Consider the following 41,062-nt stretch of genomic DNA (forward strand, 5'->3'; position numbering starts at 1 on the left):
CGGAGCCGGCACGGCACGCGGCACGGACGGCTGGCCGCCCGGCGCACCGCCGGCGGCAACAGCCGGCTCGAACGCGAGCATCCGCAGCAGCGTCATCGTGAAACCGGCATATTCGTCCGGCGCGAGACCGAGCTCCGCGCGACCGACCGTCGCGATCTGATAGAACAACTGAACCTGCTCGGGGCTCAACGCCTCCGCGAAGCGGCGCAGGTCGGCCGCTTCCGGCCATTCGTCGAGTACCGATCCCGGCGCAAACTGCGCCCACGCGATCCGGTGCAGCAGGCTCGCGAGATCCTGCAGCGCGGTCGAGAACGACAGGCTGCGCAGCGACATTTCGTCGGCGATCGTCAGGATTTCGGGGCCGCTGCCGGCCGCGAGCGCGTCGAGCAGGCGCACCATGTAAGTCTGGTCGAGCGCGCCGAGCATGCCCGACACGGCCGACTCGGTCACTTCGTTCGCCGAATAGGCGATCGCCTGGTCGGTGAGCGACAGCGCATCGCGCATGCTGCCCTGCGCCGCACGCGCGAGCAGGCGCAGCGCCTGCGGCTCGAACGTGATGCGCTCTTCGCCGAGGATCCGCTCGAGATGCGACACGATGTGCCCGGCCGGCATCTGCTTGAGGTTGAACTGCAGGCAGCGCGACAGCACGGTGACGGGAATCTTCTGCGGATCGGTCGTCGCGAGGATGAACTTGACGTGCGGCGGCGGCTCTTCGAGCGTCTTCAGCATCGCGTTGAACGCGTGGTTCGTCAGCATGTGCACTTCGTCGATCATGTAGACCTTGAAGCGCGCATCGACGGGCGCGTACACCGCGCGCTCGAGCAGCGCGGCCATCTCGTCGACGCCGCGGTTGCTCGCGGCATCCATTTCGACGTAGTCGACGAAACGGCCCTCGTCGATCTCGCGACAGGCGCGGCACACGCCGCACGGCTGCGACGTGACGCCGGTTTCACAGTTGAGCGCCTTGGCGAAGATCCGCGACAGCGTCGTCTTGCCGACACCGCGGGTTCCGGTAAACAGATAGGCGTGATGGAGACGCCCGCCGTCGAGCGCGTGCGTGAGCGCCCTGACGACGTGCTCCTGGCCGACGAGCGAAGCGAAATCCTTCGGACGCCACTTGCGTGCGAGAACTTGATAGGTCATCGGGAAATTGTATCAGTAACGCTGCGTCGCGCCGACACGCGAAACGGTGCGGAGAACGGGCAAGGTACGGGTCGAACGGAGTGTGACGCGGAAATAAAAAACGCCCGGCGAACGGGGCGAGAAGGAAGGTGACGAGCCCAACCCTCGGCACTGGCGGAAAACGATTGTGGCTGCTTCGTTCCCGACCTGACCAGGTTCACCGCCCCACCATGCGAGGAGGCCCGTCACGGCATATTCTATCACCGCTCCCGGACAAATGCGACCGTTTGTTCGCCTCAATGCAAATATCGCCGGGCAAACCGGCGCGCCATCCGTTGGCACGACGCACATGCGCACCCGCCCCTTGTAATCCGCCGGCCAGCCTCCACCTGCGTGGCACAACGGTCGAACGCCGCGTCGTACCCCTACTCGCGTAGCGGCTACTATCGCCGCCCGCAGCAGATAGCAATTTAGGCTAATATGACGCCCGAACGACCCGCGAGCCGCGGCATGCAGCGCCCACGCCTCTCCTTTCCGGGGAGCGGAGTGACCTGCCGCAGCGGCCGGCAGCCTACGGCGGCCGGTACGCCGCAACGCGCAAGCAGGCAGTCCCCGAACCGTAAGAGGTATTGACCCAATGAGCGAACAGATCAAACACATCAGCGACGCATCGTTCGAACAGGACGTCGTCAAGTCCGACAAGCCCGTGCTCGTCGATTTCTGGGCCGAATGGTGCGGCCCGTGCAAGATGATCGCCCCGATCCTCGACGAAGTCGCGAAGGACTACGGCGACAAGCTGCAGATCGCGAAAATCAACGTCGACGACAACCAGGCGACGCCCGCGAAGTTCGGCGTGCGCGGCATCCCGACGCTGATCCTGTTCAAGAACGGCGCGGCCGCCGCGCAGAAGGTCGGCGCGCTGTCGAAGTCGCAGCTCACCGCATTCCTGGACAGCCACCTGTAATACGGGCAGGCTCACGGACGTGTTGTCAGCCGGCAACACGTCCGTCGCCAAGCCGCCGATCGCTCGCTCAAGCGCGAATCGGCCTATGCTAGAATTAAAAAACGTCGACAAGACGCATTTAAGTCTCTGAGCGCTTCCGCTCGCCCTCCTCCCTTATTTCTTTCGTCGCTTCTCCTCCCTGGCGGGTTCTCCGTATGCATTTATCCGAGCTCAAGTCTCTGCACGTCTCCGAACTGATCGAAATGGCCAATGGCCTGGAGATCGAAAACGCGAACCGCCTGCGCAAGCAGGAGTTGATGTTTGCCATTCTTAAAAAGCGCGCCAAGACGGGAGAGACGATCTTCGGCGACGGTACGCTCGAAGTGCTGCCGGACGGCTTCGGTTTCCTGCGCTCGCCGGAAATGTCGTATCTCGCCAGCACCGACGACATCTACATCAGCCCGTCGCAGATCCGCCGCTTCAACCTGCACACCGGCGACACCATCGAAGGTGAAGTCCGCACGCCGAAGGACGGCGAGCGCTACTTCGCGCTGGTGAAGGTCGACAAAGTCAACGGGCAGCCGCCCGAGGCCTCGAAACACAAGATCATGTTCGAGAACCTCACGCCGCTGCACCCGAACAAGCCGCTGTCGCTCGAGCGCGAAATGCGCGGCGAAGAAAACGTCACGGGCCGCATCATCGACATGATCGCGCCGATCGGCAAGGGCCAGCGCGGCCTGCTCGTCGCGTCGCCGAAGTCGGGCAAGACCGTGATGCTCCAGCACATCGCGCACGCGATCAAGCAGAACCACCCGGACGTGATCCTGTTCGTGCTGCTGATCGACGAACGCCCTGAAGAAGTGACCGAAATGCAGCGCTCGGTCGCCGGCGAGGTGATTGCCTCGACGTTCGACGAACCGGCCACGCGCCACGTCCAGGTCGCCGAAATGGTGATCGAGAAGGCCAAGCGCCTCGTCGAAATGAAGCACGACGTCGTGATCCTGCTCGACTCGATCACGCGTCTCGCCCGCGCGTACAACACCGTGATCCCGGCGTCGGGCAAGGTGCTGACGGGCGGTGTCGACGCGAACGCACTGCAGCGTCCGAAGCGCTTCTTCGGCGCGGCGCGCAACATCGAGGAAGGCGGTTCGCTGACGATCATCGGCACCGCGCTGATCGAAACCGGCAGCCGCATGGACGACGTGATCTACGAAGAGTTCAAGGGCACCGGCAACATGGAAGTGCACCTCGAGCGCCGTCTCGCGGAAAAGCGCGTCTACCCGTCGATCAACCTGAACAAGTCGGGCACGCGTCGCGAAGAAATGCTGATCAAGCCCGAGATCCTTCAAAAGATCTGGGTGCTGCGCAAGTTCATCCACGACATGGACGAAGTCGAGGCAATGGAATTCCTGCTCGACAAGATCCGCCAGACGAAGAGCAACTCCGAGTTCTTCGACCTGATGCGTCGCGGCGGCTGATCGCCCTCGCCTCGCAAAACGGCCGCCCGCGCATCCAGCCCGGCGGCCGTTTTTTCGCCTCAACCTGAACGTGAACGTACAGGTTGATCTATAATCGCGTCATCGCCCCGCCCCTCCGACGCCCGATGCCGAACGACACCTCCCCCGCACTGCTGACCGTGAGCGACGCCGCATCGCGGCTCGGCGTCACGCCGCGCACGCTGAAATATTACGAAGAGCGCGGGCTCGTCACGCCGTCGCGCAGCGAAGGCCGCTACCGCCTCTACGACGAAGCCGATCTCGAGCGCTTCGCGCGCATCCTGCGGTTGCGCGCGCTCGGCTTCTCGCTGCACGGCATCACCGAAATGCTGAAGCGCCCGCTGGAAGAAACGGGGGACGGCCGGCGCCGCTATTCGGACGCGTCGCTGCGCGACATCCGCACGGGCCTCGCCGAACAGATCGACACGCTCGACCGGCGGATCGCGGCCGTCCAGCGCGAACTGAAGGAAGCCGTCGCACTGCGCAAGGAACTGCAGCACGACATCGACTACGTCGAACGGCGCCTCGCCGGCGAAAACCCCGACGCGCTCATCGCGCAGCGGCGGGCCGAAGCCGGCACGCGACGCCCCCGCAAGGATCGCGAATGAATGCGGTGCCCGGCCGAGCGCCGCTGTGGAGCCGCGCCAACCTGCGCACGGACCTGTTTCCGTGGGCGCTCGCGCTCGTCACCGGCATCGACTATTTCGACAACGCGGTCTTCTCGTTCTTCGCGAGCTACATCGCGGGCGGCATCAACGCATCGCCCGACGAACTCGTCTGGTCGTCGAGCGCGTACGCGGTCACGGCCGTGCTCGGCATCCTGCAGCAGCAATGGTGGGTCGACCGGCTCGGCCATCGCCGCTACGTCGCCGGCTGCATGCTGATGTTCTCGTGCGGCGCGATCGCGTCGGCGCTCGCCGACACATCGCTGCAACTTGCGTTCGCGCGCGGTTTCCAGGGGTATTTCATCGGCCCGATGATGGGCGCGTGCCGGATCCTGATCCAGATCAGCTTCAAGCCGCAGGAACGGCCGCCCGCGACGCGGGCGTTCCTGATCATGATCCTGCTCGGCAGCGCGCTCGCGCCGATCGTCGGCGGACTGCTCGTCGCGCATTCGACCTGGCGTGCACTGTTCGCGTGCACGGCACCGGCCGGCATCGCCTTCGCGATCCTCGCGCTGCTCACGCTGCCCGACTCGGGCCGCACGCCCGACGACGAACGCGGCTCGGGACACTTCTGGCCGTATGTCGTATTCGCGCTCGCGCAGGGCGCGCTGCAGATCGTGCTGCAGCAGGTGCACTACCAGCTCTACAGCGGTTCACCGATGCTGATCCTGCTGACGATCGCGGGAGTCGGCGCGCTCGCGTGGTTCGCGTATCACCAGTGGAACCACCCGACGCCGCTCGTGCGGCTGCATGCGTTTCGCGAGCGGACCTTCCAGGTCGGGCTGCTGCTCTACATGTTCTATTACTACGAGACGACGGGGTTCAGTTACCTGACGTCGCGCTTTCTCGAAGGCGGGCTCGGCTATCCGGTCGAGAACGCCGGCCGCCTGGTGGGCACGATGTCGCTGATTTCGGCCACCGCGCTGTTCGCGTACCTGCGCTACGCGAAACTCGTCGCGCACAAGAAGTGGTTCGTCGTGCCGGGGTTCGCGATCGCCGTCGCGGCCGCGCTATGGATGACGCGCATGACGCCGCAGGTCGGCGAGGCCGCGCTGATCGTCCCGCTGCTGCTGCGCGGGCTGCTGCTGCTCTTCATCGTGCTGCCGGTCGCGAACCTGACGTTCCGGATCTTCGCGATCGACGAATACACGCACGGCTACCGGCTGAAGAACATCGTGCGGCAACTGACGATCTCGTTCGCGACGTCGTCGGTGATCATCGTCGAGCAGCACCGCGTCGCCGTGCACCAGACGCGGCTCGTCGAGCGTGCGAACGTGTTCGACCCGCTGTTCCAGCAGACCGCCGACGCGCTGACGCACAGCTACGCCGCGGCCGGCCACGCGCTGAACGAGGCGCACGCCCTCGCGATCGCGTCGATCGCGCGAATGGTCGCGCAACAGGCATCGTTCCTCGCATCGCTCGACGGGTTTTACTTCCTGGCGGGCGTCGCGCTGGTCGGCGGCGTCTTCGCGGCATGGCAAAAAGAGATCGATTGAGTTAAAAGACAGGCTTTGGATTATCGTCAGCCGTCTCCATGCTTTCAAAACTGACCCGCTGGTTCGACGACCGCCGCCGCGACCGCGCGCTGCGCAGCCACCCGATCTCCGACACGCTGTGGCAGGACACCGTCGAGCGCCTGCCGTTCCTCGCGGCGCTGGCGCCCGACGCGCTCGGCCGGCTGCGCGAGCTGACGAGCCTGTTCATCGCGAAGAAATCGTTCTCGACCGCGCACGGGCTGGCGCTGACCGACGAGATGATCGTCGCGATCGCCGCGCAGGCCTGCCTGCCCGTGCTGAATCTCGACCTGTCGCTGTACGACGGCTGGGTCGGCGTCGTCGTGTATCCGGGCGAATTCGTGATCCGCAAGACCGTGCAGGACGAGGACGGCGTCGTCCACGAGGTCGAGCAGGACGCGAGCGGCGAGGCCTGGGAAGGCGGGCCGGTGATCCTGTCGTGGGAAGACGCGCAGATGACGGACGGCCGGGACGCGTACAACGTCGTGATCCACGAATTCGCGCACAAGATCGACATGGTCAACGGCGCGGCCGACGGTTATCCGCCCCTATTTCGCCGCTGGCACGCGCCGCACCTCGACGCGCAGGCCTGGGCCGACGTGTTCGAACACGCGTACGACCAGTTCTGCGCACGCGTCGACGCGGTGCCGGACCGTGCATGGGCGCGCTTCGAGCGGGACTCGCTGATCGATCCGTATGCGGCCGACCACCCGTCGGAGTTCTTCGCGGTGTGCAGCGAGGCGCTGTTCGTGCGGCCGAAAGCGTTCGAGTCCGAATTTCCGGAGCTGTACCGGCTGCTCGCGCGTTACTACCGGCAGGATCCGGCCGGCACCGGCGCACTCGACGCACCGTGAAAATTATTCGTCAACCATCTGATTTTCTGGCATAATCGCCGTTTTTCGACCTTAGGCAAGTGGCTCGCGCCGGGCTTGACGTCAACCGAATCGCGCCAGTTTGGGCGGCAAGGCACGGCAAGCGGCGGGTTGGCTACCGCTCTCACCAAGGAAAATCATGAAACCTGGCATTCACCCGGACTACCGCGAAGTCGTCTTCCAAGACATGTCGAACGGCTTCAAGTTCATCACGCGCTCGACGATCCAGACGCGTGAAACCATCGACCACGAAGGCAAGACCTACCCGCTCGCCAAGATCGAAGTGTCGTCGGAATCGCACTCGTTCTACACGGGTCAGCAAAAGATCATGGACACGGCAGGCCGTGTCGAGAAGTTCAAGAACAAGTTCGGCGCACGCGCCAGCGGCAAGATCGCGAAGTAAGCTTCGCATCGGCATCGCACAAAAGGGCAGCCCAGGCTGCCCTTTTTCGTCTCTGCTCGCCCGGAAGCGTCCGGGCATCGACCTGACGCGGCGCGGCCGGCGCGTCTACAATGCCGGATGCTCGAAACCGGCTCGCCCGCGCGCAACCGCGCCAGGCGCCCGCCCATAACAAAACGCTCATCTGCATGAAGCCTGTCGTCCGTCTCACCGCCTCCGCCACGCGCGCGCTCCCGCGCTGGCTGCTGCTCACGCTCTGCCTCGTCTACGCGGCGTTCGGCCTGTTCGGCCGCGACCCGTGGAAAAACGAGGACGCGGCGGGCTTCGGCGTGATGTGGACGATGGCCAAGGGCAGCTGGCACGACTGGCTGCTGCCGAACCTGGTCGGCAAGTTCATCACGACCGACGGACCGCTCGGCTACTGGCTCGGCGCGCTGTCGATCCGCGGCCTCGGCCCGTGGGTCGATGCCAGCAACGCGTCGCGCGTCGACACCGGCGTGCTGTTCTGCGTCGCGTGCGCCTTCGTCTGGTACGCGGCCTACCTGCTCGGCCGGCGCGCCGAGGTGCAGCCGTTCAAATACGCATTCGGCGGCGAACCCGAGCCGCGCGACTACGGCCGCACGCTCGCCGACGGCGCGCTGCTGGTGCTCGTCGCGTGCTTCGGCCTCGCGGAACGCGGCCATGAAACGACGCCGCAGCTCGCGCAGTTCGCGTGGATCGCGATGCTCGTGTACGGAATCGTGCGCGGCATCGACAAGCCGCTGCAGGGCGCGCTGTGGTGGGGCGTCGCGATCGGCCTCGTCGCGCTGTCGGGCAACCCCGTGCTGGTCGCCGCGCTGCTCGCCGGCACGGCCGCGCTGTGGCTCGTCACGCCCGAGATGCGCAACCTGCGCCTGCCGCTGGTCGGCGTGCCGCTCGCGGCCGCGATCTTCGCGCTGTGGCCGCTCGCCGCCTTCGTCGCGGCGCCCGACGACGCCGCCTGGTTCTTCAACCAGTGGATCCACGGCAGCCTGATGCGCTTCTCGGGGCCGCCGACCGCCGTGCTCGGCTATGCGGCGAAGAACCTGCCGCTGTTCACGTGGCCGGCGTGGCCGCTCGCGATCTGGGCCTGGTGGAGCTGGGCCGGCATGCGCCGCCGCGCGCACATCGCGATTCCGCTGTCGGTTGCCGTGCCGCTCGTCGCGCTCGTGATCCTGCAGAGCCAGCAGTCGAACCGCATGTACATGCTGCTGCTGCCGCCGCTCGCGGTGCTCGCGACGTTCGCGCTGCCGACCCTCAAGCGCGGCGCGATCAATGCGATCGACTGGTTCGCGGTGCTGAGCTTCACGATCCTCGGCACCTTCGTATGGCTCGTATGGCTCGCCTCGCTCACGGGCTTCCCGCATCCGCTCGCACGCAACCTCGCGCGGCTCGTGCCCGGCTACGAACCGCATTTCAAGATCCTGTCGTTCATCTGCGCGGTGATCGTCACGGTGTGCTGGTGCTTCCTCGCGCGCTGGCGCATCTCGCGACAGCCGAAGGTGCTGTGGCGCAGCGTCGTGCTGTCGGGCGCCGGCACCACGCTGATGTGGGTGCTGCTGATGACGCTGTGGCTGCCGATCGTCAACTACGGCCGGACCTATCGCGATGTCGCGCAACAGATCGCCGTGCACCTGCCGTCCGACTACGAGTGCATCTCGCCCGTACGGCTCGGCGATGCGCAGATCGCGACCTTCGCGTATTTCGGCAACATGCACTTCGACTTCTCCGGCGACTGCGACGTGATCCTGCGCCAGGATCGTTCGGACTTCGGCGAGCCGAGCGCGATGTCGCAGTATGTGTGGCGCCTCGTGTGGGAAGGCCGCCGCGTCGCCGACCGCGATGAGCGCTTCCGCTTGTACGAGCGCATCGAGCGGCCGAAGACGCCCGTCAAGCGGCGTCCGGCGCGCCGCCAGGCGGCCGATTGACGATGTTCGGCGACATCCGCCGGATCGTCGGTCTCGCGTGGCCGGTGCTCGTCGGCCAGCTCGCGATCATCGCGTTCGGCGTGATCGACACCGCGATGGTCGGCCGCTACTCGGCCGTCGATCTCGCCGCGCTCGGGCTCGGATCGTCGATCTACGTGTCGATCTATATCGGCCTGACGGGCATCCTGTCCGCGCTGCAGCCGATCACCGGGCAGTTGTACGGCGCGCGGCGCTATGCCGAAATCGGCGAGGAAGTACGCCAGGCGCTGTGGCTCGCGCTGCTGCTCGCGATTCCCGGCTTCCTGCTGCTGCATTTTCCCGAGCCGCTGCTGCGCATCGCGCATGCGCCTGCCGCGCTGCACGAGCGCACCGTCGACTACCTGCGCATCCTGTCGTACGGGCTGCCCGCCAGCCTCGTCTTTCGCATCTACAACGCGCTGACCAACGCGGCCGGCAAGCCGCGGCTCGCGATGATCCTGCAGATCGGCGCGCTGCTGCTCAAGTTTCCGCTCAACGTGTGGTTCATCTTCGGCGGGTTCGGCGTGCCGGCCCTGGGCGGCCCGGGCTGCGGGCTCGCCAGCACGCTGATCAACTGGGCGCTCGCGCTGATCGGCTACACGCTGCTCGCGAAGCTCGACGTGTTCGCGCCGCTCGCGATCTTCTCGCGCTTCTGCTGGCCCGTCTGGGCACGCCAGAAGGCCATCCTCAAGCTCGGCGTGCCGATGGGCCTGTCGTACCTGATCGAGGTCACGTCGTACACCTGCATGGCGCTGTTCATCGCGCAGTTCGGCACGACGACGCTCGCCGGCCACCAGATCGCCGGCAACATCGGCGCGGTGCTGTACATGACGCCGCTGTCGATCGGCGTGGCGGCGTCGACACTGGTCGCGCGCGCGCTCGGCGCCGGGCGCCCGGAAGAAGCGCGGCTGCTCGGCCGGCACAGCGTGATGTTCGCGTGCGGCGTGGCGGCCGCCTACGGCGTGCTCGTGTTCACGCTGCGCCCGCTGATCATCGGCGGCTATACGCCGAACCCGGCCGTCGCCGCGGCCGCGATGCCGCTCGTCGCGATCGTCGCGTGCTACCACTGCTTCGATGCGCTGCAGGTCACGTCGGCGTTCGTGCTGCGCGCGTACAAGGTCGCCGTCGTGCCGACCGTGATCTATGCGGTCGCGCTGTGGGGCATCGGCCTGAGCGGCGGCTACGTGCTCGGCTTCGACGTCGGCGGCATCGCTCCCGCATGGCTGACGGGCGCGCGCGGCTTCTGGTTCGCGAACACCGTCAGCCTGATGCTCGCGGGCGCCGGGCTCGTGCTGTACCTGCGCCGCGTGAGTCGTGCGCACGCCTCCGCCGCCACCGCCGCCTGACGCACGGCCCGCTACGCGTCCTCCAGCACGTCGGCCGCGTGATACGACGACCGCACGAGCGGGCCGGCGACGACTTCCCTGAAACCGAGTGCGAGCGCCTCGCCGCGCCACGCGGCGAACGCCTCCGGGCTCACGTAACGCCGCACCGGCAGATGGTGCGCCGACGGCGCGAGATACTGGCCGAGCGTCAGCACGTCGACGTCGTGCGCGCGCAGGTCGCGCAGCGTGTCGCGCACTTCGTCGTCACGCTCGCCGAGCCCGAGCATCAATCCCGACTTCGTCACCAGCCCCGGCCGCGCGCGCTTGGCCTGCAAGAGCAGGTCGAGCGAGCCGCGATAGTCGGCGCCCGGCCGCGCCGCGCGATAGCGCGACGGCACCGTCTCGACGTTGTGGTTGAACACGTCCGGCCAGGCCGTCGACAGCGCATCGAGCGCACGCGCCACGCGGCCGCGGAAGTCCGGCGTCAATACCTCGACACCGATGCCGGGCACGCTCGCGCGCACCGCCGCGATGCACGCGGCGAAATGCGCGGCGCCGCCGTCGCGCAGGTCGTCGCGATCGACCGACGTGATCACGACGTAGCGCAGCCCGAGCGCGGCGGCCGCGGCGGCCAGCCGTGCCGGCTCGTCGGGATCGAGCGGCTCGGGACGGCCGTGCGCGACATCGCAGAACGGGCAGCGCCGCGTGCACAGGCCGCCCATGATCATGAAGGTCGCGGTGCGCTGCGCGAAGCATTCGCCGATGTTCGGACACATCGCCTCCTCGCAGACGGAATGCAGCCGATGCTCGCGCAGCACGGCGGCCATGTCGGCCACCGCCGCGCTCATCATCGGCCGCGCGCGCAGCCACGGCGGCTTCGGCAGCGCCGCGCCGGCCGCGGGCTCGACGCGCACCGGAATGCGCGCGAGCTTGTCGCGGCTGCGCGCGCCCGGCTGGCCGAGCGCCGTGAGGCTGGATCGTTCGGGCGCGGCAGCCATCGTCACGCTCCGAGAAACGCGACGATCAGGCGGTTCACGTCGGCGGCCGCCTCCATCTGCACCATGTGCCCGCTGCCGGCGATCACCTCGGCACGCACGCCGTCAGGCAGGCCCCGCGCATGCTGGGCGGGAATCACCTGGTCGCGCTCGCCCCAGATCACGAGCGTGCGCGGCGCAAGCGTCGCGAGCCGGTCGCGGAACACGCGCCGCTGGGCGGCGCCGTCGAACGCGGCGTTCGCGATCTTCTCCAGTGCGGCCTGCACGCCTTCGAGCCGCTTGTACTTGACGAGATCCTCGACGAGCTGCCGCGTCACCAGCGCGTGGTCGGCGAACAACGCGCCGAGGTGCGGCTTCAGCGTGTTGCGGCTGTTGCCGGCGACGAAACCGTCGATGTAGGCACGGTTGATGTCAGTGCCGAGCCCCGCGCTCGCGATCAGCGTCAGCGACGCAACCCGTTGCGGCGCGCGCTCGGCCGCCGCCATCGCGACCGCGCCGCCCATCGAATGGCCGATCAGGTGCGCGTGCTCGATGTGCTGCGCATCGAGCAGCGCGAGCACCGCATCGGCGAGTTCGTCGAGGCTGCCCGTATCGAGCGCCTTGCCCGACTCGCCGTGACCGGGCAGGTCGAGCGCCCACACCGGCCGGTGCGCGGCGAGTTCCGCGTGATTGAACAGCCAGTTGTTCAGGTCGCCGCCGAAGCCGTGGATCAGCACGGCAGGCGTGCCTGCCCCGTCGCCGAGCTTCAGGAAGCGCACCGTGCGGCCGCCGATCTGCGCCTTCTCGGGCTGCGGCCCGGCGGCCTCGTCGGTGGCGGCGCTCGGTACGAAATCGCGCTGGAAGTCGGCGATCGCCGCATCGATGTCGGCATCGCTCGCCTCGGCGGCCGCGACGACGCCGAGCAGCGCGCCGACCGGCAGCGTCTCGCCTTCCTGCGCGACCTGCCGGCGCAGCGTGCCGTCGAACGCGCACTCGACGCCCGACGAGATCTTGTCGGTCTCGACGTCGAGCAGCTCATCGCCCTTCGTCACGCGTTCGCCGATCGCCTTCAGCCAGCCGTTGACCTGCCCCTGCTCCATCGACAGCCCCCACTTGGGCATCGTGATCATGTGAATCGACATCGTGTCAGCTCCTCGTCTTCAGGACCGCCTGCGCAATCGCATCGGCGGACGGGATGTACAGGTCTTCCAGCACGCTCGCGAACGGCGCCGGCGTATGCGGCGCGGTGACGAGCCCGATCGGCGCCTTCAGCGAATGGAACGCGCGCTGCGCGACGAGCGCGGCGATGTCGGTCGCGATCGAGCAGCGCGGATTCGCTTCGTCGACGACCACCACGCGCCCCGTGCGTTCGGCGCTTTCGAGAATCGTCTCCTCGTCGAGCGGCGACGTCGTGCGCAGGTCGATCACGTCGCACTGGATGCCGTCCTTCGCGAGCTTCGCGGCCGCGTCCATCGCGAGATGCACCATCCGGCCATACGTGACGATCGTCACGTCGTCACCGTCGCGAACCACGTTCGCCTCGCCGAACGGAATCGCATAGGACTCCTCCGGCACGTCGCCTTCGCGCGTATAGAGCAGCTTGTGTTCGAGGAAGATCACGGGATCGTTGTCGCGGATCGCCTGGATCAGCAGCCCCTTGGCGTCGTACGGCGTCGACGGGCACACGACCTTCAGCCCGGGAATGTGCGTGAACAGCGACGTCAGCATCTGCGAGTGCTGGGCGGCCGCGCGCAACCCGGCGCCGTACATCGCGCGAATCACGACCGGCGTCACGGCCTTGCCGCCGAACATGTAGCGGAATTTCGCGGCTTGGTTGAAGATCTGGTCGAAGCACACGCCCATGAAATCGATGAACATCAGTTCCGCGACGGGCCGCATCCCGCATGCGGCCGCGCCGACCGCCGCGCCGATGTAGCCGCCCTCCGACAGCGGCGTATCGAGCACGCGGCCCGGAAACTTGTGGAACAGCCCTTTCGTCACGCCGAGGACGCCGCCCCATGCATCGTCCTCGCCCGGCGCGCCCGCGCCGCCCGCGTTGTCCTCGCCCATCACGATCACGCTGTCGTCGCGCGCCATTTCCTGCGCGAGCGCTTCGTTGATCGCCTGCGAATAAGTGATCTTCCTTGCCATGTCTGTCTCCTGGAATGTTCGGTTTGCCGTGCCGGCCGCGATGTCAGGCCGCGCTCACGGATACGACACGTAGACGTCGGCCAGCAGGTCGGCGGCATCCGGCACCGGCGCGGCCTTCGCCTGCGCGACCGCGTCGTCGATCAGCGCCTTGACCTGCGCGTCGACCGCGCGCAGGTCGGCCGTCGTCAGCGCTTCGGCGCGCACGACACGCGTCTCGAAATGCTTCAGGCAGTCCTTCTCGTCGCGCAGCTTCTGTACCTCGCCCGGCGCGCGGTAGGTTTGCGCATCGCCTTCGAAATGGCCGAAATAGCGCGTGAACTTCACCTCGACCAGCGTCGGGCCGCCGCCGTTGCGCGCGCGCTCGACGGCTTCGCCGAGCGCTTCGTGCACCGCGAAGAAGTCGAAGCCGTCGACGATCACGCCCGGCATCCCGAACCCGTTCGCGCGGTCGGCGATGTTGTCGGTCGCGACCGACCAGCTCGACGACGTCGCTTCCGCGTAGCCGTTGTTTTCGGCGACGAAGATCGCGGGCAGGCGCCACACCGACGCCAGGTTCATCGATTCGAAGATCACGCCCTGGTTCGACGCGCCGTCGCCGAAGAAGCACACGCCGACACCGCCCGTCTTCTTGTGCTTCGCCGCGAGCGCCGCGCCGCACACGAGCGGGCCGCCCGCGCCGACGATCCCGTTCGCGCCGAGCATCCCCATCGACAGGTCGGCGATGTGCATCGAGCCGCCCTTGCCGTGGCAGACGCCCGTCTTCTTGCCGTAGATCTCGGCCATCATCCCGTGCACGTCGACGCCCTTCGCGATGCAATGGCCGTGACCGCGGTGCGTGGTGGCAACGTAGTCGGCGAGGCCGAGATGCAGCATCGTGCCGACCGCGGACGCCTCCTCGCCCGCGTACAGGTGAACGAAGCCGGGAATCTCGCCGGTCGCGAATTCGACGTGCAGGCGCTCCTCGAATTCGCGGATCGTGCGCATCAGCCGGTAGGCGTCCAGCAGCGTGTCCCTGCTGAGCTGGGTCGAAGCGGTCATGTGTGTCTCCTGGTAGGTTTGACTGCGAATGCCGCCGCGTCCGTGCCGCGGCGGCGGATTGCACGGCCGGCGGCCGTCAATGGAACGTGAAACCGCCGTCGACGTTCACGGCCTGGCCCGTCACGTTGTCCATCGTCGCGAAGAACAGCGCGAGCCGGCCCATGTCCTCCGGCGTCTGCGCGCGGCCCTGCGGGATCAGCGTCAACTGGTGCCGCTGCCACGATTGCTCGACTGTTTCGCCGTCGGTCTTCCATGCGTCGGACAACCGGTCCCACATGTCGGTCCGGACGATGCCGGGGCAGATCGCGTTGACGGTCACGCCGTCGCGCGCGAGTTCCTTCGCAAGCGCGTTGGTGAAGCCGACGACCGCGAATTTCGATGCGCTGTAGTGCGCGAGATTCGGAAAACCCTCCTTGCCCGCGATCGACGCGACGTTGATGATCCGGCCGCGACCCTGTGCCTTCAGGTGCGCGAGCGCCGCGCGGCAACCGAGGAACGTGCCCTTCGCGTTCACGTCCATCACGACATCCCAGTCGCGCTCGGTCAGTTCGGCGACCGGATGAATGCTGATCACGCCCGCGCAGTTCACGAGGATGTCGAGCCCGCCGAGTTCGGCGAGCGCCTGCGCGACCATCGCGTCGACCTGCGCGGCCTGCGTGACGTCGACCTTCGCGACCGCCGCCCGGCGGCCGAGCGCACGCACCTCGCGCGCGGTGGCGTCGAGCGCGTCGTCGAGCAGGTCGGCCAGCAGGATGTCGGCGCCCGCGCCGGCAAGTGTCAGCGCGATGCCGCGGCCGATGCCGCGCGCGCCGCCGGTGACGATGGCGACCTGTCCTTCGAGAACGGTTGTCATGACGATGTCTCCTTGAAAATCGTGCTGGATGGCGAAGCGTCTTGCATCAAACCGGATGCTCAGTCGCGCCACGCGCCGGCGCTGCGCAGCAATTGCCGCGACGACGCGTAGCGCAGCGTGCGGCCGACGTCGACCGTCAGCGGTCCGCGCCAGTCGAGCGAGATTTCGTAGCGCTCGCCGCGCGCGACCTCGATCTCGCGCTCGCCGTCGAACGCGAGCGTGCCGCGTTCGAACGGAATCGCCTGCCACGCGTCCGGCTCGAGCCGCTCGCAACTGCGCATCACGACGCGATCGACGCGCCCCGGCGCGATCGGCGCGACGAGCGGCGTGCCGGCTGCCTTGCCGGCTTCCGCGAAGCGCATCGCAAGCCCGTGCGGCGCGCTGCGTTCGAGCGGCGCCCACGCGCCGCCGAGCGCGGACAGCCCGATGCCGTCCGGTTCCGCGAAGGTCAGGTAGAGCGCGTCGAGGTCGTCGGACCCGGAGATCGCACGTGCGCCGATGAAGCGCTGCCGCGCGGCGCACACGTCGACGAGCGCGATCTCCTCGCGCCCCGGCTGCGCGCCCGCCGCACAGCGCACGACGAGCCGCTTGTTGCGCACGAACGCGACCTCGGCGGGCACGGCGCCGGTCGCGGCGAGCCCTGCCGCGACGCCGGCGACGGTCGCCTCGCGATGTTCGGGAAACGCATTGTTGGTGCCGGTGGACAGCGCGACGAGCGGCGTCGCGCCGCAATGCGCGGCCACCGCGCGATGGGTACCGTCGCCGCCGAGCACGACGATCAGCGCGACTTCCATCCGGTGTAGGTACGCGGCGCCGGCCTGCGTGTCGGCGACGGTATCGGTGATCGGCAGGTCGACGAACTCGACCTCGGGCCAGCGTTCGTGCGGCGCGACCGCGCGATGCGTGTCGATCGCGCGCAGTAGCAGCGTCGCGATGCCCGTGCGGTCGCGCAGCGTCAGCACGCGCTCGACGCCCATCGCACCGAGGCCGGCCAGCAGGCGCACGATCATGTTCGCCTTCTCGGCCGTCGGAAACACGGATGCATGCGTCGTGAGGCGGCGGATGTCGCGCCCCGATGCGGGGTTCGCGATCACGCCGACGGTAACGGGCGTCGTCACGGGTTCGTCTCCATCCAGTGGACCGGCCATGCCGGCCCGGTCTGTGTCGTCCGCTGCCATCGACGGGCGGCGGATCGTCGTCGCCGACGCGACCGCATCGGCTTGCCCGTGATCTCTGCAAGCAGCGTGCCATCGTCGCTGCGACGACCGCGGAACCCGCGTGCACACTGGCGCGACAGGCAGGCACGCGTTCGCGCTTCGTGACCGTGGCGACACGGCACCTGGCGAATCCACCCGTGCGTCTCACGCAGCCGATGCGACGAAACGATCGCCCCGGCCTCTGCGCTTGCGCGCCGCCCTGCCCGCAAACCCCGCACGCGCGCGGCTCGACGCGGGCGTCGGCCAGCCGGACGGCCACCGTGCGCCGTGCATGCGGATGTCTCACGCGCGCGCGACACGGCGAGCGACCGGTGAGACGAACGTCTCACGCCGGCCGCGTGCTGCGATGCAATGTGATCCGCCGAACGGGATGTGCTACAAGAACATCGCATTCCCCGCCGTACGGAACCGGAGCCGACCATGCCCTACGCCGTTCCCCAGGCCCAGCACGCCGACCGCGTGCTCGGCGCGCTCGCCGGACGCCTGCCCGCGCCGGCCGACTCCGCGCGCCTCGTGTCGTCGTGGCAACGGTCGCTGGAGCGCTACCGTCTCGACCCCGCTTCGTCGATCGGCCCGCGTGTGCTGACCGCGGCCGAGCTGCGCGAAGTGCGCGACAAGGAAGAGGCGTTCCTGCGCGCGTCGGGTCAATGCCTGACGCGGCTGCACGACATGATCCGCGTCGCCGACTACTGCGTGATGCTGACCGACGCGCATGGCGTGACGATCGACTACCGGATCGACCGCGAGCGCCGCAACGACTTCCGCCATGCGGGGCTGCACATCGGCTCGTGCTGGTCGGAAAGCGAGGAAGGCACCTGCGGCGTCGCGAGCGTGCTGACCGATCTCGCGCCGATCACCGTGCACAAGACCGATCACTTTCGCGCGGCGTTCACGACGCTCACCTGCAGCGCCGCGCCGATCTTCTCGCCGGGCGGCGAACTGATCGGCGTGCTCGACGCGTCGGCCGTGCATTCGCCCGACGGCCGCGACAGCCAGCGCCTCGTCTACCAGCTCGTGCGGCAAAGCGCGGCGCTGATCGAGGACGGCTACTTCGTGCACAGCACCGCGCAGCACTGGATCCTGTTCGGGCATCCGAACCGTCACTACGTCGAGGCGCAACCGGAATGGATGATCGCATTCGACGAATGCGGCAACATCGTCGCCGCGAACCGGCAGGCACGCGACACGCTGCCGGCGCTGCGCGAGCCGCGCCACATCGACGAGATCTTCGATGCGACCGAGATGCCGCTGCGCGATGCCGCGCGGCTCGATACGATCGTCGCGCTGCGGCTGCGCGCCACCGGCGCACCGCTCTATGCGCGGTTGCGGGCGCCGCTACGACGCGCGGGCCGCGAGCCCGGCACCGTATCGCGCCGCGCGGGCACCGCGCCGCGCAACGTCGGCGCGCTGACGCCGTTCCTGCACAGCAGCGATGCGCATATCGCGCAACAGGCCGAACTCGCGCTGCGGGTCGCGAGCAAACGGCTGCCGATTCTCGTGCTCGGCGAAACCGGTGCGGGCAAGGAGGTGTTCGCCCGCGCGATCCACGACGCCGGCGCACGGCGCGCGCGGCCGTTCGTCGCCGTCAACTGCGGCGCGCTGCCCGATGCGCTGATCGAGAGCGAACTGTTCGGTTATGCGGCCGGTGCGTTCACCGGCGCACGCAAGCACGGCGCGCGCGGCAAGATCGCGCTCGCCGACGGCGGCACGCTGTTTCTCGATGAAATCGGCGACATGCCGCTCGCGCTGCAGACGCGCCTGCTGCGCGTCCTCGCCGACGGCGAGGTCGTGCCGCTCGGCAGCGATACGCCCGTGCGCGTCGATCTCGACGTGATCTGCGCGACGCACCGCGATCTCGCGCGGATGGTGGCCGACGGGACCTTCCGCGAAGACCTGTACTACCGCCTGAGCGGCGCGACGTTCGAACTGCCGCCGCTGCGCGCACGCACGGACGTGCGCGACGTGATTGCCGCCGTGTTCGCCGAGGAAGCGCAGGCGACCGGCCACGTGCTCACGCTCGATCCGACGCTCGCCGAACACCTCGCCGCGTACGCGTGGCCCGGCAACGTGCGGCAACTGCGCAACGTCCTGCGCTACGCGTGCGCGGTGTGCGACGCCGCGCGCGTGACGCGGCGCGACCTGCCGGCCGAGCTCGCCGCTCAACTCGGCGGTGCTCCGCCGGGCGCGCTGCCCGACGACGAACGCGGCCGCATCGTCGCCGCGCTCACCGCGCATCGCTGGCGGCCCGACGCGGCCGCGCAGGCGCTCGGCATGTCGCGCGCGACGCTGTACCGGCGCATCGCGAAGTACCGGATCGTCGCACCGCACCGCGCGTGACGCGCGGGCGCACGCTCCGTCATGCGGGCTGCCCGGCCGCTTCGTTCGCATCGTCCGTCACGCCGGCCGTTTCGTCGCGCCGCTTGAACACCTCGTGCGCGGCAAACAACGCGTTCAGCGCGGCCGGCATCCCCGCATACACGGCCATCTGCATGAACACCTCGACGATCTCGTCGCGCGTGCAGCCGACGTTCAGCGCGGCCTCGATATGCACCTTCAACTGCGGCTGCGCGTTGCCGAGCGCGGCCAGCGCCGCGATCGTCGCGATTTCGCGCGCTTTCAGGTCGAGCTGCGGCCGGCTGTAGATGTCGCCGAAGCTGAATTCGACCAGGAGCCGCGCGAAGTCCGGCGCGATCGGCGCCAGCGCCGCGATCACGCGTTCGCCCGCTTCGCCGTCGATTTCCTTCAGTTTGTTCCAGCCGCGCGTGTAGCGATCCTCAACGAGTCGTTCCATCGTGTCCGTCCTGTTCCGATAAAGAGAGAGAAGGTTTCGCCCGTCGTTCCGTTTCCCGTTCCTGCGCCTCGTAGTACGCGATCTTGTCGCCGATCGCATCGAGGTTCGCCTGCAGCTCCGCGATATGCGCGCGCACCGCGTCGCGATGCGCGACCAGCAAGTCGCGCCGCGCGCCGAACGTCGACTCGCCCTGCTCGCGCAGCACCGCGAACGCCTGGATCTGCGCGATCGGCATGCCGGTCGCCTTCAGGCGCATCACGAAGGCCAGCCCGGCAAGGTCGGCCGGCGCATAGAGCCGGTGCCCGGCCGCCGTGCGCGAAATCGCGCGCAGCAGCCCGGCCTGCTCGTAGTACCGCAACGTGTGCGTCGACACGCCCGTCAGTTCGGCGACTTGCCCGATCGTCAGCGGACCGGTGGAGGAGGATGGGGATACGGTTTTCGACATGGCAGGAACAAGGTTAGGAGTTAGAGTTCACTCTAAGTCAAGCGTGATCGCACGGCCAGCGCGACGACGATCCGCTCGCCCCCGGCGACACCGTAAACAATGGTCAAAAGCGGCGCCCGGCGCGGGTTTCGGCCTTTACAGCACCGCAAGCCTTCAGCAAGATTCAGTCAGCCTGTCTTAAAAAGGGCACGCATTTGTCCTATGCTTAACGGCGACGCCCGGCCACCCCGCGCCCCGCCGTCCGTTGCAACAGCCATTCATCCGTCAGAACCAGGGAGCCTTTGCCATGCTGAAAAAGCTGCTGATGCTGTTCGTCGCGCTGTCGCTGTCGCTTGCCGCCGGCCTTGCCGCGGCCGTCGAAGTCAACACGGCCGACCAGGCCGCGCTCGAATCCGTGAAGGGTCTCGGGCCCGTGAAGTCGAAGGCGATCATCGACGAACGCACCAAGAACGGCCCGTTCAAGGACGCCGACGATCTCGCGAACCGCGTGAAGGGTCTCGGCACGAAGTCGGTCGGGCATCTGGAGGAAAACGGTCTGACGATCGGCGGCTCGTCGACGCCGCCGAAGGGCGTCAAGCTGTCGAAGCCGGCCGCAACGGCACCGGCCACCACGCCGGCCACGACCTCGGCAGGCACCGCATCGACGTCCACGACCGCGACGGCCGGCACGACGGCTGCGACGCCGGCCCCGGCGGCCAGCGCACCGGATGCGGCGGCGAAGCCGGCCAAGGCGAAGCGCGCATCGAAGAAGGAAAAGGCAGCGGCAGCGGCGGCGGCATCCGCCGACGCGGGTGCGAGCGCCCCGGCCGCCGCGTCGTCCACGAAGGCGACGAAGGGTTCGAAGAAGAAGAGCAAGAAGGACAAGGCAGCCTCCGCCGCCGCGGCGTCGGGCGCCTGATGTGCGCCGCGCGCGCGACGGCGTGCGCGCGGCATTCGTTCAACGGGCGCCGTCGTCACGGCGCCCTTTTCAGTGAAGGTGAAGAACCATGGGTCTCCTCGACATCGTTGGCGGTCTGATCGGCGGCCAGGCCGGCGGCAACTCGCAAAGCGCGCTGATCACCACCGCGCTCGAATTCATCAACAACCAGCCGGGCGGCCTGAACGGCCTGATCGAGAAATTCAAGGCCGGTGGCGCCGGCGACATCATCGGTTCGTGGGTCGGCAACGGCGAAAACCAGCCGATCTCGGCCGACACGCTGCAGAACGTGCTAGGCTCCGACGTCGTCGGCTCGCTCGCGAGCAAGGTCGGCATCGACCCGTCGCAGGCCTCGTCGATCCTCGCGCAGGTGCTGCCGCACGTGGTCAACGGCGCGACGCCGAACGGCGAAGTGCCGGCCGGCGGCCAGGTCGACACGTCGAACGTGCTCGGCACGCTCACGCAGCTCGCCGGCATGTTCGGCGGCAACAAGCAGGGCTGAGCGTCCCGGCCCGCGCGGCGGCCCGTTCGGCCGCCCCATAAGCAAACACCCCGCCGAGGCGGGGTGTTTGTTTTTGCGCGCCCGGCGCGAACCGGGCGGGCAACCGACGGCAGGCGATCAGTGAACGACGCGGTCGAACACGAACTTGCCGTCGTTGACGTCGACCGGAATCACGTCCTTCGGACCGAAACGGCCCGCGAGGATCAGCTTCGCGACCGGGTTCTCGATCTCCTGCTGGATCGCGCGCTTCAGCGGCCGCGCGCCGAACAGCGGATCGTAGCCGACCTTGCCGATCTGTTCGAGCGCCGCCGGCGACACGTCGAGCGCCATGTCGAGCTTCGCGAGCCGGTCGTGCAGGCGGGCGAGCTGGATCTTCGCGATCGACTCGATGTTGCTGCGGTCGAGCGCATGGAACACGACGACGTCGTCGATCCGGTTCAGGAACTCGGGGCGGAAATGCTGCTTCACCTCAAGCCACACCGCGTCCTTGATCTCTTCCTGCGGCGCGCCCGTCATCGCCTGGATCACCTGCGAGCCGAGGTTCGACGTCATCACGATCACCGTGTTCTTGAAGTCGACCGTCCGCCCCTGCCCGTCCGTCATGCGGCCGTCGTCGAGCACCTGCAGCAGCACGTTGAACACGTCCGGGTGCGCCTTCTCGATCTCGTCGAGCAGGATCACGCTGTACGGCTTGCGACGCACGGCTTCCGTCAGGTAACCGCCTTCCTCGTAGCCGACATAACCCGGCGGCGCGCCGATCAGCCGGGCGACGCTGTGCTTCTCCATGAACTCGCTCATGTCGATGCGGATCAGGTGCTCTTCCGAATCGAACAGGAACGACGCCAGCGCCTTGCACAGCTCGGTCTTGCCGACGCCCGTCGGGCCGAGGAACAGGAACGAGCCGTACGGACGGTTCGGATCGGCGAGACCCGCGCGCGAACGACGGATCGCATCGGCCACCGCACTGATCGCCTCGTCCTGCCCGACCACGCGCTCGTGCAGCTTTTCCTCGATGTGCAGCAGCTTCTCGCGTTCGCCCTGCATCATCCGCGACACGGGGATCCCGGTCGAGCGCGACACGACTTCCGCGATTTCCTCGGCGCCGACCTGCGTGCGCAACAGGCGCGGACGCGTCGGGTTGTGCTGCTCCTGCTCTTCGGCCTGCGTGACCTGCTTCAGCTGCGCCTCGAGCTGCGGCAGCTTGCCGTACTGCAGCTCGGCGACCTTCTCCAGCTTGCCGTCACGCTGCAGCCTCGCGATGTCCGCGCGCACCTTCTCGATCTCTTCCTTGAGCTGTGCGCTGCCCTGCACCGCGGCCTTCTCGGCGGTCCAGATCTCTTCCAGGTCCGCGTACTCGCGGCCGAGGCGCTCGATCTCTTCCTCGATCAGCTGCAGGCGCTTCTGCGACGCTTCGTCCTGCTCCTTCTTCACGGCCTCGCGCTCGATCTTCAGCTGGATCAGCCGGCGGTCGAGCTTGTCCATCTCTTCGGGCTTCGAATCGATTTCCATCTTGATCTTCGAAGCGGCTTCGTCGATCAGGTCGATCGCCTTGTCGGGCAGGAAGCGGTCGGTGATGTAGCGGTGCGACAGCTCGGCCGCGGCGACGATCGCCGGGTCGGTGATGTCGACGCCGTGGTGCAGTTCGTACTTCTCCTGCAGCCCGCGCAGGATCGCGATCGTCGCCTCGACGCTCGGCTCGTCGACGAGCACCTTCTGGAAGCGGCGTTCGAGCGCGGCGTCCTTCTCGATGTACTTGCGGTATTCGTCGAGCGTGGTCGCGCCGATGCAGTGCAGCTCGCCGCGCGACAGCGCCGGCTTCAGCATGTTGCCCGCATCCATCGCGCCTTCGGCCTTGCCCGCACCGACCATCGTGTGGATTTCGTCGATGAAGACGATCGTCCGGCCTTCGTCCTTCGCGATGTCGTTGAGCACGGCCTTCAGGCGCTCCTCGAATTCACCGCGATACTTCGCGCCGGCGAGCAGCGCCGCCATGTCGAGCGACAGCACGCGCTTGCCCTTCAGCGTCTCCGGCACTTCGCCGTTGACGATCCGTTGCGCGAGCCCTTCGACGATCGCGGTCTTGCCGACGCCCGGCTCGCCGATCAGCACCGGGTTGTTCTTGGTGCGGCGCTGCAGGATCTGGATCGAGCGGCGGATTTCGTCGTCGCGGCCGATCACCGGATCGAGCTTGCCCGCACGGGCCCGCTCGGTCAGGTCGACCGTGTACTTCTTCAGCGCCTCGCGCTGGCTTTCCGCATCCTGGCTATGCACCTGCGAGCCGCCGCGCACCGCGGCGATCGCGGCTTCGAGCGCCTTGCGCGTGAGGCCGTGCTGGCGCGCGAGCTTGCCGGCTTCGCCCTTGTCGTCGGACGCGGCGAGCAGGAACATTTCACTCGCGATGAACGTGTCGTTGAGCTTCTGCGCTTCCTTGTCGGCCTGGTTCAGCAGCCCGGCCAGTTCACGGCCGATCTGGATGTCGCCGCCCGTGCCCGTCACTTGCGGCAGGCGCGAAATGGCTTCGTTCAGCGCGCCTTGCAGCGCCTGCACGTGGACACCCGCGCGCGACATCAGCGAGCGCGCGGACCCGTCCTGCTGCGCGACCAGCGCCGCGAGGACGTGAACGGGTTCGATGTATTGATTGTCGCGGCCTGCCGCGAGGCTTTGCGCGTCCGCGAGTGCTTCCTGGAACTTGGTGGTGAGCTTGTCGATTCTCATTTAGTCGAGACCTCCAATTTTCGATTAACACCAAGATAAGGATGGTTATGCGGCTTTCAAGCCAAATTCGGGTTGATTCAGCGCAAAAATTGCTGGATAGGCCGGAAGCGGCCCCGGGACGGGCCGCGTTCGGATCGCGAGACGCGGCGCGCGCGCGTCAGCCGGCCGCCGACGGCGGCTCGGCGGTCGCCGATGGGTCGTCCGGCGACGATTCGGCACGCACGGGCACGACCGGACGGATGCCGAGCAGCGCAGCGAGCGGCGACGCGGGCTCGGCCAGCTCGCCGAGCCGGTGACGGTCGAGCTCGGCGAAGAACGCATCGCGCGCGGCCGCCAGCACGCCTTTCAGGCGGCACCGCGGCTCGATCACGCAGCCGCGCGATTCGCCGCCGTCGGTCGCGAAACAGCCGACCAGCGCGAAGTCGCTCTCGGTCGCGCGCACGACCTGGCCGACCGTCAACTCGAGCGATGCCGGGAAGAGCCGCAGCCCGCCGTTGCGGCCGCGAACCGTGTCGACCCATCCCAGCTCGCCGAGCTGCTGCACGACTTTCATCAGATGGTTCTTCGAGATGCCGTAGGCATCCGAGATCTCCTGGATCGTCGCGAGCCCCTCGCCGCGCACGGCAAGGTACAGCATCACGCGCAGCGAATAGTCGGTGTAGTCAGTGAGTCTCATGGACGGATACGGAAATGATCGATCGTGCCCCGATGACGCGGGCCGGGCCGATCGCGGGGCGTGCGGGGGCCGGCTGACGGTCCCGTTCCGCGACCCCGGGTTGCCGGGAGCGCGTGCGCGCAATAAGATGCATGACACTTGCGCGTTTTTCAGCGGGTATTGGACGCTATTTTGCGACAAAATCCGACCGGCGTCCTGCCTGCCCTCCCGCCACTGCCCGTCAGCACTCCGATCTACCGGCCCCTTTTTGCCATGAATGCCCTGCCCGCCTCGCCCGAAACCGCACCGGCCCGCCCTCGCGACACCGAGCCGACCGAAGACAACATCCGCGCGCTCGTCTACGCGTTCTACGACCGCGTGCGCGCCGACCCGCTGCTCGGACCCGTGTTCGACGCGAAGCTGGCCGGCCGCTGGGACGACCACCTGCCGAAGATGGTCACGTTCTGGTCGAGCCTCGTACTCGGCACCAAAGGCTATCGCGGCAACGTGCAGCAGGCGCACCAGCCGCTCGACGGGATCGAGCCGGCCCATTTCAGCCGCTGGCTGGCGCTGTTCCTGAGGACCGTCGAGGCGCGCTACGCGCCGCCCGCGGCGATCCGCTTCATGGCGCCCGCGCTGCGGATCGCCCAGAGCCTGCAGTTGAGCCGGTTCGGCTGGGATTATCGGATTCCGCCCGAGCAGCAGGCGCTGCTCGATGCGATCGCGCCGCGCCGCCGCGACGCGGGCGACGATCCGCACGCGCTGCCGTCGCGTGCCCGCGGCGAACCGTTTCCGACGAAGATCGTCGGACGCAGCGCCGACCCGGACGCGTGACGCGCGGCCCGTGACGCCGGGCGCACCACCCGCGGCAGATCGACGCACCGCCTAGCGCGGCGTATTGCCCGACTCGACGCCCCAGCGCGCGAGCGCGGCATCGTCGGTGCTGCGCGCATCGACCCAGCGCTCGCCGTCCGGCGTCGTTTCCTTCTTCCAGAACGGCGCCTCGGTCTTCAGATAGTCCATCACGAATTCGCACGACGCGAACGCATCGCCGCGGTGCGACGCGACCGTCGCGACCATCACGATCTGGTCGAGCGGCAGCAGCCTGCCGACGCGATGCACGATCGCGACGTCGATGCCCGGCCAGCGCCGGCCGGCCTCGGCGGCAATCTTCTCGAGCGCCTTCTCGGTCATCCCCGGATAGTGCTCGAGCTCCATCGCGGCGACCGAATCGCCTTCGTTCAGGTCGCGCACCGTGCCGACGAAACACGCGACGGCGCCGATCTTCGGGTTGCGCGCGCGCAATGCCGCGACTTCGGCATTCAGATCGAAATCGTCGGCCTGGACTCGTACCGTTGCCATCGCGCGCCCCTCAGCCGCCCGTCACCGGCGGAAAGAACGCGACCTCGCAGCCTTCGGTGAGCCGCGTGTCGGGATCGGTCATCTCGTGGTTGCAGGCCATGCGCAGCGCGCGCCCCTCGGCGAGCGTCTCGGCCCATACGCCGCCGCGCACGCGCAACCAGGCGCGCACGTCGCCGACGGTCGTCACGCTGTCCGGCACGGTTGCCGCTTCGTCGGCGACACCCAGTGCCTCGCGCACGCTTGCAAAAAATTTCAGCTGAATCTTCATGGTTCGGGAAGCCGTCGCGTTACGACAGCAGTTCGGAAAACGGAATGAAACGGACGGTCTCGCCGGCGCTGATCACGTGCTGCGGCGGGTTGTCGATCAGGCCGTCGCCCCAGACCGTCGACGTCAGCACCGCCGAGCTCTGGTTCGGAAACAGGTCGAGCCCGCCGGCCGCGTTGACGCGCGCACGCAGGAATTCGTTGCGCCGGTCGCCCTTGCCTTGCGAAAAGTCCGCACGCAGCGACAGTGCGCGCGGCGCGACGTCACGCACGCCGGACAGGCGCAGCAGGAACGGCCGCACGAACAGCAGGAACGTGACGAAGCTCGACACGGGGTTGCCGGGCAAGCCGATGAAGTGCGCGTCCGCACGCTCGTCGCCGCGGCGCACCGCGCCGTACGCGAGCGGCTTGCCGGGCTTCATCGCGATCTGCCACAGCGCGAGCCGCCCTTCGGCCTCGACGGCGGGCTTTACGTGATCCTCGTCGCCGACCGATACGCCGCCGCTCGTCAGGATCACGTCGTGATCGCGCGCGGCCTCGCGCAGCGTGTCGCGCGTCGCGGCGAGCGAATCGGGCACGATCCCGTAGTCGGTCACGTGGCAGCCGAGCCGCTCCAGCAACCCGCGCAGCGTGAAGCGGTTCGAGTTGTAGATCGCGCCGGGCTTCAGCGGCTCGCCCGGCATCGTCAGTTCGTCGCCGGTGAAGAACACCGCGACGCGAATCCGCCGTGCGACCGACAGCTGCGCGCAGCCGACCGATGCGGCCAGGCCGAGCGCCTGCGGCGTGAGCCGCGTGCCGGCCGGCAGGATCACCGAACCCTGGCGGATGTCCGCGCCCTGCGCGGTGATCCATTCACCGGCCTTCGGCGTGTGCAGGATCTCGACCGCGTCGCCGTCGGCCGATGCCTGCTCCTGCATCACGACCGCGTCGGCGCCGGGCGGCACCGTTGCGCCGGTGAAGATCCGCGCGGCCGTGCCGGCCGCGAGCGGCCCAGCCGGATGGCCGGCCGGAATGCGCTGCGACACCGGCAACCGCCGATCGCCGTGCAGCAGGTCGGCGACGCGCACCGCATAGCCGTCCATCGCGCTCGTATGCATCGGCGGCACGTCGAGCGGCGAGCTCACGTCGGCGGCCAGCACGCGGCCGAGCGCATCGAGCGTGGCGACGGTCTCCGCGCCGGGCAGCGGCTTCGCGGCATCGAGCAGCGCGGCGAGCGCCTCGGCGGTCGACAGCATCGGCGCGCGCGGCGCCGCGGGATTCGGGTTCGACATCGATGGAATCGGGGATCGTTGGAGTCAATACGTCATTGTAGCGACGCCGTCGCACCGGCGCGCGATATGGCGGACATGCGAAAACTGTGATCGGCGCGAACGCGCGGGTCTGGCACTTGTTTCGCGCGACAGGCCATGCCCGGGCGCCAAACGAAACGGCCGGAACCCCGATCCGTTCGACGAATCGGCGTTCCGGCCGTCCCGCGCAGCCGGGCCCGCGGGCCCGGCCGTGCGTCATGCACCCGTATGGGCGACGATGAAGTCCTTCACCTGCCGGGCATCGGCCTTCACGACCTCGAAGCGCTGCGGCAGCGCCTCGAGCCCGTCGAACGCGGCCGGCCGCTCGGCTTCGCGATCGAGCGCCTCGCGGATCGTCTCGCCGAACTTGATCGGCTGCGCCGTCTCGAGCACGACCATCGGCACGCCGGCATCCAGGTGCTCGCGTGCGACCTTCACGCCGTCGGCCGTGTGCGTGTCGATCATCGTGTCGTAACGCGAGAACACGTCGCGAATCGTCGCGATCCGGTCGGCGTGGCTGCTGCGGCCCGACACGAAGCCGAACTCGGCGACGCGCGCGAAATCGCCGCTCGCCGCGAGATCGAAACCGCCCTTCTCCTCGACGTCGCGGAACAGCTGCATCACGCGCGCCGGATCGCGGCCGAGCAGGTCGAACACGAAACGCTCGAAATTCGACGCCTTCGAGATGTCCATGCTCGGGCTGCTCGTGTGATACGTATTCTCGGCGCTGCGCACGCGATACGCGCCCGTGCGGAAGAACTCGTCGAGCACGTCGTTCTCGTTGGTCGCGACCACGAGCTTCGCGATCGGCAGCCCCATCATCCGCGCGATGTGGCCCGCGCAGACGTTGCCGAAGTTGCCCGACGGCACCGTGAACGACACGCGCTCGTCGTTGGACTGCGTCGCCGCGAAGTAGCCCTTGAAGTAGTACACGACCTGCGCGACGACGCGCGCCCAGTTGATCGAATTGACCGTGCCGATCTTCTGCTGCGCCTTGAACGCGTGATCGTTCGACACGGCCTTCACGATGTCCTGGCAGTCATCGAACACGCCTTCCACCGCGAGATTGAAGATGTTCGGGTCCTGCAGGCTGAACATCTGGGCCGTCTGGAACGCGCTCATCTTCTTGTGCGGCGACAGCATGAACACGCGCACGCCGGCCTTGCCGCGCATCGCGTATTCGGCCGCGCTGCCCGTGTCGCCCGACGTCGCGCCGAGGATGTTCAGCGCTTCGCCGTGCTTCGCGAGCGTGTACTCGAACAGGTTGCCGAGCAACTGCATCGCCATGTCCTTGAACGCCAGCGTCGGGCCGTTCGACAGCTCGAGCAGCGACAGCGCCGCGCCATGCTCGGTGCCGAGCGTCTTCAGCGGCGTGATGTCGGACGCGTTCTCGCCGTGGCGCGTGTTGCGGTATACATCGGCCGTGTACGTGCGGCGCGTGATCGCGCGCAGGTCGTCGGCCGGCACGTCGTCGCAGAACTTCGACAGGATCTCGAACGCGAGATCCGCGTACGACAGCGTGCGCCAGCGCGCGAGCTCGTCGGCGGACACCCGCGGATACTCGGCCGGCAGGTAGAGCCCGCCGTCCTTCGCGAGACCGCCGAGCAGGATGTCGGAGAACGTATGGCGCTCGCCGATGCCGGCGCCGCGCGTGGAGATGTAGTTCATGTCGCTTTCCGTCCTCAGTTCAGCGCTTCCATGCGCAGCTTCGTCACCTTCGACACGACCGTCGCGAGGCGCTCGATCTGCGCGATCGCCGCATTGACGTTCTTCTCGACCGTTTCGTGCGTGATCAGGATGATGTCGGTTTCGCCCTTCGCGTCGTCGACCTGCTCCGACTCCTTCTGCAGCAGCGCGTCGATCGAGATGCCCGACGCGGCGAGGATGCGCGTGATGTCGGCCAGCACGCCGGTTTGATCGGCGACGCGCAGGCGCAGGTAGTAGCCGCTCGTCACTTCCTCGATCGGCAGGATCGGCGTGTTCGACAGGCTGTCCGGCTGGAACGCGAGATGCGGCACGCGATGCTCGGGGTCGGCCGTATGCAGGCGCGTGACGTCGACGAGATCCGCGACCACCGCCGACGCGGTCGGCTCCGCGCCCGCGCCCTTGCCGTAGTACAGCGTCGTGCCCACCGCATCGCCGTGCACGACGACCGCGTTCATCGCGCCCTCGACGTTCGCGAGCAGGCGCTTCTCCGGGATCAGCGTCGGGTGCACGCGCAGCTCGATGCCGTTCTCGGCGCGACGCGTGATGCCGAGCAGCTTGATCCGGTAGCCGAGCTCTTCCGCGTAGCGGATGTCGGTCGCGTCGAGCTTGCTGATGCCCTCGACGTAAGCGCGGTCGAACTGCACCGGCACGCCGAACGCGATCGCGCTCATGATCGTCGCCTTGTGCGCGGCGTCGACGCCTTCGATGTCGAAGGTCGGGTCGGCTTCCGCGTAGCCGAGTTCCTGCGCGGCCTTCAGCGCGGTCGCGAAATCGAGCCCGCGGTCGCGCATTTCCGACAGGATGTAGTTGGTCGTGCCGTTGATGATGCCCGCGATGTACTGGATGCGGTTTGCGGTCAGGCCTTCGCGCAGCGCCTTGATGATCGGGATGCCGCCGGCGACGGCCGCCTCGAACGCCACCATCACGCCCTTTTCGCGCGCGGCCTCGAAGATCTCGGTGCCGTGCACCGCGAGCAGCGCCTTGTTCGCCGTCACGACGTGCTTGCCGTTCGCGATCGCGCGCAGCACGAGCTCGCGCGCGATGCCCGTGCCGCCGATCATCTCGGCGATGATCGCGATCGACGGATCGTCGACGACCGAATTGAAATCGTCGGTGATCTGCGCGGCGGCGGCATCCCCGCCGAGCACGGCCTGCGCCTTGGCCGGATTACGCACGGCAATGCGCGCGACCTCGATGCCGCGCCCCGCGCGTCGCTTGATTTCTTCCTGGTTGCGGCGCAGCACCGTGAAGGTGCCGCTGCCCACCGTGCCGAAGCCCAACAGGCCAACTTTGATCGGTTCCATGCTGCGTGTGATCGATGAGTAAGAAGTAGTGAATTCCGCGTGACCCTGGCCGCTCAGGCCGAGTGGCGCTTGCGGTAGCCGTCGAGGAAGCGTGCGATCCGGTTGATCGAATCGGTCAGGTCGTCGAGGTTCGGCAGGAAGACCACGCGGAAGTGGTCCGGCGTCTCCCAGTTGAAACCCGTGCCCTGCACCAGCAGCACACGCTCCTCGAGCAACAGGTCGAGAATGAACTGCTGGTCGTTCTGGATCGGGTAGAGCTTCGGGTCGAGGCGCGGGAACATGTACAGCGCGGCCTGCGGCTTCACGCAAGTCACGCCCGGGATCGACGTCAGCATGTCGTACGCGAGCTCGCGCTGCTTGTACAGGCGCCCGCTCGGCACGATGAGTTCGTTGATGCTCTGGTAGCCGCCGAGCGCCGTCTGGATCGCGAACTGCCCGGGCACGTTCGCGCACAGGCGCATCGACGACAGGATACCCAGCCCCTCGAGGTAATCCTTCGCGCGCCGGCGGTTGTCGCCGCCGAGGCCCGACACGGCCATCCAGCCCGCGCGGTAGCCGCACGAGCGATAGCTCTTCGACAGGCTGTTGAACGTGACGGTGATCACGTCCTCCGACAGCGAACCCATCGCGGTGTGCTCGAGGCCGTCGTAGACGATCTTGTCGTAGACCTCGTCGGCGAACACGATCAGCCCGTGCTGGCGCGCGATCTCAAGCAGCTCGAGCAGCAATTCGTCGGAGTAAAGCGCGCCCGTCGGGTTGTTCGGGTTGATCACGACGATCGCCTTCGTGTTCGGCGTGATCTTGCTGCGGATGTCGTCGAGATCGGGCATCCACGCGTTCTGCTCGTCGCACACGTAGTGCACCGGCGTGCCGCCCGACAGGCTCACCGCGGCCGTCCACAGCGGGTAGTCGGGCGCGGGCAGCAGCACTTCGTCGCCGTCGTTCAGCAGCGCCTGGGTCGCCATCACGATCAGCTCGGACGCGCCGTTGCCGATGTAGATGTCGTCGAGGCCGACGCCCACGACGCCCTTTTCCTGCGTGTAGTGCATCACGGCCTTGCGCGCCGAGAACACGCCCTTCGAATCGGAATAACCCGACGACGACGGCAGGTTGCGGATCATGTCCTGGATGATCTCGTCCGGCGCGTCGAAACCGAACGGCGCGAGGTTGCCGATGTTCAGCTTGATGATGCGGTGGCCTTCTTCCTCGAGGCGCTTCGCGTGCTCGAGCACCGGGCCACGGATGTCGTAGCAGACGTTGAGCAGCTTGTTCGACTTCTGAATCGGTTTCACGACGACACGGTTCCTGGGTTGGCCTTGCGGCCGGGGGGACGGGATCAAAACTGGAAAGCGGCCGGTCTGTGCGCGCTGTCTAGACTGGAAAAAAGCGGGCGGTCGGACGCGGCTTGTGGCGACGCACGACGCAAGTGGCGCCCGGGGGCGGCCAAAAAGTTATAATTTAGCGGATTTTGGCCGACTTTCGCAATGCACCATAGCCGCGCCGGGCCCGCGCCGTCAGGCGTCCCCATGTGGCCAGGCGCGCGAAACCGGCCATCCGGGCCCCTGCGGCCCTTGCGATACATGCCCTTACGGAACCGCGGAATACCGATTTGAAACTGCACCAGGACACGAGCGGCGCGCTCAATACCGTCACCGGCTACGGCCCCGATTACGTCGACGTCAATCTCGAACGCCATGAAACGAGCGTCATCGTGCTGCCCGGCGCGCCGGTCCAGGCATGGCCGGTGTCGTCGTTCGACGCGCTCGCGCCCGAGCATTTCGCGATGCTGCTCGACCCGACGCCCGAGCTCGTGATCTTCGGCAGCGGCGCGCGGCTGCGCTTCCCGCACCCGCGGCTCGTCGCGGCGCTCACGGCGAAGCGGATCGGCGTCGAGACGATGGATTTCCAGGCGGCCTGCCGCACCTACAACATCCTGATGGCCGAGGGCCGCAAAGTCGCCGCCGCGCTCTTAATTGAACGTTAATCCCCGATGCGGTAAAACTCGGGCCGGCGCAACGGGTCGATCCCCCGATCGGTCCGGCCAGGCCGCCCGCCGCCGGCACAACCCGCCGGCGGCCCGTCACCCCAACCAACAGGCTGAAAATCCATGAACGATACGCCCTCGAGGCTACCGCTCAACCGCATCACGCTCGTCCTCCTGATCGTCGCGCTCGCGATCGTCTGGTTCGCGCCGCTCGGGCTGCGCCACCTGATCCCGAGCGACGAAGGCCGCTACGCGGAAATGGCGCGCGAGATGTTCGTCACCGGCGACTGGATCACGCCGCGCTACAACGGCTACAAGTACTTCGAGAAGCCGCCGCTGCAGACCTGGCTGAATGCGCTGACCTTCGCGTGGTTCGGCATCGGCGAATGGCAGGCGCGCCTCTACACGGCCGTCGCGAGCTTCGCCGGCGTGCTGCTCGTCGGCTACACCGGCGCGCGCCTGTTCAACCCGCTGTCGGGCTTCCTCGCGGCCGTCGTGCTCGCGAGCTCGCCGTACTGGAACCTGATGGGCCACTTCAACGCGCTCGACATGGGGCTCGCGTTCTGGATGGCGCTGTCGCTCTGCTCGCTGCTGCTCGCGCAGCGGCCCGGGCTGCGCCCCGCCGCGGTGCGCGGCTGGATGTGGGCATGCTGGGCCGCGATGGCGCTCGCGGTGCTGTCCAAGGGCCTCGTCGGCCTGATCCTGCCCGGCGCCGTGCTCGTGCTCTATACGCTGATCGCGCGCGACTGGGCGCTGTGGAAGCGCCTGTACCTGGTCAGCGGCCTCGTGATCTTCTTCGCGATCGTCACGCCGTGGTTCGTGCTGGTGCAGCAGCGCAACCCCGAGTTCTTCAACTTCTTCTTCATCGTCCAGCAGTTCCGCCGGTACCTGACCCCGGAACAGAACCGCCCGGGCCCGCTGTACTACTTCGTGCCGGTGCTGCTGGTCGGCTTCCTGCCGTGGCTGTCGGTCGCGTGGCAGAGCATCCGCCATGCGCTGCGGATGCCGCGCCAGCCAAACGGCTTCTCGCCGATGCTGGTGCTGCTGATCTGGAGCGCCTTCATCTTCCTGTTCTTCAGCACGTCGCATTCGAAGCTGATCTCGTACGTGCTGCCGGTCGCGCCGGCGCTCGCGCTGATCATCGGCGCGTACCTGCCGCTGATGACGGCCGACCGGTTCCGCCGCCACCTGCTCGGCTACCTCGTGTTCTTCGTCGCCGCGGCGTTCGGGATCATCTTCCTCGCGTACCAGGGCGATGCCCGCACGCCGAACGCGCTGTACCGCGCGTTCCAGATGTGGCTGTACGCGGGCCTCGCGGTCTCGGCCGCGCTGACGCTCGCGGCCGCGTGGCTGAACCGCCGGACGGGCGCGGCCGCCGCGCTCGCCGCGTTCGGCGCCGCATGGCTCGCGTTCGGCACGATCGGCGGCACCGGGCACGACGAGTTCGGCCGCTACAGCTCGGGCGCGCTGCTCGCGCCGGCCGTGCGCGCCGAACTGGCGAAGCTGCCGCCCGACACGCCGTTCTACTCGATCGAGATGCTCGACCATACGTTCCCGTTCTACATGGGCCACACGACGATCATGGTCCAGCGCCAGGACGAGCTCGCGTTCGGGATCTCGATGGAGCCGAACAAGTGGATTCCGACGGTCGACGAATGGATCGCGCGCTGGAAGCAGGAAACCCATGCGCTCGCGATCATGCCGCCCGGCCAGTACGACGCGCTGGTCAGCCAAGGTGTGCCGATGCGCGTGATCGCGCGCGACAACCGCCGCGTGATCGTCGAGAAACCGCAATCGTAAGGACGCCCCTCGCATGAATCCCGTTTCGTTCGTCTGCATCATCACCGGCGTGATGCTCAACGCCTGTGCGCAACTGCTGCTGAAAGCCGGCGTCAACGCCGTCGGGCACTTCGAATTCAGCCGTGCGAACATCCTCCCGGTCGGCCTGAAGATCGCGACCCAGCTGCCGATCATCGGCGGCCTCGGCTGCTACGTGCTGAGCGTCGTGGTCTGGATTCTCGGGCTGTCGCGGGTCGACGTGTCGATCGCGTACCCGATGCTGTCGCTCGGCTACGTGGTCAACGCGTTCGCGGCGTGGTACCTGTTCGGCGAGGTGCTGTCGGTCCAGCGGCTCGTCGGGATCGGCATCATCCTGATCGGCGTGCTCGTGCTCGCGCGCAGTTGAGCATGCCCCGCGGCGTTAAGTGTCCGCCTACAAAAAATCACGGTGCGAATCCGCCAACCGGTGTTTAATGCCGGTTTCGGGCGGATCGCCCGACCCTTTTATTACACGCCATTACAGGCCAACGCGTTCATGAGCCAGACTACCGCTCCGTTTCTGCCGTTCACCCGACCGGAAATCGACGAGGAAACCATCCAGGGCGTCGTCGACGTGCTGCGCTCGGGCTGGATCACCACCGGCCCGCAATGCCAGAAATTCGAGGCCGCGCTGTCCGACTACTGCGGCGGGCGGCCGGTCCGCGCGTTCAATTCGGGCACCTGCACGCTCGAGATCGGCCTGCGCATCGCGGGCGTCGGTGCCGGCGACGAGGTGATCACGACGCCGGCGTCGTGGGTCTCGACCAGCAACGTGATCATCGAAACGGGCGCGACGCCCGTGTTCGCCGACATCGATCCCGTCACGCGCAACATCGACCTCGACAAGCTCGAGCAGGCGATCACGCCGCGCACGAAGGCGATCATCCCCGTGTTCCTGTCCGGCCTGCCGGTCGACATGGACCGCCTGTACGCGATCGCGCGCGCGCACAAGCTGCGCGTGATCGAGGACGCCGCGCAGGCGTTCGGCTCGACGTGGAACGGCAAGCGCATCGGCGCGATCGGCGACATCGTGTCGTTCAGCTTCCACGCGAACAAGAACCTGACGACGATCGAAGGCGGCGCGCTGGTGCTGAACAACGAGGACGAAGCGACACTCGCGCAGAAGTACCGGCTGCAGGGCATCACGCGCACCGGCTTCGACGGGATGGACTGCGACGTGCTCGGCGGCAAGTACAACCTGACCGACGTCGCCGCCCGCGTCGGCCTCGGCCAGCTGCCGCACATCGAACGCTTCACCGCGCAGCGCCGCGCGCTCGCCCGCGCGTATTTCGCCGCGTTCGACGGCGGCGCGGCCGTGAAGCTCGGCGTCGGCCTGCCGGTTGCCGACTTCGCGAACAGCAACTGGCACATGTTCCTGATCACGCTGCCGCTCGAGCGGCTGACGATCACGCGCGCCGAATTCATGGCGCAGCTGAAGGAACGCGGCATCGGCACGGGCATCCACTACCCGGCGATCCATCTTTTCACGCTGTACCGTGCGCGCGGCTTCAAGGAGGGCATGTTCCCCCACGCCGAACGGTACGGCGCGTCGACCGTCACGCTGCCGCTGTTCACGCAGATGACGGAAGGCGACGTGCGTCGCGTGGTCGACGCCATCAACCAGATTTGTGAACAATACGGAAAATAAGCGTACATGAGTCACCTTGAAGCACGCGCCGGGCATCCGGGGGCCGGCCATCCGGTCGCCGGGCACCTGGACGCCGGTCGGCCCGAAGTCTCGGTCATCATCCCCGTATACAACGAGGAAGACGGCCTCGCCGCGCTGTTCGCGCGGCTGTATCCGGCGCTCGACGCACTCGACACGTCGTATGAAGTGATCCTGATCAACGACGGCAGCCGCGACCGCTCGGCCGCGATGCTCGCCGATCAGTTCCACGTACGGCCCGACACGACGCGCGTCGTGCTGCTCAACGGCAACTACGGTCAGCACATGGCCATCCTCGCGGGCTTCGCGCAGTCGCGCGGCGAGATCGTCATCACGCTCGACGCCGACCTGCAGAACCCGCCCGAGGAAATCGGCAAGCTGATCGCGAAGATGCGCGAGGGCTACGACTACGTCGGCTCGATCCGCAAGCAGCGCCAGGACAGCCTGTGGCGGCGCAAGGCGTCGCAGATGATGAACCGGCTGCGCGAGCGCATCACGCGCATCAAGATGACCGACCAGGGCTGCATGCTGCGCGCATACAGCCGCCGCATCATCGACACGATCAACGTGTGCGGCGAAGTCAACACGTTCATCCCCGCGCTCGCGTACACGTTCGCGCAAAAGCCGACCGAAATCGAGGTCGCGCACGAGGAACGCTTCGCAGGCGAATCGAAGTATTCGCTGTACAGCCTGATCCGGCTGAACTTCGACCTCGTGACCGGCTTCTCGGTCGTGCCGCTGCAGTGGCTGTCGTTCATCGGCGTGATCCTGTCGCTCGGCTCCGCCGCGCTGTTCGTGCTGCTGCTCGTGCGCCGCTTCATCGTCGGCGCGGAAGTGCAAGGCGTGTTCACGCTGTTCGCCATTACGTTCTTCCTGCTCGGCGTGATCATCTTCGCGCTCGGCCTGCTCGGCGAGTACGTCGGCCGCATCTACCAGCAGGTGCGCGCACGGCCGCGCTACCTGATCCAGGCCGTGCTCGAGCAGCACGACGGCGTGCCGCCGGTGCCGGCCGACGCGAACCGCACGGGAGCCCGGCAATGAAGCCGCGCGCGGTCGTCTTCGCGTATCACAACGTCGGCGTGCGCTGCCTGCAGGTGCTGCTCGCGCGCGGCGTCGACGTCGCGCTCGTCGTCACGCACGAGGACAACCCGAACGAGAACATCTGGTTCGGCAGTGTCGCGTCCGTCGCGGCCGAGCACGGCATCCCGGTCGTCACGCCGGCCGATCCCGCCGATCCGGCGCTGCGCCGCGCGGTATCCGACGCGCGGCCCGACTTCATCTTCTCGTTCTACTACCGGCACATGCTGCCGGTGGACCTGCTCGCGATCGCGCCGCGCGGCGCGTACAACATGCACGGTTCGCTGCTGCCGAAATACCGGGGTCGGGTACCGACCAACTGGGCCGTGCTGAACGGCGAGACCGAAACCGGCGCGACGCTGCACGAGATGGCCGCGAAGCCCGACGCGGGCGCGATCATCGGCCAGACCGCGGTGCCGATCCTGCCGGACGACACGGCCGCGCAGGTGTTCGACAAGGTCACGGTGGCCGCCGAACAGACGCTCTGGCGCGTGCTGCCCGCGCTGCTCGCCGGCGAGGCGGCGCACCTGCCGAACGACCTGTCGAGCGGCAGCTACTACGGCGGGCGCAAGCCCGAGGACGGCCGCGTCGACTGGTCGAAACCGGCCGCGCAGGTCTACAACCTGGTGCGCGCGGTCGCGCCCCCGTATCCGGGCGCGTTCACGGACGTCGACGGCACGCGTTTCGTGATCGCGCGCGCACGTCTCGCGGCGCCCGGCAGCGCGGCAGCGGCCGCCGCGGCGGATTTGCCGCCCGGCCTGCACGTAAGCGATAATGCGCTATTCGGCGTCTGCGGCGACAGCCGCGCCTTGTCCATTCTCGAGCTGTGGCAGCAGCGCGACGGCAGCGAAACCGTCGTGACGCCCGCGGAATTCGCGCAGTTCATTCATTCTTCCCGTCATTCATGAAAGCAAAAAAAGTCCTGATCCTGGGTGTGAACGGCTTCATCGGCCATCACCTGTCGAAGCGCATTCTTGAAACCACCGATTGGGAAGTGTTCGGCATGGACATGCAGACCGATCGGCTGGGCGACCTCGTCAACCACGAGCGGATGCATTTCTTCGAAGGCGACATCACGATCAACAAGGAGTGGGTCGAGTATCACGTGAAGAAGTGCGACGTGATCCTGCCGCTCGTCGCGATCGCGACGCCGGCCACCTACGTCCAGCAGCCGCTGCGCGTGTTCGAGCTCGACTTCGAGGCGAACCTGCCGATCGTGCGTTCGGCCGTCAAGTACGGCAAGCACCTCGTGTTCCCGTCGACCTCCGAGGTCTACGGCATGTGCTCGGACGAGCAGTTCGATCCGGACGCGTCGGCACTCACCTACGGCCCGATCAACAAGCCGCGCTGGATCTACGCATGCTCGAAGCAGCTGATGGACCGCGTGATCTGGGGTTACGGGATGGAAGGCCTGAACTTCACGCTGTTCCGCCCGTTCAACTGGATCGGCCCGGGCCTCGACTCGATCTACACGCCGAAGGAAGGCAGCTCGCGCGTGGTCACGCAGTTCCTCGGCCACATCGTGCGCGGCGAGAACATCAGCCTCGTCGACGGCGGCTCGCAGAAGCGCGCGTTCACCGACATCGGCGACGGCATCAGCGCGCTGATGAAGATCATCGAGAACAAGGACGGCGTCGCGTCGGGCAAGATCTACAACATCGGGAATCCGAAGAACAACTTCTCGGTTCGCGAACTCGCGCACAAGATGCTCGAACTGGCCGCGGAATTCCCCGAGTACGCCGACTCGGCCAAGCAGGTGAAGCTCGTCGAAACGACGTCCGGCGCCTACTACGGCAACGGCTACCAGGACGTGCAGAACCGCGTGCCGAAGATCGACAACACGATGCAGGAGCTCGGCTGGGCGCCGCAGGCGACGTTCGACGACGCGCTGCGCAACATCTTCGAGGCGTATCGCGGCCACGTCGCCGACGCGCGCGCGCTCGTCGAACAACAAGGCTGACCGGGACGTTCGCTTGGCTCGTATCGTCCTCAAGATCGACGTCGACACGCTGCGCGGCACACGCGAAGGCGTGCCGAACCTCGCGCGCATCTTCGATCGCTTCAGCGCGCGCGCGACCTTCCTCTTCAGCCTCGGGCCCGATCACACCGGCTGGGCGCTGCGGCGGGTGTTCCGCCCGGGTTTCCTGAAGAAGGTGTCGCGCACGTCGGTGGTCGAACACTACGGCGTGAAGCAGCTGATGTACGGCGTGCTGCTGCCGGGCCCCGACATCGGCCGCCGCGCGATCGCCGACATGCGCGCGATCCACGAGGCCGGCTTCGAATGCGGGATCCACACGTGGGATCACGTGTACTGGCAGGACAACGTCCGTGCGCGCGATCGCGACTGGACCGCGCGTGAAATGCAGAAGAGTCACGCGCGCTTCATCGAGATCTTCGGCGCGCCGCCCGTCACGCACGGCGCGGCCGGCTGGCAGATGAACGATGCCGCGTTCGAGCAGATCGACGCGTGGGGCATGCGCTACGCCTCCGACGGGCGCGGCCACTCGCCGTACCTGCCGGTCGTCGGCGGCCGCACGCTGTCGCACGTGCAGATGCCGACCACGCTGCCGACGCTCGACGAAGTGCTCGGCATCGACGGCGTCGACACGCACAACGTCGCCGCGCACCTCCTCAAGTTCACCGAAACCAATCCGCACGACCAGGTGTTCACGCTGCATGCGGAACTGGAAGGCCAGAAGCTCGCGCCCGTGTTCGAGCAGCTGCTCGCCGGCTGGCGCGCGCAAGGCCACACGTTTGCGACGATGGGCGACTACCACGCGACGCTGGACCGCGACACGCTGCCATCGTACCCTGTCACGTGGGGCGAAATCCCCGGCCGCTCCGGCGAACTGATCGTCCAGCCCGACTGAGTCCGCGCGCGAGCCGGCGGCGCCCGCAGCGCCCTGCCGCGCGTTGCCGGGACGCCGCACCGCGCCGCCGCAGCGGCGCCTTTCCATAACAACAGGAGAAACACGTGTCTGTCGAAGTTGACCGTCAAGTTCCCGATTTCACCGCACCGGCCACGGGCGGCGACATTTCGCTGTCCGACCTGAAAGGCAAGAAGCTCGTGCTGTACTTCTATCCGAAGGACAACACGCCGGGCTGCACGACCGAAGGGCTGCAGTTCCGCGATCTCTATCCGAAGTTCAAGAAAGCCGGTGCGGAAGTCATCGGCGTGTCGCGCGACAGCCTGCGCTCGCATGACAACTTCAAGGCAAAGCTCGAACTGCCGTTCCCGCTGATCTCCGATGCCGACGAAGCGCTGTGCGCGCTGTTCGATGTCATCAAGATGAAGAAGATGTATGGCAAGGAAGTGCGCGGAATCGAGCGCTCGACGTTCCTGATCGACGCCGACGGCGTGCTCCGTCAGGCATGGCGCGGCATCAAGGTGCCGGGTCACGTGGACGACGTGCTAAGTGCTGTACAAGCGCTTTGAGGCGCGTTATATTGGGCCGCAATGAATGCCCGTTCGATCCATATTTCTCGTAGCTGCGCCGGTGCTCGATGCGATGCTTCCCGGCACCTGACGCGCATCACGACATCAGCCGAGCCGCATGTCCCTGTCGACGGGGCAGCGGCTTTTTTTATGGATTGCGCGCCGGCCTTCCCGGTCCGGCCCTAACCGCATCAAGGAGCTGATCGACACTTAGGCGAACCGGCTAGACGAATTTCCTGTGCGCCACCGCGCGCAAACTGCGTCTACGTCACGCAGGATGCGATCAGCGGCGCACGCCATGCGACACGATTCCTCCCGAGGGACACCATGCCTTTGCCTACCCCCCCCAGCAAGCTCGGCAGCCTGCTGCCGCCCGACGAATACAAGGCGAAAGCGCGGCCCGCGAAAGCCGCGAAGAAATCCGCCGAAGGGGACGCATCCACAGCCGGTGACTATGGTCCGGCCAGCGTGGCCCAACCGATGATCGAAGCCGCGAACACGGCCGCGCCGCTGCGTGCCGTCGCGTCTTCGGCGCCTGATGCCGCACCCGCGCGCGGCCGCAAGACCAAGCAGACGGCCGCGCTGCTGCAGCCGATG

Annotated in this window: 38 protein-coding genes, 1 other RNA gene and 2 pseudogenes; 22 read left to right on the forward strand and 19 right to left on the reverse strand. The window is 67.6% G+C overall.

Annotated elements, in window-relative coordinates; genetic code table 11:
• Window positions 1-1,143, reverse strand: a 1,143-nt coding sequence (dnaX, locus tag G3N62_RS19035; protein WP_206141281.1) for a DNA polymerase III subunit gamma/tau, incomplete at its 3' end; no start/stop codon positions are given.
• Window positions 1,144-1,270: 127 nt separating this feature from the next.
• Window positions 1,271-1,369: signal recognition particle sRNA small type (gene ffs / locus G3N62_RS19040), an RNA gene on the reverse strand.
• A gap of 390 nt (window positions 1,370-1,759) precedes the next feature.
• Here ffs and trxA point away from each other — a divergent pair.
• The 8 genes from trxA to G3N62_RS19080 all read left to right on the forward strand — a co-directional run bounded on the left by trxA (window position 1,760) and on the right by G3N62_RS19080 (window position 10,322).
• Window positions 1,760-2,086: a thioredoxin TrxA gene (trxA, locus tag G3N62_RS19045; protein ID WP_006402348.1), complete on the forward strand. Its 327-nt coding sequence runs from the start codon at window positions 1,760-1,762 to the stop codon at window positions 2,084-2,086.
• Between the two features lie 194 nt (window positions 2,087-2,280).
• On the forward strand, window positions 2,281-3,543 hold the full coding sequence (rho, locus tag G3N62_RS19050; protein WP_006478662.1) for a transcription termination factor Rho: 1,263 nt from the start codon (window positions 2,281-2,283) through the stop codon (window positions 3,541-3,543).
• Between the two features lie 125 nt (window positions 3,544-3,668).
• Window positions 3,669-4,169 carry a MerR family transcriptional regulator gene (locus G3N62_RS19055; protein ID WP_034188648.1) on the forward strand — a complete coding sequence of 167 codons (501 nt, stop codon included), beginning with the start codon at window positions 3,669-3,671 and terminating at the stop codon, window positions 4,167-4,169.
• On the forward strand, window positions 4,166-5,722 hold the full coding sequence (locus tag G3N62_RS19060) for an MFS transporter (protein ID WP_034188649.1): 1,557 nt from the start codon (window positions 4,166-4,168) through the stop codon (window positions 5,720-5,722). The genes G3N62_RS19055 and G3N62_RS19060 overlap by 4 nt, the downstream gene beginning before the upstream one ends.
• A gap of 38 nt (window positions 5,723-5,760) precedes the next feature.
• The gene (locus G3N62_RS19065; RefSeq protein ID WP_034188650.1) at window positions 5,761-6,594 is read left to right on the forward strand and encodes a M90 family metallopeptidase; all 834 of its coding nucleotides are present in this window, start codon (window positions 5,761-5,763) and stop codon (window positions 6,592-6,594) included.
• 157 nt (window positions 6,595-6,751) lie between these two features.
• The gene (locus tag G3N62_RS19070) at window positions 6,752-7,015 is read left to right on the forward strand and encodes a type B 50S ribosomal protein L31 (protein ID WP_034188651.1); all 264 of its coding nucleotides are present in this window, start codon (window positions 6,752-6,754) and stop codon (window positions 7,013-7,015) included.
• A 110-nt stretch (window positions 7,016-7,125) separates the two neighbouring features.
• Window positions 7,126-8,958, forward strand: a complete 1,833-nt coding sequence (locus G3N62_RS19075; RefSeq protein WP_124669688.1) for a glycosyltransferase family 39 protein — start codon at window positions 7,126-7,128, stop codon at window positions 8,956-8,958.
• A gap of 2 nt (window positions 8,959-8,960) precedes the next feature.
• Window positions 8,961-10,322 (forward strand): MATE family efflux transporter, encoded by a 1,362-nt coding sequence (locus tag G3N62_RS19080; protein WP_034188653.1) that lies wholly within the window; start codon window positions 8,961-8,963, stop codon window positions 10,320-10,322.
• Between the two features lie 11 nt (window positions 10,323-10,333).
• On the opposite strand, the gene lipA is transcribed toward G3N62_RS19080, so the two are convergent.
• From lipA to G3N62_RS19110, 6 genes are all read right to left on the reverse strand, one after another.
• On the reverse strand, window positions 10,334-11,299 hold the full coding sequence (lipA, locus tag G3N62_RS19085; RefSeq protein WP_069706488.1) for a lipoyl synthase: 966 nt from the start codon (window positions 11,297-11,299) through the stop codon (window positions 10,334-10,336).
• Window positions 11,300-11,301: 2 nt separating this feature from the next.
• Entirely contained in the window at window positions 11,302-12,417 is a 1,116-nt protein-coding gene (locus tag G3N62_RS19090; RefSeq protein WP_049030975.1) for an acetoin dehydrogenase dihydrolipoyllysine-residue acetyltransferase subunit, read from the reverse strand.
• Between the two features lie 4 nt (window positions 12,418-12,421).
• On the reverse strand, window positions 12,422-13,426 hold the full coding sequence (locus G3N62_RS19095) for an alpha-ketoacid dehydrogenase subunit beta (protein WP_034188656.1): 1,005 nt from the start codon (window positions 13,424-13,426) through the stop codon (window positions 12,422-12,424).
• 54 nt (window positions 13,427-13,480) lie between these two features.
• Complete coding sequence (locus G3N62_RS19100) at window positions 13,481-14,464, reverse strand: thiamine pyrophosphate-dependent dehydrogenase E1 component subunit alpha (RefSeq protein ID WP_034188657.1); 984 nt, start codon at window positions 14,462-14,464, stop codon at window positions 13,481-13,483.
• A gap of 76 nt (window positions 14,465-14,540) precedes the next feature.
• On the reverse strand, window positions 14,541-15,317 hold the full coding sequence (locus tag G3N62_RS19105; RefSeq protein WP_034188658.1) for an SDR family NAD(P)-dependent oxidoreductase: 777 nt from the start codon (window positions 15,315-15,317) through the stop codon (window positions 14,541-14,543).
• A gap of 59 nt (window positions 15,318-15,376) precedes the next feature.
• Window positions 15,377-16,435, reverse strand: a complete 1,059-nt coding sequence (locus tag G3N62_RS19110) for an NAD(+)/NADH kinase (protein WP_124669689.1) — start codon at window positions 16,433-16,435, stop codon at window positions 15,377-15,379.
• A 519-nt stretch (window positions 16,436-16,954) separates the two neighbouring features.
• Between G3N62_RS19110 and G3N62_RS19115 the strand changes: the two genes are divergently transcribed.
• A complete protein-coding gene (locus tag G3N62_RS19115) occupies window positions 16,955-18,871 on the forward strand; it encodes a sigma-54-dependent Fis family transcriptional regulator (protein WP_034188660.1) in 1,917 nt (638 codons plus the stop codon).
• Between the two features lie 19 nt (window positions 18,872-18,890).
• On the opposite strand, the gene G3N62_RS19120 is transcribed toward G3N62_RS19115, so the two are convergent.
• Window positions 18,891-19,325, reverse strand: coding sequence for a carboxymuconolactone decarboxylase family protein (locus G3N62_RS19120; RefSeq protein WP_034188661.1), 435 nt, complete (start codon window positions 19,323-19,325; stop codon window positions 18,891-18,893).
• Window positions 19,309-19,770 carry a MerR family transcriptional regulator gene (locus G3N62_RS19125; protein ID WP_049031952.1) on the reverse strand — a complete coding sequence of 154 codons (462 nt, stop codon included), beginning with the start codon at window positions 19,768-19,770 and terminating at the stop codon, window positions 19,309-19,311. Before G3N62_RS19125 ends, G3N62_RS19120 begins: the two co-directional genes overlap by 17 nt.
• Window positions 19,771-20,056: 286 nt before the next feature.
• Between G3N62_RS19125 and G3N62_RS19130 the strand changes: the two genes are divergently transcribed.
• Complete coding sequence (locus G3N62_RS19130) at window positions 20,057-20,668, forward strand: helix-hairpin-helix domain-containing protein (protein WP_034188663.1); 612 nt, start codon at window positions 20,057-20,059, stop codon at window positions 20,666-20,668.
• Window positions 20,669-20,756: 88 nt separating this feature from the next.
• Window positions 20,757-21,188 (forward strand): YidB family protein, encoded by a 432-nt coding sequence (locus tag G3N62_RS19135; RefSeq protein ID WP_034188664.1) that lies wholly within the window; start codon window positions 20,757-20,759, stop codon window positions 21,186-21,188.
• A gap of 117 nt (window positions 21,189-21,305) precedes the next feature.
• Here G3N62_RS19135 and clpB read toward each other — a convergent pair whose 3' ends face one another.
• Together clpB and G3N62_RS19145 are read right to left on the reverse strand one after the other, a co-directional pair.
• Entirely contained in the window at window positions 21,306-23,903 is a 2,598-nt protein-coding gene (gene clpB, locus G3N62_RS19140) for an ATP-dependent chaperone ClpB (RefSeq protein ID WP_034188665.1), read from the reverse strand.
• Window positions 23,904-24,060: 157 nt separating this feature from the next.
• Complete coding sequence (locus tag G3N62_RS19145) at window positions 24,061-24,579, reverse strand: Rrf2 family transcriptional regulator (protein WP_049035025.1); 519 nt, start codon at window positions 24,577-24,579, stop codon at window positions 24,061-24,063.
• Between the two features lie 252 nt (window positions 24,580-24,831).
• On the opposite strand from G3N62_RS19145, the gene G3N62_RS19150 reads away from it, so the two are divergent.
• Window positions 24,832-25,392 (forward strand): group III truncated hemoglobin, encoded by a 561-nt coding sequence (locus tag G3N62_RS19150; RefSeq protein ID WP_034188667.1) that lies wholly within the window; start codon window positions 24,832-24,834, stop codon window positions 25,390-25,392.
• Between the two features lie 51 nt (window positions 25,393-25,443).
• On the opposite strand, the gene G3N62_RS19155 is transcribed toward G3N62_RS19150, so the two are convergent.
• From G3N62_RS19155 to G3N62_RS19180, 6 genes are all read right to left on the reverse strand, one after another.
• Window positions 25,444-25,920 (reverse strand): molybdenum cofactor biosynthesis protein MoaE, encoded by a 477-nt coding sequence (locus G3N62_RS19155; protein ID WP_034188668.1) that lies wholly within the window; start codon window positions 25,918-25,920, stop codon window positions 25,444-25,446.
• A gap of 10 nt (window positions 25,921-25,930) precedes the next feature.
• Window positions 25,931-26,188, reverse strand: coding sequence for a molybdopterin converting factor subunit 1 (gene moaD, locus G3N62_RS19160; RefSeq protein ID WP_034188669.1), 258 nt, complete (start codon window positions 26,186-26,188; stop codon window positions 25,931-25,933).
• A 19-nt stretch (window positions 26,189-26,207) separates the two neighbouring features.
• Window positions 26,208-27,455, reverse strand: a complete 1,248-nt coding sequence (glp, locus tag G3N62_RS19165; protein WP_034188670.1) for a gephyrin-like molybdotransferase Glp — start codon at window positions 27,453-27,455, stop codon at window positions 26,208-26,210.
• A 234-nt stretch (window positions 27,456-27,689) separates the two neighbouring features.
• Window positions 27,690-29,141, reverse strand: a complete 1,452-nt coding sequence (thrC, locus tag G3N62_RS19170) for a threonine synthase (protein ID WP_069245638.1) — start codon at window positions 29,139-29,141, stop codon at window positions 27,690-27,692.
• Between the two features lie 14 nt (window positions 29,142-29,155).
• Window positions 29,156-30,484: a homoserine dehydrogenase gene (locus G3N62_RS19175; RefSeq protein WP_049032681.1), complete on the reverse strand. Its 1,329-nt coding sequence runs from the start codon at window positions 30,482-30,484 to the stop codon at window positions 29,156-29,158.
• Between the two features lie 53 nt (window positions 30,485-30,537).
• Window positions 30,538-31,776, reverse strand: a complete 1,239-nt coding sequence (locus G3N62_RS19180; protein ID WP_124669690.1) for a pyridoxal phosphate-dependent aminotransferase — start codon at window positions 31,774-31,776, stop codon at window positions 30,538-30,540.
• 317 nt (window positions 31,777-32,093) lie between these two features.
• On the opposite strand from G3N62_RS19180, the gene G3N62_RS19185 reads away from it, so the two are divergent.
• The 9 genes from G3N62_RS19185 to G3N62_RS19225 all read left to right on the forward strand — a co-directional run bounded on the left by G3N62_RS19185 (window position 32,094) and on the right by G3N62_RS19225 (window position 40,465).
• Window positions 32,094-32,468, forward strand: coding sequence for an Mth938-like domain-containing protein (locus G3N62_RS19185; RefSeq protein WP_012328660.1), 375 nt, complete (start codon window positions 32,094-32,096; stop codon window positions 32,466-32,468).
• Between the two features lie 123 nt (window positions 32,469-32,591).
• Window positions 32,592-34,268 carry a glycosyltransferase family 39 protein gene (locus G3N62_RS19190; protein ID WP_059561650.1) on the forward strand — a complete coding sequence of 559 codons (1,677 nt, stop codon included), beginning with the start codon at window positions 32,592-32,594 and terminating at the stop codon, window positions 34,266-34,268.
• A gap of 13 nt (window positions 34,269-34,281) precedes the next feature.
• A complete protein-coding gene (locus tag G3N62_RS19195; RefSeq protein ID WP_034188675.1) occupies window positions 34,282-34,653 on the forward strand; it encodes an SMR family transporter in 372 nt (123 codons plus the stop codon).
• A gap of 129 nt (window positions 34,654-34,782) precedes the next feature.
• Complete coding sequence (locus G3N62_RS19200) at window positions 34,783-35,934, forward strand: DegT/DnrJ/EryC1/StrS aminotransferase family protein (protein WP_034188676.1); 1,152 nt, start codon at window positions 34,783-34,785, stop codon at window positions 35,932-35,934.
• Window positions 35,935-35,940: 6 nt separating this feature from the next.
• Window positions 35,941-36,993 carry a glycosyltransferase gene (locus G3N62_RS19205; protein WP_185733063.1) on the forward strand — a complete coding sequence of 351 codons (1,053 nt, stop codon included), beginning with the start codon at window positions 35,941-35,943 and terminating at the stop codon, window positions 36,991-36,993.
• On the forward strand, window positions 36,990-37,937 hold the full coding sequence (locus tag G3N62_RS19210) for a formyltransferase (protein WP_034188678.1): 948 nt from the start codon (window positions 36,990-36,992) through the stop codon (window positions 37,935-37,937). Before G3N62_RS19205 ends, G3N62_RS19210 begins: the two co-directional genes overlap by 4 nt.
• On the forward strand, window positions 37,934-38,989 hold the full coding sequence (locus G3N62_RS19215; RefSeq protein WP_006482864.1) for a bifunctional UDP-4-keto-pentose/UDP-xylose synthase: 1,056 nt from the start codon (window positions 37,934-37,936) through the stop codon (window positions 38,987-38,989). Before G3N62_RS19210 ends, G3N62_RS19215 begins: the two co-directional genes overlap by 4 nt.
• 13 nt (window positions 38,990-39,002) lie before the next feature.
• On the forward strand, window positions 39,003-39,899 hold the full coding sequence (locus G3N62_RS19220; RefSeq protein WP_034188679.1) for a polysaccharide deacetylase family protein: 897 nt from the start codon (window positions 39,003-39,005) through the stop codon (window positions 39,897-39,899).
• Between the two features lie 104 nt (window positions 39,900-40,003).
• Window positions 40,004-40,465 carry a peroxiredoxin gene (locus G3N62_RS19225; RefSeq protein WP_006756046.1) on the forward strand — a complete coding sequence of 154 codons (462 nt, stop codon included), beginning with the start codon at window positions 40,004-40,006 and terminating at the stop codon, window positions 40,463-40,465.
• Window positions 40,466-40,656: 191 nt separating this feature from the next.
• Here the strand turns inward: G3N62_RS19225 and G3N62_RS36430 are convergent.
• Window positions 40,657-40,921, reverse strand: a pseudogene (locus tag G3N62_RS36430) (hypothetical protein).
• Between G3N62_RS36430 and G3N62_RS19230 the strand changes: the two are divergent.
• Window positions 40,832-41,062 (forward strand): annotated as a pseudogene (locus G3N62_RS19230) (PhoH family protein); the annotation flags it as partial. The pseudogenes G3N62_RS36430 and G3N62_RS19230 overlap by 90 nt on opposite strands.

The organism is Burkholderia sp. Tr-20355, from assembly GCF_017104685.1.
Lineage (GTDB): Bacteria > Pseudomonadota > Gammaproteobacteria > Burkholderiales > Burkholderiaceae > Burkholderia > Burkholderia seminalis.

Bases quoted from the DNA above. Each gene is read 5' to 3' on its own strand.
- G3N62_RS19205 (WP_185733063.1), top strand. From the start codon at position 35,941: ATGAGTCACCTTGAAGCACGCGCCGGGCATCCGGGGGCCGGCCATCCG.
- G3N62_RS19155 (WP_034188668.1), bottom strand. From the start codon at position 25,920: ATGGCAACGGTACGAGTCCAGGCCGACGATTTCGATCTGAATGCCGAA.
- G3N62_RS19130 (WP_034188663.1), top strand. From the start codon at position 20,057: ATGCTGAAAAAGCTGCTGATGCTGTTCGTCGCGCTGTCGCTGTCGCTT.
- G3N62_RS19145 (WP_049035025.1), bottom strand. From the start codon at position 24,579: ATGAGACTCACTGACTACACCGACTATTCGCTGCGCGTGATGCTGTAC.
- G3N62_RS19175 (WP_049032681.1), bottom strand. From the start codon at position 30,484: ATGGAACCGATCAAAGTTGGCCTGTTGGGCTTCGGCACGGTGGGCAGC.
- G3N62_RS19215 (WP_006482864.1), top strand. From the start codon at position 37,934: ATGAAAGCAAAAAAAGTCCTGATCCTGGGTGTGAACGGCTTCATCGGC.
- moaD (WP_034188669.1), bottom strand. From the start codon at position 26,188: ATGAAGATTCAGCTGAAATTTTTTGCAAGCGTGCGCGAGGCACTGGGT.
- G3N62_RS19200 (WP_034188676.1), top strand. From the start codon at position 34,783: ATGAGCCAGACTACCGCTCCGTTTCTGCCGTTCACCCGACCGGAAATC.
- G3N62_RS19055 (WP_034188648.1), top strand. From the start codon at position 3,669: ATGCCGAACGACACCTCCCCCGCACTGCTGACCGTGAGCGACGCCGCA.
- G3N62_RS19115 (WP_034188660.1), top strand. From the start codon at position 16,955: ATGCCCTACGCCGTTCCCCAGGCCCAGCACGCCGACCGCGTGCTCGGC.
- G3N62_RS19125 (WP_049031952.1), bottom strand. From the start codon at position 19,770: ATGTCGAAAACCGTATCCCCATCCTCCTCCACCGGTCCGCTGACGATC.
- thrC (WP_069245638.1), bottom strand. From the start codon at position 29,141: ATGAACTACATCTCCACGCGCGGCGCCGGCATCGGCGAGCGCCATACG.
- clpB (WP_034188665.1), bottom strand. From the start codon at position 23,903: ATGAGAATCGACAAGCTCACCACCAAGTTCCAGGAAGCACTCGCGGAC.
- G3N62_RS19150 (WP_034188667.1), top strand. From the start codon at position 24,832: ATGAATGCCCTGCCCGCCTCGCCCGAAACCGCACCGGCCCGCCCTCGC.
- G3N62_RS19190 (WP_059561650.1), top strand. From the start codon at position 32,592: ATGAACGATACGCCCTCGAGGCTACCGCTCAACCGCATCACGCTCGTC.
- trxA (WP_006402348.1), top strand. From the start codon at position 1,760: ATGAGCGAACAGATCAAACACATCAGCGACGCATCGTTCGAACAGGAC.
- G3N62_RS19065 (WP_034188650.1), top strand. From the start codon at position 5,761: ATGCTTTCAAAACTGACCCGCTGGTTCGACGACCGCCGCCGCGACCGC.
- G3N62_RS19210 (WP_034188678.1), top strand. From the start codon at position 36,990: ATGAAGCCGCGCGCGGTCGTCTTCGCGTATCACAACGTCGGCGTGCGC.
- G3N62_RS19060 (WP_034188649.1), top strand. From the start codon at position 4,166: ATGAATGCGGTGCCCGGCCGAGCGCCGCTGTGGAGCCGCGCCAACCTG.
- G3N62_RS19095 (WP_034188656.1), bottom strand. From the start codon at position 13,426: ATGGCAAGGAAGATCACTTATTCGCAGGCGATCAACGAAGCGCTCGCG.
- G3N62_RS19195 (WP_034188675.1), top strand. From the start codon at position 34,282: ATGAATCCCGTTTCGTTCGTCTGCATCATCACCGGCGTGATGCTCAAC.
- G3N62_RS19070 (WP_034188651.1), top strand. From the start codon at position 6,752: ATGAAACCTGGCATTCACCCGGACTACCGCGAAGTCGTCTTCCAAGAC.
- G3N62_RS19105 (WP_034188658.1), bottom strand. From the start codon at position 15,317: ATGACAACCGTTCTCGAAGGACAGGTCGCCATCGTCACCGGCGGCGCG.
- G3N62_RS19080 (WP_034188653.1), top strand. From the start codon at position 8,961: ATGTTCGGCGACATCCGCCGGATCGTCGGTCTCGCGTGGCCGGTGCTC.
- G3N62_RS19090 (WP_049030975.1), bottom strand. From the start codon at position 12,417: ATGTCGATTCACATGATCACGATGCCCAAGTGGGGGCTGTCGATGGAG.
- lipA (WP_069706488.1), bottom strand. From the start codon at position 11,299: ATGGCTGCCGCGCCCGAACGATCCAGCCTCACGGCGCTCGGCCAGCCG.
- glp (WP_034188670.1), bottom strand. From the start codon at position 27,455: ATGTCGAACCCGAATCCCGCGGCGCCGCGCGCGCCGATGCTGTCGACC.
- G3N62_RS19100 (WP_034188657.1), bottom strand. From the start codon at position 14,464: ATGACCGCTTCGACCCAGCTCAGCAGGGACACGCTGCTGGACGCCTAC.
- G3N62_RS19135 (WP_034188664.1), top strand. From the start codon at position 20,757: ATGGGTCTCCTCGACATCGTTGGCGGTCTGATCGGCGGCCAGGCCGGC.
- rho (WP_006478662.1), top strand. From the start codon at position 2,281: ATGCATTTATCCGAGCTCAAGTCTCTGCACGTCTCCGAACTGATCGAA.
- G3N62_RS19120 (WP_034188661.1), bottom strand. From the start codon at position 19,325: ATGGAACGACTCGTTGAGGATCGCTACACGCGCGGCTGGAACAAACTG.
- G3N62_RS19075 (WP_124669688.1), top strand. From the start codon at position 7,126: ATGCCGGATGCTCGAAACCGGCTCGCCCGCGCGCAACCGCGCCAGGCG.